The organism is Kurthia sp. 11kri321, from assembly GCF_001534765.1.
GTDB classification, from domain to species: Bacteria; Bacillota; Bacilli; order Bacillales_A; family Planococcaceae; genus Kurthia; species Kurthia gibsonii.
In genome coordinates this window covers 2,671,004-2,728,674 of sequence record NZ_CP013217.1, presented here as the reverse complement: position 1 = coordinate 2,728,674, position 57,671 = coordinate 2,671,004, and the positions used below count along the sequence as shown (strand labels likewise).

Sequence of the window (57,671 nt, the reverse complement as noted above, 5' to 3'; positions counted from 1 at the left end):
GTATTTGTTTCTTTACATGCTTGGTCGATAAATGTTTTGAATTTTTTCATACCGAAGCTGGCATTGTTTGTTGAAGCAACGATGATTCCTTTTTTTGCTGTAATTGAAAGTGCATCAGCTAATAATTTTGGATAATCTTTGGCTGTTGAGAAAGTCATCTTCTTCGTACGTGCAAAACTTGGCGGGTCTAATACAACTAAATCAAATTTTAATTGATGGCGTTGTGCATATTTGAAGTAGTGGAATACATCCATTACTTTGATGTCCTGTGCCTCAAAATCAATACCATTCACACTGAATTGTTCAATTGTTTTTGAAAGTGAGCGTTTTGCTAAATCGACAGAAGTTGTTTCTCTAGCGCCACCAAGAGCAGCAGCTACAGAAAATGCACCTGTATAAGAGAAGGTATTTAACATATTTGTACCTTCTGCATATTGATCGCGAATTGTGCGACGTACATCACGTTGGTCAAGGAAGATACCTGTCATAGCACCGTCATTTAAATCAATCGCAAAGTTCATGCCATTCTCTTTAATGATAATCGGGAACTCACCCGGTGTACCTTTTACAAAGTCATCTTCTTGTTCAATATACATACCTTTTGTATCGAAGCGTTTTTTCTCATAAATAGCTTTGTAATTTGTTAATTCATCAAGTGCTTGAATAACAAAGTCTTGATAACGATAAATACCATCGCTATACCAATTGATTAAGAAGTAACCATCATAATAATCAATTGAGATTCCACCAATACCGTCACCTTCGCCATTAAAGACGCGGAAAGTAGTTGTGTCTGCATCATTGAAGAAGTTTTCACGTAGTTGTAGTGCGGCACTGATTTTCTTTGTAAAGAAAGCTTGGTCGATTTCTTCGTGTTCCTTCGTTGTTAACACCCAACCAATACCTTTATTTTGAATACCGTAATAAGCCTTTCCTAAAAAACGATTATGGACATCCACTAATTCAAAAAGTTCGCCTTCATTTTCTAAAAGGTCTTTATTCGATACAGCATCGCGATGGACAAGTGAGTAGCCTCTTTTTAAGTCAGCGATAAAATCGGGTTTTACGCGTAATGTTTTCATAAATAGTATAGTTCATCCTTTATTTTCATAGTTTCTTCTATTATCGCACTTTTCTCTCAGAAAAGCGAAACCGTTCTTTTGTTACATACCGTAATATTCTTTAATGTTTTTGTAATCGAAATGTCGTTGTTTATGTTTAAGTATTTCTATAGACTAGGTTACGTGGTAATGATAAAAAAATATGATTTGTGAAGAAAATACGTTTATATATATCAATTTAATGAAAAAACCGGGGGAACATATACAATGAAGAAGCAATTAATCGCAGTAACAACAGCAAGTGCCATCGCATTATCAGCAGGTTTAGCAGCGACACCAATGACAGAAGCATCAGCAAAAAGTAGTGTATCTGTTACTAAAAAAGCATCTGGAACATACGTTGTAAAAACAAAAAAGAATGTATATTACCAAGCGAATAAGAAAAAAATTGGTACTGTATCAAAAAATGCAGTTGTTACATTAACACATAAACGTGTAGTAAACGGAAAAACATGGTACAAAATTAAATATGGTAAGAAAACAGGTTGGGTATTATCAACAAACTTATCAAAATTAACACTTTCAAAAACATCAAAAGTATCAAAAAGCTTTAAAACATCTGCAACAAAAAATTTATACTCAGCAGCAGGTGGTCACAATAAAAAAGTTGGTACTGTGAAGAAAAATACAGTTGTAAAAGCAACGTATAAGCGTACAGTAAACGGAAAAACATGGTATAAAATTAGCTATGGTAAAAAAACAGGTTGGGTTGTCGGCTCAAACCTAAAAAAATATGTAAAGAAAACTTCTACAAGCGGTAGTAAATTAATCTCAACAGGCGCACAATACTTAGGTGTACCTTATGTTTGGGGCGGAACTTCTCCAAGAGGATTTGACTGCTCTGGTTTTACACAATATGTTTATAAAAAAGCAAATGGTAAGTCAATTCCACGTACAAGTGGGGCACAATACGCAGCTTCTAAGAAAGTATCAAAATCACAATTAAAACAAGGTGATTTAGTATTCTTCTCAGTAGGAAGTAGCCGTATTACCCATGTTGCAATGTATGCAGGTAATGGTAAATTGTTACATGCTGCTGGAAATAAAGTTCAATATCAATCATTAGCAGGTTACTGGGATCGTTATGTAGTAGGCTACGGTACATTCCAATAAAATATATAAAAGATATGAATTCTGTAAGTGGGTCCATATCTTTTTTTATTTAATAAAATACAAAATTTTCTAAAATTTCAAATGAAATCACATGATTTTCATGTTTTTTTGAAAACTCCTTGTAAATGCGACCTTATTAGTGGGAATTTTGCGTATTTATTTCTAAAATAAGAGTATAAAGTAAAAAGAGGAGAGTTTGATGAAAAGAGAAGCAAAGAAAAGAAAAATACAAAGAATTTTATGGCGAGTATTCGCTGTTATGTCTGGTGCGTTAATTGCGGCATATGGATTAGAAGCAATTTTAATTCCAAACAGTGTATCAGATGGAGGCGTAACAGGTATTAGTATCGTCTTATCAGAATTAATTGGCCTACCTTTAGGGGTATGGATTGCGATTTTAAATATTCCATTTGTTTGGCTAGGGTATAAACAGATTGGTAAAAGTTTTGCGATGTATTCGACGTTAGGGATTGCGACATTAGCTGCGGGTACTGTCGCAATGCATGATGTTCGAACAATTATTGAAGGTGACACATTACTGATTACCGTAGTAGGTGGGATTATTATCGGTTTTGGTATGGGTCTTGCACTTCGTAATGGTGGTGCCCTAGATGGAATCGATATGTTTGCCGTGTTACTATCACGTAAATTACCATTTGGTACAAGTGATTTGATTTTATTCTTGAATATGTTCGTTTTCATTTTAGTATCATTCGTGTTTGGATTCAAAGGAGCGATTTTATCGGGTCTTGCTTACTTTATCGCTTCAAAAGTAATTCATATTGTCGAAGAAGGCTTAAGTGGTGCGAAAACATTTAAAATTATTACGAAAGATCCGGATACATTGGTTGAAACAATTCGTGATCGTTTAGGCCGTAGTGCAACATTAACAGATGTGTATGGCGGCTATTCACATGAAAAATTTAAAGAAGTTACATGTGTGATTAACCGATTAGAAGACACAAAAATTAAATCAATTATTTTTGAAATTGACCCTGAAGCTTTTGTTACGGTGTATGACATGGCAGAAGTAAAAGGCGGAAACTTTAAGAAACGTAATATTCACTAATCTAGGTGGATACATATATGAAAATCCCGTATGATTTCCGAATCATACGGGATTTTCTATGCTTTAAATAGTATTATCTTTTTTAGCCTTTATTTAGGAAGGCTAAAAGAGATAAAGTAGCTTGTATTTTACGCTTCTGTTGATGTCACGATTTCTGAAATGACAATTTGGCTACCTAACATTGGTGATTCTTTCGGTGCTTCGCCTTCTTTTGGTTCAGGGCGTTTGTGAGATTCTTTAAATGCATCGCTATTACGCCATTCGTGGAATCCATCCAGTGATTCCCAAAACATATTGACACTCATTTCATCATAATCTTCAAAGTCGCGTGCAATCGCCACTTCTGTTTTGATGAAGCCAGGGAATTGTTTTAACGTGTCGCCACCTTTTGTAAAGTTTGGAGCCATTTTTTCAGCAAAGCCTTTTTTTACTTTAATACGGTTTGTTACGATAAACATATGCAAAACTCCTCTATTCGATAATGTGTAACTTACTAAAAGAGTACTCCACTTATTAAAAAAAATGCAAACGGTAAGAATATAAAAATAAAAAAGACTACCTCATGCAGATAGTCTTTTTCCATATATTAAGGAGAGTTCTACATAGTCGTGCGATATTTAGAAGGATTACAGCACTACTTGGGGAATAGTTCTGATCTAAATACGTAGAACATGCACTTGAAAACTAGCAACTAGATAATGCTAGTCTGTTGAATAGAATAAAAGGGGGACTAAATCCTAGTATTCTACTCCACATTTGAATTATAGGATGAAAAAGGAAATTCTTCAACATAAATTTACTAAAAATAGTAAAAAAGAACATAAATTACAATATAATAGTATAAATAAGTTTTAAATTGTTTTCAATTATAATTGGAATATTTTATAATTAAAGGAAATAGTAAAAAAGAAGTGAGACGATGAAATGAAAAATAATAAAATAAAACTACAGTATCTTATCATCGGTGTGGCTTTACTAGCATTTATTTTGACAAGTATCGTATCAATTTGGAGCGGTTATAAATTGAATAAAGCGAACTTGGGTGAAAGTGCGATGGTTACAAATCGAGTCTATGCTCAAAAAGTAGCAGAGACGGCTAATAATTATTTAGCAGAGCAACAGAAAATTTTAAAGGTTAATGCGAAGTATATTGCAGAACGTATAGATGACCAATCAGATTTAGAAAAACATGCAGATTTTATACGAAATCAGACGAGTGCATTCAACTCGATTGCAATTGTTAATAAGAAAGCAGTTGTTCTCGCAACGTCTCCACAATCGTTAGATTTAGTTGGTGTAAAATTAACAGCTGAAGCAACGAAAAAAGCGATTAAAGAACAAAAGCCCATGATCTCTCAACCTTATACGAGTGTGAGTGGTCGGTTGATCGTTTTTGTAACGACACCTATCTTTTCAGAGAAAAATGAATATCTTGGTTTAATTGGTGGCACGATTTATTTAAAAGAAAAAAATATTTTATATAAATTATTAGGTGCACATCCATATGATGGTCAATCAACTGTCTATGTTGTCGATCGAGATGGTACGATTATTTATGATGAGCGAAAGAAAAATATTGCGCGTGATTTACCTGATAATGACATTATAAATATGGCGATTCATAAAAAAACAACAGGTGTTGTTAAAGGAGAAAATACAGAGAATCAAATTGCTTTTGCAGGATATGCACATGTTAAAAATGCAGATTGGATGGTTATTGCACAACGACCTGCTTCCGCAGTTGAAGCGCCGGCTAAACAATTATTCAAGCAGATGTTTTTAATTGCACTACCGTTCTTAGCTATTTCTTTAATTATTGTTATTTTCCTATCATACCGCATTGCAAAACCGCTTCAACGGTTAGCTCAGTTGACAGAGAGCAGTAAGTTGAATGATGAGGAAAATAATTTCCGTTCTGTTCAGGCTTGGTACTATGAAGTGATTCAATTGAAAGAAGCGCTTATTCAAAGTTTTAGTCATTTACATGAACAAGTATTGGAGTTAACAGGTAAGTCAGAACGCGATGGATTAACAGGTTTATATAATAGACGAACACTGGATGATCGTTTAATGTCTTGGACGAAGGAACAAAAAAGTTATGCAGTCATTATGTTTGATGTCGATCATTTTAAAAATGTAAATGACACATATGGACATGATGTGGGTGATGAAGTTCTTCGTTTTATCGCAGCAGCTATGTTACAACATGTAAGAACGACCGATTCATGCTATCGTTTCGGTGGTGAAGAATTTGTTATTTTATTACCGGGTGCTTCGGTTGATGTAGCCTATGAACGAGCAGAAGAATTGCGACAATACTTTGAACAAACAAATAGCCCAACATCACTACCAATTCATATTTCAGCAGGTGTGGCAGAATGTCCAAGTGATGGAGTAGAAGGAAATGGTGTTTTAAAGAAAGCAGATCAACTTTTATATGAAGCGAAACAAAATGGACGTAATCAAGTAAGAAAATCGAACTAAGACAATAGCAGTGAACAAAGGGTAAAAATTAGATGAAGTATATAAAATAGATGTCTTTTCTGCTTTTCCTATACGAATGATTGGACTTTCAAAAAAGAGTTCGATAAAATGATGTTTCAGTGTAAAGTTACACACTATAGAAAAGGTGAGAGTATGAAACGTGAAGAAATGATTACGATTGTTTCCCAAAAGATGAAATTAATTCGAACAGAATACAATTACACCCAAGAGCAGATGGCAGATATTTTAGGAATCTCTAAAAAAACACTGGTTCAAATTGAAAAACAACGCATTGAATGTGGTTGGACAGTAGCTGTCGCTGTATGTACACTTTTTCGAAACAGCATGATTTTACAAACAGCGCTAGGTGGCAACCCACTTATGTTTATTTCATTAATTGCGAATGAAGGATTGATTCACGTAGATAAAAATGAAGTGAATGATAAGTTATGGTGGCGTACAATTGAGAATAAGACGAATTGGCGCATCCAACAAAACCTTGTGCACACATGTTTTCGTATTTTAAATCCAGAGGGTCGTATTATTTTTTATACATTCTCTAAAGATATTGCATTAGAAGAATTCCAAAAGCATATTTTTTAAATTTAAGCCTTTCTTTTTCAAACATCCGTTGAAAAAGAGAGGTTTTTATTTATTTAATGGGTAAAGAATTGAAAGGGGGACAAATAAAATGAAGAAAAGGATCATCATAACGATTAGTGTGATATTAATAGTGGGTGTATCAATTTATTTTTTGGTCTCCTTTTTAGAACATAAAAATAAACAGCAACAACCAGTTCAAAAGGAAACAAAAGAAATCGACTATGAACACATGATAAAAAATCCAAAAAACTATGTCGGTCATTCAATTGAAGCTGAGGGTTTAGTAGATGATTCAAAATATATTAATGGAAAAGGTGTTTACTCAGTCATTTTATTAAAAAAGGGTGAATATACAACAAGTGTAGTTATTGTTGAGACAGATAAAAAAGAAGCATTAGCGCAACAGTCCTACATTCGTTTTGAAGGAGAAATTACAGGTATCTATAAAGGAAATTTGGACTTAGGTGTACAAGGGGATTTGGTAGAGATTCGGACGAAAGAAGTCATTATCGAAGAAAGTGAAAAGAGTCCGAATATGGTCAATGTTGAAATAAACGAACAAGGTAATTTTGGAAATGTACATGTTGAAGTAGATAAGGTGCGCATGTATCCAAAAAGTACACGCATTTATTTATTTTTATACAATAAAAATAATACTCGTATTTATTTGAATGATTCATCTATTAAACTCTATGCAGATGGGAAAGAAATACCATCCAAGTATGAAGTACTCGATCAATCTATTCGTCTTGCCCGTTCACTAGAACCAAATAAAGGAACGAGAGGCGTGATGTCATTTGAAGCAGCCCCGAAAGATACAAAAAAGCTCGATTTAACTTTTGAAATGACGATGGTCAATCAGAAAAAACCAATTCAGTTCTCACATGAGATGAATATGGAGGTCATAAAAAAATAATAAGCTAAAAGTCTATGTGATTTTTATCAGATAGGCTTTTTTTCTTTTCTTAAGAAAATCTTCATTTTTATCCTCCTTAATTATTAAGATTTATTTCCTATACTGAAGATAACAAAGAAAAGAAGGAGCTATGAACATGATTACATTAACGAATATATGCCATACATTTTCGATTGGTAAAAAAGGTCAAGAGCGACAAGTACCTGTTTTAAAAGATGTAAATCTTCAAGTCGAATCGGGTGAAATCGTCGCAATTGTCGGAAAGAGCGGTTCAGGGAAGTCGACTTTATTAAATACGATTGCTGGGTTTTTAAAACCAGATGAAGGCAAGATAGTTTTAAATCATAAAGATACAACGCATTTATCAGAAGCAGAGCATGCAAAATTTCGCCTGAAAAATGTAGGTTTTATCTTTCAAAATTTTCAATTGATGCCAGGGTTAACGGCTTTTGAAAATATTGAATTACCTCTTAAAATTCAAGGGATGGGAAAGAACGCTCGTTTTCAAACTGTACGAAAAATAATGGAGCGCGTGGGTTTGAATGAAGTACTCGATCACTACCCCAATGAATTATCTGGTGGACAGCAACAACGTGTATGTATTGCGCGTGCACTCGTAACGAATCCGTCGATTATTTTGGCAGATGAACCAACAGGGAGTTTAGATTCAGAAACAGAAAAAGATATTCTAGAGCTTATTCAATCATTGAATCAATCACTCGATTTAACTTTTGTCATCATTACACATGATGAAGAAGTAGCGAATAGTGCACATAAAAAATACCGTATGCATGACGGGCAATTACAGGAGGCGATTTACAGTGCAGTTTAAAGATCAATTAGATTTTGTGAGACAACATGTAAAAAAGAATCGTATGCGTATTTTCACGACAATTTTAGCGACTACAATGGGCTGTGCGTTCTTAATCGTACTTGCTTCCGTCGCATTTGGTTTACAAAATTCATTGAAAAAAGAAGTATTATCAGATGATACACTAACACGCATCGAAGTATATAATGATGGCAATAAGGAAATTGAACCAACTGAAATTAAAAAGATGAAAAATGTGAATGCGGTGACGATGAACACGCTCATTCAAACGGGTAATTTAGAAGCAAATATTGATGCGTATAAAGGAAGTCCGGAAGTCATCTTAACGGATTTTAAAGAAAATGAAAAAGCCAATTTAAAATTATCAAAAGGTACATATCCAGAAAAAGCAGATGGTGTAGTCGTTGGTTATAATGTTGCACAAATCTTGCTGTCAAAAGAAGATGAGAAAAAGTTAGAGAAAGAGAAAGATGCATCAAAAATTAATATAGGGATTCAAGAAAGTATGATTGGAAAGAAAATCACACTTAATTGGAAAAATGAAGAAACGAAGAAAAAAGTAACACGCACATTTACAATTGAAGGTGTGGGACCGAAGCCTAAAAAAGAGTGGGAACAAGATGGAACAATTCGAATTAGTAAAGAAAACGAAGAAGCACTTGTACAAGATTTAAAAACACTTTATGGTAAAAAGCTTAAAGCGGAAGAGATGATTTATCGTACAACGGCTGTTTATGCGACGGATCTTGAAGCGGTGACGGCGATTAATAAAGCCTTGCAAGACGAAGGTTACGCAACTTATACAGTTTCACAACAATTAGAAGAAATGAACTTATTATTCTTAGCGCTAAAAGCAGGATTAATCTTTGTTGGAACGATTGCAATTTTGATTGCATCTATTGGGATTTTTAATACGATGACGATGGCTGTGACAGAACGAACACGTGAGATTGGTGTTATGAAGGCAATTGGTGCTAGTCCAAAGCTAATTCAGCGTCTGTTCGTGATGGAGAGTGCTTACATTGGTGTGATTGGAACAGTCATTGCGGTTATTATTTCATATATTGTTAGTTTTGCGGCGAACTATGCGATTCCGAAAATCTTGTATATGGCAACAAATGAAAAAGAATTCTTAACAACAGAGATTCAATTTTCAGCGATTCCATGGCAGTTAGTCGTGATTGCGGCTGCAATTAGTATTGGTGTAGCCATTCTATCTGGTTGGAGACCTGCAAGAAAAGCAACAAAAATTGATGTTATCCAAGCTTTACGTCAAGATTAAAAATGAAGAGACTTGACACATAAGTATAAGAAAAACCAGAATCGCGCTGTAGCGTGGTTCTGGTTTTTTGTTGTGAACTTTAAAAAGGAAAATAAAGTATTTAGTCCTATCCTCGAGATGTTCTCTGTTGAAAATACTTCTGTCTCAATTGTTTACTTTCTTCATATGAAAACTATGGTTCTAAATTCAAGCTTTTTTATTGCTAAAAGGGTAGAATATTTGTTATGAGGTAATCCATATGTTCAGGTCAAATTACTAGACAAATGATGACGACTTATTTAAATTAAATCACAGACACTGATTAAAAAATAAAATTGTAATGAGGTAATTCATATGACAATCAACAATAAAATTTTAAATAAAATCCAATTCACAGAACGTAATGAAAATGAAAAATTAAGCGTTGTAGGCCCTATTCGCTTACCAATCAAACAGGGTGATTTTGAAGCGACATTTCAGTGGTATTGTTGGAAAGATGTTCCAGCATCTGTATCAAAAGAAGAAATGATTGAACTACTACCATCTATGAATCTAGCTTTCGGACAACAGTCATCGGTACTGGTGTACGGTGATTTTGCGAACTCTGAAGATGCGATTATTCGTATGCATAGTATTTGTCATACTGGGGACATCTTTGGTAGTCAACGTTGTGACTGTGGCTATCAATTACATGAATCGATGAAAATGATTGTCGAACATGGTTGTGGTGCGATTTTCTATTTAGCTGACCATGAAGGGCGTGGAATCGGTCTATTCTCTAAATCCCTTGCTTATTTATTACAAGATGATGGTCTTGATACGGTAGAGGCGAATCATGAACTAGGTTTTGAAGATGATATACGTTCTTATGAGGATGCGATTAAAGTACTTGAAGTGTTACGCCAAAAACCTGTAACACTGATTACGAATAATCCGAAAAAATTAGAAGCGTTAAAATCACATGGTTTATCTGCGAAAGGGCATATTCCTTTATGGGGTGGAGTAACAGATAGCAACCGTTACTATTTAGAAACAAAAGTGAAAAAAGCAGGTCATATCTTAGGTGAGGGTGGTGTCGATAATGCAGAACGATCAGTATTACATGAATCTCGCGATTGAGCTGGCAGCGAGCGCAAAAGGTAACACAAACCCAAATCCACTTGTTGGGGCTGTTGTTGTAAAAGATGGTGTCATCGTTGGTACAGGGTTACATCGAAAAGCAGGAGAACCACATGCAGAGGTGCATGCTTTTCGTATGGCAGGAGATCATGCGAAAGGCGCAACATTGTATGTAACACTTGAACCTTGTTCGCATTACGGTAAAACACCACCTTGTGCAAATTTAGTAAAAGAATCAGGCGTGAAACGTGTTGTTGTAGCGATGCAAGACCCGAATCCAGAAGTAGCTGGTCGCGGTATTCGCTTACTTCGTGATGCCGGAATCGAAGTAGAAGTCGGTTTACTAGAAGAAGAATCACGTCGTTTAAATGAACGCTTTATTCATAATATGCTGACAGGACTTCCTTTTGTGCGCTCAAAATTTGCGATGACATTAGATGGTAAAATCGCGACTTATAATGGACATTCACAGTGGATTACAGGTGAAGCAGCACGTGCTAATGTGCACGAATTGCGTCATGAAGTAGATGGAATTCTTGTTGGTAGTCAGACAGTTTTAAATGATAATCCAGCATTAACAACGCGTCTAGCAGACGGACGTGAAGGACGAAATCCTGTACGTGTTGTATTAGATGGTCAATTACGTACACCAACAGATGCACAAATTGTTGATACTACTGTTGCACGTACAATTATTGTGACATCTAAAGAACATGAAGCGCGTACGAAAGAATATCCAGGTGTAGAGTTCATCTATGTATCTATAAAGAATGACAAACTAAACTTACAAGAAGTTTTACCGGCACTTTATGAAAAAGGAATTACAGATTTACTTGTTGAAGGTGGAGGCACAATTAATGCGTCATTCTTACGTGAAGGCTTGATTGACCAAATGATTGTCTATATTGCACCGAAAGTATTGGGTGGTCGTCATTCGATTACACCATTTACAGGTGATGATGTTAAGACAATTGATGAAGCGATGCCATTATCATTTGACCAAGTGGAGCAAATTGGAGAAGATTTACGTATTATTGCGTATCCAAAGAAGGATTGAACAACGAATGTATAAAGAAGTAGATATAAGTATTGTAGGCGGTGGCCCTGGTGGGATGTTACTCGCCTACTTACTTGCGAAAAAAGGGATTCATGTACTCTTATTGGAGCGTACAAATGAATTAGCGCGTGCCTTTCGTGGTGAACATATTAATGAAGATGGTGAAGCAATTTTAAAGTCATATGGACTTTATGAAGCTGTTGAAAAACGTGGTTTATTAATGATGGAAGCGGTAGAGTATTGGCAAAAAGGTGAGAAAATTAAAACGATTTTACCTGATGCATCTGTAGGGCATTTAGGTATTCATGTGCCACAAGCACATCTACTTGAAGCGATTTTAGAGCAAGCAGAGGCGTATCCAACATTTGAATATCAGCTCAATACACGCGTAACAGAATTACTGCAAAATGAAGAAGGACGTTATATTGGTGTGAAAGCAAAACAAGGTGATATGGAACTGACGGTCATGAGTCATTTAGTAATTGGAGCGGATGGACGCTATTCAACTGTACGAAAAAAAGCACAGATTTATCCGACAATTCGTAAACATGGTTTTGATTTATTGTGGGCGCGTATTCCAGCACCAATAAATTATGAACCCGTTATAAAAATGGCTCTTGTTGACGGTATGCAAATTGCGTTATTTGCACAAACGAATGGTTATGTACAAATCGGATGGCATATCGAAGAAGGTAGTTACGGGGAACTAAGAAAACAACCGTTTGAACCATTTATTACGAAGTTAGTAGAGGCTTTTCCAGATTTGCGTGAAGCAGTACAGTCCCATATACAGTCTTGGCAGGATTTTGTCGTGCTTGACGTATTTAGTAGTCAAACAGAGTGTTGGGGAGCAGAAGGGCTCGCTCTAATGGGGGATGCTGCACATACGATGACACCAACAGGCGCATATGGTCTAAATGAAGCATTAAAGGACGCTGTGGCATTAGCTGAGTTGATTGATGAACAAACAATTCAACGACTTGAGTTACTTACATGTGAGCGTCAACGCAAGGATGAAGTAACCAAATTACAGGCGCTACAAAGAGAGAAAGAACAACAATTTGCAGCGCAGTTTTTAGTACATGTATAAAGGGGGAAGTTCGATGCGATTTGGTTTTGATATTGACGATACATTAATTGATTTACGTCGACATGCCTTTTATTTATATGAAGAAAAGTTAGGGCGAAAAGCTTCGATTGAAGCGTTTGAGCAATTGAAAACCGTAGCGATTCATTCTTTATTTGATTTAACGAATGAAGAAGGTAAGAAGATGTGGCAAGATACAACGGAAGACATCTATTTCACAAACTGTCCCTCTTTTGATATGGCAAAAGAAGTAGTGAATGATTTAGTAGCTGCTGGGCATGAAGTATTTTATGTGACCGCACGTCCAAAACACTATTGTGAAAAAACACGTGAATGGATGAAGGCGCAAGGATTTCCGGTAGTAGATACCAGGTTCTTCTGTGGTATGGAAGACCACGAAAAGATTGATACAATTCGTAATCTACATCTCGACTACTATATTGATGATAAACCAGCTGTACTCGATACATTAGTTGGCATTGATACAACGTTATTAATTAAAGATCAATCATATAATCAAGAGGCGACGCGTTATCCACGTTTATATCAGTGGAATGAATTTAAAGATTTGGTGAAATAGCAAAAAGTGCTTTAGCATAGGAAAATGCTAAAGCACTTTTTATTTATTAATAAATTGTACGGAACTCGATTTCATCGCTATGTTTTCTAAATAACTCCTCAATGGTTATACCATTAATTTTAGCTATTTGCACAAATTGATGGTTATCATGTGTATAATCGCATATTTCTTCTGAATCTACGATTAATGATCGGCCCTCTTGGAAATTTGAAATGAAGTATTTTTTATTCTTATAAGTAAATTCAATTTCATGACCGATTTCAAGTAATTGTATGAGTGTCTCAAATGTGGCGTTTTCTAAATGATTATATGGTGTTTCGCTCAATTCATTTCACCCCGTAAAAATTTGTTTCCATTATTTTATCATTTAAAATAAATAATCCAATAGAAAAAGAGAGCTTGAACATTAATCCAAGCTCTCTTTTTAACTTTATTAGAAGTATTTAATCTCTTTATTCAAGTCGATTTTTGAAATATCCATACCCAATGCTTTGGCTACACCTTCACCATAAGCAGGGTCTGCTTTGTAGCAGTGGATAATATGGCGTTCTTTGATGAAATCTTCAACAGGAGCCATATCTTCAGCAGTATTATTGAATAATTGTTGTTTTTGATCGTCATTCATCAGACGGAATAACTTACCTGGTTGCTCGAAGTAGTTATCATCATCTTCACGGAAGTCATAAATATCTGCTGGTCCATCTAATTCAAGTGCAGGGTCTTTATATTCTGGTTGTGGATGTAACGCACCATAGCTGTTAGGGAAGTATGTGATTGCAGAGCCACGATTACCATCTGCACGACCTTGACCATCACGGTGATACACCATGAATGGGCATTTTGGTGTATTAACAGGGATTTGGTGATGGTTTACACCTAAACGATAACGTGCTGCATCTTGATACCCGAATAAACGAGCTTGTAACATACGGTCAGGTGAGAATGAGATACCTGGTACAACATTTGATGGTGCAAATGCTGCTTGTTCTACATCTGCAAAGTAGTTTTCAGGGTTACGATTTAATTCGAATTCTCCAACCTCAATTAATGGATAGTCTGCTTTATACCAAACTTTTGTTAAGTCGAATGGATTGTCAGGATGATTACGCGCTTGTTCTTCAGTCATCACTTGGATGTACATTTTCCATTTCGGGAAATCACCTTTTTCAATCGCGTTAAATAAGTCACGTTGAGATGATTCACGGTCTTGTCCTACTACTTCAGCAGCCTCTGCATTTGTGTAGTTTTCAATTCCTTGTTGTGTACGGAAATGGAATTTTACATACACACGTTCATTATCTGCATTAATCATTGAATACGTATGAGAACCGAAACCATGCATGTTACGGTAACCTTTTGGAATACCACGGTCAGACATAACAATTGTTACTTGGTGTAATGCTTCAGGTAACATTGTCCAGAAATCCCAGTTGGAATTCGCATTTTTCATATTCGTTTTTGGATCACGTTTAACAACGTGGTTTAAATCTGGGAAGTGAAGTGGATCACGGAAGAAGAATACAGGTGTATTGTTTCCGACCATATCCCAATTTCCTTCTTCTGTATAGAATTTTAAAGCGAAACCGCGAATATCACGTTCAGCATCTGCTGCACCACGTTCACCAGCTACTGTTGAGAAGCGAGCGAACATCTCTGTTTGCTTACCTACTTCTGAGAAAATTTTTGCTTTTGTATATTTTGTAATATCATTTGTTACAGTAAATGTACCGAATGCACCAGAACCTTTTGCATGCATTCGGCGCTCAGGAATTACTTCACGATTGAAGTTTGCTAATTTTTCAATTAAAAATACATCTTGTAAAAGAATGGGACCGCGTTTACCAGCAGTCATACTGTTTGAGTGACTTACAACAGGTGTACCTGTCGCAGTTGTTAAGCGTTGATGGTCTGTATTTTTGTTTTCTGTCATAAAATAATACCTCCTGAAAATTTATAAGATTTCTACAGCGAACTGTAGACAATAACAAGCTATAAATATACTGTAACATACATTATAATTAAAAGTAAATAATAATCATTCTATTTAAGGAATTCCTATAAATAAAACATCACTTCGAGTAGTATTCCCTATTTACAACATAAATAAACATTTATTTAAAAGAAAAATGTGTTTTTGCGAATTATAATATAAGTAGTTTTGTAAATGATTTATTTATCATTCTCAATTAAATGAGAAAAAAGATGTAATTGAAAATATGAACAAATGTTTACAAGTATTTAAAGTACATCTTTCGAATTAGTTAAATTAGTCTTTTATCTCACAGTAGATTATTTTATGATAGGTAAAGTATGAAATGAGGTGTTCTATATGTTGGAAAAAGCACGTGCTTTTATAAAACAATTCGGAAAAGAAATGAAGAAACCAATTGAGCAACGCTTAAAAGAGATAGAAGAAGAAATTATAAGCACAGGTACATATACTCATACAGAAGAAGAACTAGTTTATGGCGCAAAAGTTGCGTGGCGCAACAGCAATAAGTGTATTGGTCGCTTATTTTGGAATAGTCTACATGTGTTCGATCATAGACGTTTAGAAGATGAAGAAGAGATTTTTGAAGCACTAGTCGAGCATATTCGCTATGCAACAAATGGTGGGAAAATTCGTCCAACGATTTCTATTTTTGCACCTGGACGTGTGCGTATTTGGAACGATCAATTAATTCGATATGCAGGTTATGAAAAAGACGGACAGGTGATTGGTGATACGGTATCACTTGATGTAACTAAAAAATTTCATGAACTGGGCTTTCCTATGGGAGATCAGCCATATGATATTCTACCACTTGTTATTCAAGTGGACGATAGACCTCCTAAAATGTTCTCGATTCCGAAAGATGCTATTTTAGAAGTTCCAATCACACATAGTCAGTATCCTAAAGTAGAACAAATTGGTATGCGCTGGTATGCAGTTCCGATTATTTCAAATATGGGATATGAAGTTGGTGGTATTACATATGAAGCGGCGCCATTTAATGGTTGGTATATGGGAACAGAGATTGGCGCACGTAATTTAGCAGATGAAGATCGTTATAACTTTTTACCACAAGTAGCAGAAGCGATTGGTATTGAAGCCAAAAGAGCGCATACGCTATGGAAAGATCGCGCGCTAGTTGAGTTGAATTATGCAGTGCTAGAATCTTATAAACAAGCGGGTGTGAGCATTGTTGATCACCACACAGCAGCACAGCAGTTTCAATTATTTGAACAACAAGAAGAAAAAGAAGGGCGTGATGTGACAGGGAACTGGACATGGCTAATTCCACCTTTGTCACCTGCAACTACACACATCTTTCATCGTCCTTATAATAATACAAAAAAATCACCAAACTATATCTATCAACAGAAGCCATTTCACCTAGAAAAATAGTTTTCGAAAGGAACAGAAACATGATTTACAGTAAAGAACGAATTATTACTTTGATGCGTGGGAGTATTCAAAGAGTAATTCGTTATATTGATTTATCAGATAATCTACTACGCATACCGATGGAAGTAGATAAGTGGAGTATATTTGAAACAATAGGTCATCTAACTGCTTGGGACCAGTTTATTTTGAAAAAACGATTACCTCATTTAATTCAAGGTATTCCAGTCTCTCCTATTTATAATATTGATGTACACATTGAAAAGTATATGAAGGATATTTGTCAAATTCCAACATATGAAATATTACGTTATTTTATTCAAGTAAGAAAAATGTTAATTACACAGATTATGCAGATTTCTGATAAAAGCTGGTGCAGAGTTGTGAAAATCGGTCAAAAAGAACAAACGATGGTGCAATACTTTCAACAATTAATTGAGCACGACGAAAAATATTTTCGACAAATTGATAGATATTTAGGAAAGCATTAAGAGAAATTCAGAGAAATCATTGTAAACAGATGGTTTCTCTTTTTAGTATTATAAAAGTATCCTTTTATTTTAAATTAAGAAAAATAAATCATTTTATAAAATTTGGATAAAAAGGTTGTTTTTATTTATTCTTTATATTATGATACGAATTATATTAAAACCTAGTAAATTGATAAGTATAATAATGAAAAGGGGATTTCATATGAATGAATCGATTCGAAAAGTGCAATTTCAGCTTGAAGAGCAGTTACCAGAAGTAATTGAGTGGAGAAGGTATTTACATCAGCATCCTGAATTATCTTTTCAAGAGAAAAAAACATCACAATTTATACTAAATGAATTAAAAAAGTTACCTTTGGACATAAAAGAAAATGTAGGTGGTTATGGTATTGTCGCTACATTAAGAGGGAAGTCAGTTGGGCCAGTCGTTGCGTTTCGAGCTGATTTTGATGCATTACCGATTCAAGATTTAAAAGATGTAGCATATAAATCAAAAAATGACGGTATTTCGCACGCTTGTGGACATGATGGGCATAGTGCTGCTCTCTTAGGATTTGCAAAAGTTCTTTCTAAATTTAAAGAACAGCTACATGGCGCAATCGTATTTATTTTTCAACCAGCAGAAGAATTACCACCAGGCGGTGCGAAATTTATGATTGAAGAAGGGGCACTTGAAGGTGTAGATGTCATTTTTGGTGCACATCTTGATACTTCTGAACCTACAGGAACTATTTCAATTGGAGCAGGCTATCAAATGGCTGCAGTTGATCGGTTTAAGATTACATTACAGGGACTAGGAGGCCACGGTGCAAGACCACATGAAACAAAAGATGCAATTGTACTCGGTTCTAAAATAATTAGTGACTTGCAGCAAATTGTATCGAGAAGAATTGATCCTTTCTCACCAGCGGTTGTTACTGTGGGAATTTTTCAGTCAGGGAGTGCATTTAATATTATTGCAGATTCTGCTGTAATCGAAGGTACAGTACGTACAATGACAAATGATGTACGCACCAAAATCCAAGAAGAGATTGAGTTAATTGTGTCAAAAGCAGCTGAAGGAGCGCATGCAACGTACGATTTAGAATACATAAATGGTTATCCAGCACTGTATAATCATCCAGTAGAATCTGAATTAGTTACACAGCTTGCTTCAGATTTACAAGTAAAAGCGCTTCAACCAGTTATGGGAGCTGAAGATTTTTCTTATTATTTATTAGAGAGACCAGGAACATACTTTAGAGTAGGTGCTCACAATGAGCAGGAGAGTACACAATTTTCACATCATCACCCTAAATTCGACTTTGATGAAAAAGCATTACTAAATATGCAACAAATGTTCTTAAAAATTGCAGCACATTATGTACTAAAGGAGGAAGAAGTTCATGCCTAAATTTGAATTTGACCATGTTGTACACTTTTTGAATCAACCAGAAGCGTTTATCCATGAACTAAATAAACAAAATATTCATGCAGTTGAAGGAGGAAGACATGAAGGGCGAGGAACGTATAATGCATTAAGCTATTTTGATTTAAGTTACATTGAATATCTTGGTGCATATGACGAAGAACTTGTACGTAAGAGTAATCCAGCACATCATAGTATGATAGAAACAATTATTGAGCAAGATTTTGAAGAAAGTCTTGTAAGATTCGCAATTCGTACGGATGATATTCAAAAAGCAGCTGCACGTTTTAAAGAAGCAGGTCTAACTGTTACAGGACCAGATGCAATGTTTCGAAAAAGACCAGATGGTAGCGAAATTCACTGGCAATTACTCTATATAGGTGAAGAAAATAATAAGTTACCACTTCCTTTTATTATTCAATGGAATCAATCAGATGAGGAACGCCGTAATGAACAAATTCAGCAGGGAGTAATTGGTCAGCAACTACCGAATACAGCATTAGAAGGTGTCGTATTTGTAGTGGAAAATGCAGAAGAAACAGCTAAACGCTGGGGTGGTTATTTCAAACAACAAGTTGGTAAAACATATGTAGACCAGACACTTCAAGCCAAGATTGTAACGATTCCTCTAAATGGAGGAGAATTGTATTTCGCAGAACCTGTAGGTGAAGGTGTCATTAAAAATACATTGCTAACAAAAGGTGAAGTACCTTTTCAAATTAATTTAAAAGGATTTAATGAAGAAAAATTATTTGAAGCACATAATGGCCGTTATTTATTAAAAAAGTAGATATTAAAACCAAGTAATTTTATAAGAAAAGAGGATTTTTATGAAGAAAACAAAATTAACTTTATTAACAGTCATTACACTTGTATTACTCGTTCTCACAGCATGTGGTTCAAAATCTAAAGATACGGATGCTGCAGCAGATAGCGATAAAGTTGTGAAAATAGGTTATCAAAAGGGTAATACAATTAACATTTTAAAAGAGAGTGGCTATTTAGAAAAGAATTTGAAAGAGAAAGGTTACAAAGTAGAATGGCGTGAATTTTCACATGGTGGAACTTTACTAGAAGGGTTATTCACAGGGAATATCGATTTTGGTCATGCTGCTGATGGTTCAGGTATTACAGCGCAAGCAGGTAACAAACCTTTCGTATATGTAGGAGCAGATAAACCAAATCCAGAAGGTATTGGATTACTGGTTTTAAAAGATTCAGGCATTAAGAATATTAAAGAATTAAAAGGTAAAAAAGTGGGTGTATTAAAAGGTGGAAATCATCACTATCTAGCAATGTTAGCAGTGGAAGATGCTGGGTTAAAAGTCGATGATATTGAATGGGTTTATCTACAAGATGCTTCTCAATTAAGAACAGCTTTTGAAACGAAAGCAATTGATGCGCTTGGCACGTATGATCCTTTCTTTGCAGGAGCTGAAACAGATTTAGAGACTGTTAATTTAACAGAAGGAAAAGACTATGACTATCCGAATCGCACATTCTATTATGCAAACGAAAAATTTAATCAACAACATCCAGAATTAGTTGAAGTGATTTTAGATTCGATTGCTGAATCAGATGAGTGGGCAAATAAAAATAAGCCTGAAGTTGTTAAGTTAGTTTCAAAAGCTTTAGGAATTAATGAAAAAGTGATTGAGCGTGCGATTGATCGTCGTACTTATGGTTTAGATCGTTTAGATGAAAAAATTATTAAAACACAACAGGCGCAAGCAGACTACTACACAAAAGTAGGGTTAATTCCACAAAAAATTAATGTTTCTGAACGTGTCAAAGATACCAAATAAGGAGTGAGACAAATGAAAGAAAAGAAGTGGAGTTTTATACCTTGGCTAATCCCTATCGCATTTGTTGGGGCATGGCAATTAGTAACACAGTTTCAAATTGTCTCGACACAACTGGTTCCTGCTCCTTTAACAGTACTGAAAAGCTTTTATCAATTAGTTATTTCAGGAGACTTACTGTATCACTTAGAAGGAAGTCTTGGTAGAGCATTTATCGGTTTACTGATTGGTGGGGGAATTGGCTTTATTTTAGGTATTACCAATGGACTTTCAAAATTTTCCTTTCTTTTTACAGATACGTCTTTGCAAATGATTCGAAATGTACCGAATCTAGCACTTGTACCGCTTGTTATTATTTGGTTTGGTATTGATGAAGGAGCAAAAATTTTCTTGGTAGCTATTGGTGTGATGTTCCCAATCTATATTAATACATTACATGGTATCCGAAATATTGATCCTGGTTATATTGAGATGGGAAGAATGTATGGACTAAAAGGCTTTAAATTATTTAAAGAGATATTACTGCCAGGTGCATTACCATCTATTTTCGTTGGTTTACGTTATTCATTAGGTGTGATGTGGATGACATTGATTGTAGCTGAAACAATTGCAACGACAAGAGGAGTTGGCTATCTAGCAACAACAGCTCAACAATTTATGCAATCAGATATAATCATTATTACGATTATTTTATATGCGTTATTTGGTAAATTAGCAGATTTATTAGCAAGATTTGGCGAAAAAAAAGCTTTGCGTTGGCATAAGGCTTATTAAAAAGGAGGAAGGTACATGGTCGTCACAGCTCGTCCAATAACACCTGTTAAATCAAAAAGTGGTGTAGAAATCACATTACAACAAGTCGTGAAAAAATTTGATGAAAAAAACGTCTTAAAAGAAATTTCTCTCACAATTGAAAGAGGCGAATTTCTAGTAATTGTCGGTAAAAGTGGTAGTGGTAAAAGTACATTATTACGTTTAACAGCTGGATTGGATCAACCTAGTTCTGGCACAATTCAATTTGATGGCCTATCTCCTAAAGAAGCAAAAACGAATGTTCGAATGATGTATCAAGATTCGCGTTTATTACCTTGGAAAAAAGTAATTCAAAATGTAGGGATTGGCTTAGCCGGAGATTGGGAAACAAAAGCAGCTCATACATTAGAACAAGTAGGTTTAAGTGATTTTAAAGATCAATGGCCTTCTAATCTTTCAGGTGGTCAACAACAGCGTGTGGCATTAGCACGAGCTTTAGTAAATAACCCAGACTTATTATTGTTTGATGAACCGTTAAGTGCACTAGATGCATTAACACGTTTAGATATGCAAAATTTAATTGAACAATTATGGTTAGAAAAAGGCTTTACAGCAATGTTGGTCACACATGATGTACAAGAAGCTGTGAAATTAGGCGATCGCATTATTCTCATAGAAGATGGTGTTGTTGCATTAGATATTCGTAACGATGCTAAAAGACCACGTGGTTTTGATGATGAACAATTAACAAAGCTAGAAAAACAAATTTTAGCACGTATTATGCAAAATCATGAATAAATAAAAAGTCCGATAAGTAGGCAATTTCTGCTTCGGACTTTTTATTTTCGCGTAAAAATATTTTGTCAGTCGAAATAATGATAGATTTTCATTTTATTCCTTTATATACTATTGAAATAATAGAGGAGGGGATATTTTGAAAGTCATACAATATTTTCACCCCGTCGTTTGGAATATCTTATTAGGAACAATCTTCACCCGTATCGCAAGTTTTATGACAATTCCATTTCTTGCGCTTTACTTACATAGTGAGTTACATGCAGAACCTGTGACAATTGGTATAATCATCGGTCTTGCGCCATTACTTGCAACGGTTGGAGGTTTTTTTGGAGGTTATTTAACCGATCGATTTGGTCGAAAACTTATTATTTTAGTCACTATTTTTTGCTGGACACTTATTTTTTTAGGCTTTGCACTTTCAACATCCATTGTGGTTTTTGGATTTTTGAGTGCGTTGAACGGACTTTGTCGTTCATTTTTTGAACCTGCAACACAGGCATTGATGGTGGATTATACGACGCCTGAAAAACGTCGTCGTTTATTCTCCGTTCGTTATACAGCGATTAATATCGCAGCAGTAATCGGGCCATTAGTTGGTGTATGGTTAGCAGCGCTATCCAACCCACAAATTCCATTCATTATTACAGCGATTATGTACGCGTTGTATGGTTTAGCACTAGTATTTATTTTGAAGAAATATGCGACACAAGCCGTAATCAAAGCAACAAAAAGTATTACAGCTGTATTCCAAGTGGTTTTCACCGACCGAAAATTATTATTATTACTTGCAGGAGACATTCTAGTTTCTGTTGGCTATTCTCAATTCGATTCGACACTTCCACAGTTTGTCAATGCGACATTAGATGATGGTGTAAAACTGTATTCTGTACTAATTGCTGTTAATGCGATTGCGGTACTTATTTTGCAGTTACCACTTAGTGTGATTAGCGAACGAATTTCAACGATTCGAACATTGATTTTAGGGATTGTATTTTTTGCGATCGGTTTTGTATTATTTAATATTTCAGAGAGCTGGACGATGTTTATTATTGCGATGATTCTCTTTACAATTGGTGAAATTTTCGCATTCCCGATGATGAATGCAGTCATTGAGGAGATTGCGCCAGAGGACCGGAAAGCGACGTATCTCGGTGCGTCACAGCTTAAAAATCTCGGTAGTTTTATGGGGCCTGTTCTTGGAGGGTGGTTATTAATTCAATTCCAAGTGGGGGTATTTCATATTATTGCGGTGATTACGCTGTGTAGTATTCCATTTTTTTATTGGACGTTTGCTAAAAAAGAAGCATAAATATAAAAAGGCTAGGAGCTATGTATATTTCATACATAAATCCTAGCTTTTTTTATTGTTTGTAGAAGGGAGGAGGAACTTATCACAGCGAAAAAAATCGTTTTAAAATTTTATCACGCGCAAACACGATTTATCGTAAATGTGAGTGCTGCGACCGCGTTCGCGATCTCTACTTTAAGATGTGCGTGTATGATGCGGAGCATGGAAAGTTTTTGGTTGGCACGATTTACCTTTGCAAAAATTGTGGTGTTGCTGCTGGAATATCCGCTTTAAGTTTTCATAAAACAAAAATAAATTCAAAAGAGAAGTTGCCTACTCAGGAACACTTCGGTAATACAATTGGTACCTTACCAAATAAAGGCGGAACATCTTCTACTTATCTTACATCAGGACTAAATAAATATAAAACTGCTTTAAAATTTAAAGATACTCCTTACATCATGGGAAATGTATCACAATTTTCAAAACCTGAAGATAAAATTGCATCACGTATAACATCTACATTAAGTAGTAACTCTACTGCACCGATATTATTGACTAGAACTTACAAATTAAATAAAAAATATACTAAAAACTATAGACATTATGTTACTGTAAGTGGATATAAGACTAAAGATAAAAAAGTACGTTTAATAGATCCTAATCATCATACAGAATTTACTGGAGGCAAAGCTTATTGGACAGATTTAGGTAGCAAAACTAAAAATGGTGTTACAAAGTCTGTGTATAATGCCGATGTTGAAGGCAATAATGCCGTAATGATTTGGTAATTGGAGTGGACTAATTGAAGAAAAAAATATTATTTCTAAGTATTATTGTATTACTAATTATTATTGTTATCTTTTTAACAATACTTTCAAAAGAAGAAAAAAATAAAACAAAACATATAACAAAAAACCCTACAAATTATTTAACTATACAAGATGAAGAAAAAAACAAAACAATCAAATTACCTTATACAGAACCAACAAGCTATGTTACAACAGAAGAATTTATTTACGCTACTGTAGATGATCCAAATTCAGATTCTATTTCTAATCAAGTTATTCAAATAAACCGAGAAAACGGAAAGTACAAAACAATCTTTCACTCGAAATATCCAGTTGCAGCTACACAAGGTCTAAAAGCTGATAAAGAATGGATTATTTGGGTAGATGGTGATGACTTTGGAGAAAACAATACATTATATGCCTTTAACGAATTAACACAACAAACAATTTCATTTGGCTCTACAGATGATAAAATCAGTAAAGAATTCCCTGAAATCTCAGGAAAATATGTTACGTGGACAGAACATATTAAAGATACTGAAAAAACTTCAATGATTTTATATGATTTAGAACAACAAAAAGAAATAAAAGTTCAAAATATCAAAAATTATGAGTGGTTAAATTCAGACTATTTCATTAAAAATGACAACATGGTATATGTTGAAAAAGAATCAAAAACAGCTGTCCTTAAAACATATGATATTAAGAAAAATAAACTGAAATCATATCCTATTCCAACAACAGCAGCCGGATGGCCAACTCTAGTTAATCAGAATTTTATTGCCTATGTAGAATATCTAGATGACGAAGATTTAGATTTAAATAAATTAATGATTTATGATTTAAAAAATAAAAAAAATATCAATGCTTTTCCAAATAAAAATAAAGTAAATATAGGTTATCTAAAATATTATGATGAAAATGCATTTATAACATTGGAAAATAATAAATTCTATATTTTCACACTAGACAATAATCAATTTAAGAAACAAATTTTAGAATCTAAATACAATGTAAATCCAGAAAAAGAAGATATAACATATTCAAATAATGAATTTTTCATTTTACAGCATGAAGTTGATTCTGAGCAGTATAAATTAATAATTGATAGTGGTTTATAAATAATTTAAAATGAAAAAACTAGAAATGGTGTTTAATATCATCATTTCTAGTTTTTTTCGTTTTTAGATAAATAATTAATTTAATAATAGAACATTAAAAAAATAACATAAATTGAAGCAATAGATTAAAATACGAAAGAAAAGCTGTAATACAAAGGCACTGACTGCCTTTTTTGAGACAGTAAGAAAACACCTTCTAAACAGCCAGTTGACGATATTGCACCGGCGACTGGTTGTTTAGTTTCGTTTGAATACGGATATTGTTATAATAATTTATATACTTTTCGACGATTCGAATCACACATGCATTCGTTGTGCTGTGGATTACGTTGAGATAGAATGTTTCGGACTTTAGTGAGTAGTGAAACGTTTCGAGTGGGGAATTATCAGCTGGCGTGCCTTTACGGGACATGCTCATGGTAATTCCTTTTTCTTTTACTTGTTTTTGATATTCGTAAGATGTATAGACCGACCTTTGAACGCTATGAAGAATCGCCTCACTTAAGATTCCTTCTACTTGATTCAGTGTGTCCAATACGAATAGTGTATCCTGTGTCGTTCCAATTGTGTACGCAATAATTTCGCCGTTGTATAAGTCCATAATACTTGAAAGATATAACATCGATTGACCAAAAGGCAAGTAAGTAATATCTGTTACGAGCTTTTGAAGTGGCTAAGTAGCGTGGAAATTCCTCTCTAAATGATTAGGTGCTATACTCGTTGGTTGCCCATTTCGCTTGCGTTTCTTTACTTTTACACGACATGACCAATTATATTTTTGCATGATTTTTTGAACCGTTTTCTCCAACGATAATATGTGGCTCTTGCTACACCCATTAATTCACAGATTCTTCGTACAGAAATTTGACTTCTAAGTGTCTCTAATAATTCTACAAATGCTTGTCCAACCACTTCCTTTCCACTTCCTTTCCACTTCCTTGTACTTTTTTAGCACTTGCACTTTCTGTTTTAGATAACGATTTTCAGTCTGTAAACGGGATTCCTCTGAATCAAACTCCGGCCCTTTTCCGAATGAATATTGTTTCCCCACCGGCTGATGAAGTCGATGTATTTCGCCGGTTTTATACCACTTCATCCATGTTTTTAATTGACTAACATTTTTAATATTCAATTCGTCCATTATTTGCTTTGCAGGAATGCCTAACCACTTCATTTCAATTGCTTTCATTTTCACTTCCGCTGGATAGCTTACTCTTGTCTCCATAGAAAAAACACCTCAACGTTGATTTACTAGGTTTAATACCGTTTTTCAACGAAAGGTGTTTTTATTTGTCTCATTAATTTAGGTCAGTTCCATGTATATTTCATACATAAATCCTAGCTTTTTTTAGTTAGTCATTTGTCACGTAACGATCTTTCGCTGCAATGAAGCTTGCAGTTAAAGAGATTGCGACAACGAAAATATACATAATATTTGCTGCATCGTAACTGTGGTAAACATCGTGAATGAAACCATAGAGTACAGGCCCAACAGCGGCGATTAGATAACCAAGTGATTGGGCGAAACCAGATAAGTCTGCTGCTTCGAATGAGTCGCGTGAACGAAGTGAGAAGAACATCATACACATACTAAATGAAGCACCGCCTGCAGCACCTAATAGAATCATCCAGATAACAGAATAATCTGTCCAGCCCATAATTAATCCAGCAAATCCAACGATGTAAAAGACTGCAAACATTGCAACAACAGGACGCTGGTCTTTTAGACGGCCTGCTAAAATCGGTGTAATGAATGTCATTGGAATTTGAGATACTTGCATAATGGAGAACATTAATCCAGCTTGAGCAGCTGTCATACCTTGTTCTTTAAACATCTCTGGGACCCATGCTGCAGTTGTATAGAAAATCATCGATTGGAAACCCATCGAAATCATAATGACCCATGCGAGCGGATAGCGCCACATTTGTTTCTTTTCTTTTTGAGCAGTAGTCGGTGCAATTTCTTCTTTAGAGATATTTCGTGTTTGCGGAAGCCAGATGAAAACAGCGGCAATCGCTAAAATAATCCACACACCTAAAGAACCTTGCCAACCGAATGACAATGTTGATAATGGATAACTTACACCAGCTGCAATACTGGCTGATGAGTTCATTGCGACTGTATAGATTGCTGTAAGTAAACCTACTTGGAATGGAAATTTAAGTTTGATTAGACTAGGTAATAGTACATTGCCAAATGCAATTCCGATTCCGATTAAGGTAGTACCGATAAATAATAACGATGTCACGCCACTTGAACGAAGTGCCATACCCACGACTAAGATAATCATAGATAAGAATAGAGAGCGTTCAACCGTAATTCTACGCGATATTTTCGGTACGATTGGTGACACGATAGCAAATGCAAGTAGAGGAATGGTTGTAATAAAGCCAGCTACTACATTTGAAATATGTAATGAGTTTCGAATATCCTCGATTACAGGACCAACAGATGTTAGGGGAGAACGAAGGGTTAATGCAATGAAGACAATTCCAAGTACAAGAAGCCATGTTGTTGAGGTCCATTTAAGTTTTTTTGAAGCAACATTTTCTGTAGGCGACATAACTTTCCTCCTATATATAATATTTGATTTATCGTAACATTATGCCCCTACCTATTCAATAACAAATTCGTTTCACGAAAGTCTTAATTGTATAATAGTTGAGAGTTTTTATGTCTTGAATTCGTCTGTAGAATATATTAAGATAATAGTAGAAATAATATAAATATTGCAATGCCTCATCCGTTCGATGAGGTAGAGGTCGCAAAAAATAAAAGTAATATAGTCGAGATGTAAAAGCATTGGTGACATTATATGAAAGGATTTTTTGCCGAAGTGGTGGATTGCTTTTACAATCAACTGCTGGGGCTGTCGCTTAATAGGTGCAGAACTGTCACATCTGTGAGGGTGTGTTGAGCTATCTTTTTCAAGGTTGATGAGTGTCATTGTGTGATTACAACCATCCAAGATTGCTTGAGATGGTATTTTTATTTTCCAGGAAATAATCACTTACGAACACCTCAACTAACATATTCCCTGCAATAAAAGGAAAGAGGAAATGAAATGAGTCGTACAAAAGCAAGTCAAGAAGCGCCTACAACTCTAAAAAGAGGACTAAAAAGTCGTCACATTATGATGATTTCACTCGGCGGTACGATTGGGACAGGTTTACTACTTGCAAGTGGTAACTCAATCGCACAGGCTGGACCAGGTGGAGCGCTATTAGCATATGGTTTAATCGGTATTATGGTATTTTTCTTAATGACAAGTTTAGGAGAGATGGCTGCGTATATGCCTGTTTCAGGTTCGTTTAGTACGTATGCAACAAAGTTTATCGATCCAGCACTTGGATTTGCATTAGGATGGAACTATTGGTATAACTGGGCAATTACAATCGCAGCTGAAATTGCAGCTGTTTCAATCGTTATGAAATATTGGTTCCCTGATACAGCTTCATGGATTTGGAGTGTATCATTCTTAGCTATTATTTTCTTGTTAAACTACTTATCGGTGAAAAGTTTTGGTGAAAGTGAGTATTGGTTCGCATTCATTAAAGTAGCGACAATTGTCATCTTCTTAATCGTTAGTATTTTAATGATTTTTGGTATCTTAGGAGGTAAAGCACCTGTTGGTTTTACGAATTTCTTTGCAGGTGATGGTCCATTCCACGGTGGATTCTTTGCGACACTCGGTATTTTCTTAGCAGCAGGATTCTCATTCCAAGGAACAGAGTTAATCGGTATTACAGCTGGTGAAACAAAAGATCCAGGCAAATCGATTCCAAAAGCAGTGAAGCAAATCTTTTGGCGTATTTTATTATTCTATATCTTAGCCATTTTAGCGATTGGCTTATTAATTCCTTATACAGATAGTCGTCTAATCAATGATGGAGAGACGGTTACGACAAGTCCGTTTACGCTTGTATTTGAAAATGCAGGTATTGCTTTTGCAGCTTCGATTATGAATGCAGTTGTTTTAACAGCGATTTTATCTGCTGGTAACTCTGGTTTATATGCTTCATCACGTATGCTTTGGGATTTAGCGATGGAAGGTAAAGCACCAAAAATCTTTAAAAAGTTAAATCGTCGCGGTGTACCATTTGCAGCTTTAATCGCAACGGTCATTGTCGCAAGTTTATCATTCTTAACATCTATTTTCGGTGAACAAGTATATATTTGGTTATTAAGTGCTTCGGGTATGTGTGGTTTTATCGCATGGTTAGGTATTGCAGCCAGTCACTACCGTTTCCGAAAAGCACTGATTGCGCAAGGGAAGAACTTAGATGAAGTATTACCATATAAATCGAGATTTTTCCCATTTGGTCCATTATTCGCATTCATCCTGTGTGCATTAGTTGTCTTCGGACAAAGTTATTTTGCATTTGAAGATGGGCAATTTAGTTGGTATGAACTACTTGTTTCTTATATTGGTTTACCGATTTTCTTCTTACTGTGGTTCGGTTATAAAATCAAAAACAAAACGAAAATGGTTAAATTAACAGAGGCAGATGTGGAACCGACTAAAAATCTTTATACAGAAGAATAGCAAAAAGCACTCGGGATTTCCGAGTGCTTTTTTATGTAGAAATAATGAATTTTGAATTATTTCCTAAAAAGAAAATCATGAATAATAGAGAAAATTATGCAAAAAATATAAACAACATTAAAATGTTATTTAAATTTATTTATTTCCTTTTTCATCCATTTTAATGGTTAATCACGAACGAAAAATTAAATAACTAATATAAATGTTCATAATAAGGCTCTATTTTCTTATTTTCAGCTTAAATATGCTCGATTCGTGTCAGAATATTTTTAATTTAAGAAATCTAGTTGTAAAAAGTATTTCCCGTGATATAATTTGTACATTCTTTAAAAAACATACACACGCATTCACTCATATAATAGTGGGAATATGGCCCACGAGTCTCTACCGATTTGCCGTAAACGAATTGACTATGAGGAAGCATGATTTATTGTCTATTTCGTATATATATGAAAAAGCTCAAAGTCATTGCTCCACTCGTAGAAGAATTGGGGCAATGACTTTGAGCTTTTCTTTATATGAGGAGATTGCATCTATTAAAAAAGGTAATTTGAATTTGAAGGGAGATCCTCATAGTGAAAGCACTTCAGGACAAAATCATTAAAGACGGTAAAGTATTATCAGCAGAAGTTTTAAAAGTAGATTCATTTTTAAACCACCAAATTGACCCAGAGTTAATGCAACAAATTGGTCAAGAATTTGCTGATTTATATAAAGATGCAGGTTTAACAAAAATCGTAACAATCGAATCTTCAGGTATTGCACCAGCAGTTATGGCTGGCTTAATCTTAGGAATCCCTGTTGTGTTTGCACGCAAACGTAAATCTGTCACATTAACAGACAATTTCTACTCAGCAGAAGTGTATTCATTCACGAAGCAAGTATCAAGCGACATTTCAGTTTCTAAAGACTTTTTAAATAAAGATGATGTGGTATTAATTATCGACGATTTCTTAGCAAACGGTGAAGCAGCAAAAGGTTTACTAAGTATCGTAGAACAAGCAGGCGCAACAACAAGCGGTATTGGAATTGTAATCGAAAAAGGATTCCAACCAGGTGGACAAGCACTTCGTGATCAAGGTCACCGTGTAGATTCATTAGCCATCATCTCTTCATTAGAAAACGGGAAAGTACAATTTGCTTAGGAGGCAACCTTTCAGATGAACAAGCTTAAACTAACGACTCTTGCGTTTCAACATCTATTAGCAATGTATGCAGGTGCAATCCTCGTACCATTAATTATTGGTGGTTCACTTGGTATGACACCTGAACAATTAACGTACTTAGTTTCAATCGATATTTTAATGTGTGGTATTGCAACATTACTTCAAGTAATGCGCGGTAAAGTATTCGGTATTGGTTTACCACTTGTATTAGGCTGTACATTCACAGCTGTGACACCAATCATTACAATCGGTAAAGAATACGGTTTAGGTTCAATTTACGGAGCAGTTATCGCTTCGGGTGCAATTGTTGTATTGATCGGTGGTATCTTCGGTTTATTAGTTAAGTTATTCCCACCAATCGTTACAGGTTCAGTTGTAACAATTATCGGTATTACACTAATTCCAGTAGCATTCAATAACGCAGCTGGTGGCGATGCAAATAGTCCAGACTACGCATCATCAGAAAATGTATTATTAGCATTTTTAACACTTGCGATTATTATTTTATTCTATCGTTTCTCAAAAGGTTTCATGCGCTCAATTGCGATTCTAATCGGTTTATTAGTTGGTACAGTTGTTGCATCATTCATGGGATTCGTAAGCTTTGATAATGTACGTAATGCAGATATGGTACACATGGTTAAACCATTCTTCTTTGCGACACCAGAATTCAATCTTGTACCGATTGTGACAATGACAATTGTTGCGATTGTATCGTTAGTTGAATCAACAGGTTCTTACTTTGCATTAGGTGAGATGACAAAAACACCTGTAAATAGTAAAAATTTAGCACGTGGTTATCGTTCAGAAGGTTTAGCATCTGTTATCGGTGGTATTTTCAATGCCTTCCCTTATACTGCATTCTCTCAAAATGTTGGTTTAATGCAATTAACAGGCGTTAAAAACCGCGCTGTAATCGGAATTATGGCTGTTATGTTAATCGCTCTTGGTTTCTTACCAAAAGTAGCTGCATTAACAACAATCATTCCAACACCAGTTCTTGGCGGTGCAATGATTGCGATGTTCGGTATGGTTATCTCTCAAGGTATTAAAATGTTAGGACGTGCAGTAGTAGAATCAGAAGGTAATGCGATGATTATTGCTTGTTCAGTTGGTATGGGTTTAGGTGTAACAGTTCAACCAGACATCTTTAATTTCTTACCAGGTTCACTAAGCATCTTAACAAGTAATGGGATTGTAGCAGGTTCATTAACAGCGATTGTTTTAAATATAATCTTCAATATGATTCCTTGGAGACGTGATGAAAAAGCACCAATCGAAGAGTCGGCTCCTGTTCAAATGAAAGAAGAAGTTGTTTCTACAACAGAAAAACACGCTTAAGCGATGAAATACCTTAAAGTGCTACTCGCATTTTAAGGTATTTTTTATTATCATTAAGAGAAGGTTAAAGAGATTTGGGGTGTTTTAAAAGTGGAGTTGGGGCAAGTATTAAAAGAGATTCGCTTGAATCGTGGACATAGCCAGTTAAATGTCGCGCATAAGATCATTTCACAGGGGGTTTATTCAAAAGTAGAAGCAGGTACAAGGGACTTAGACGCAGTTGGTTTTTTGAAAATTGCGAACCGTTTGAATGTCACACCAGATGAAATTGAATTTATAAGCAATGGCTATAATTATAATGAAAAACAACAAATTTTAAATGAGTTCTTTCAACTGAATTATAATGACCCAGAGAGATTAAAAAAGATTAAAACAAAAGCAATGGACTATTTAAAACAAGGTGATGACTTAGAATTACGTGAGATTCATCTTCTTTGTGATGCCTTATTAGTCGTATCAGATTCAGAAGATTTCGATCGTGCGCGCGAACTCATTGAACCAATTTGGAGAAGGTTAAAAAAGTATGATCAATGGTATTTATACGATATTCGTTTAATTAATACGATTCTCTTTATGTATCCTCTTGATACGACGATTGCGTTTTCGCAGCGTGTACTTGAAAGGCTAAAAGATTATGAGAAGCACGAAAAGGTAGATCAGTTAAAAGATATTTATAATATCAACTTATCACTATTATTAATTAAGGCTGAACGCTATGAAGAAGCGCTTGAAGTAGTGGAGGAACGTCTTGAAAATCGCAAACGTATGAATTATACAATGTTGGCATTGCATCTTGGAAGACGCGCACTGTGTAAGAAGCTACTGCATATCCCTGGATATGAAGAAGATCAAGTATTGATGCGCTATGTTTTAGAAGCATATGAAGCGCATGATTTATTAAAACGTTTAGAAGAAGAGTTTGAACAATACACAATAGAAGGAACACAGGTTTAATCAAAAGAGGCATTTCGCTATGATGAAATGCCTCTTTGTCTGTTTAAAAATCACGTTGATTGTCCCATTCCTTCATTTGAATTTCTTCAGCAATCATTTGCAAGTCGTAAGCATCAATTTTGATACATTCATAAGCGTGATTTTCCATATACTTTTGTGCGAGTTCATACATATATTTAGGAGAACCTTCATTTTCATCATCATACACAATTAATAGTGCGTCCGAATGTGTTAAAAACCATTTGTTTTTTTCAATGAATTGCCACGGTGCTTCATAAGGTCTATTTGTAATGCTGCTTGTAAAGTTGGCGTGTTGCATGATTTCTTGATATTTCTCTTTTTTAGCATCATTCCAATTTTTCTCTTGTTCTAAAAATGGTGTAACGATGGCGAAATGTAGCTGTGGAAATTCTTTTTGTAGCGAAATGACAACATCTGCTGCCCATGTTTCGACACCTAATTGGCCACTCAACAACACCCATTCTAAACCTTGTTCGATTAAAGAACGTAGCTTTTCCTCCAAGGCCTGTTGAATGACTCGAACGCCAGGGTGGTCTTCTTGAAAGATACTAAGTTCCTGCGCTTTATAGCCTGTAAGTGCGATTTTTTTAATGACCATATACAACACCTCTCTCTTTTATTGTGCCACAATTTAATTTTAAAAAAACATTTAAATAGCAAATATAATTCTAAATATTTGTTTTTTTTCTTCTTGTTACTTTACAATAACAATGTAAGGCAATCATTTTGTAGGAGGTAGGATAGTATGAAAGCAGCAGTATGGTATGGTGTGAAAGATATTCGTGTAGAAGAAAAAGAACTAAGAGAATTACGTGACCATGAAGTAACGGTTCGCGTTGCATGGGCAGGTATTTGTGGTTCAGATTTACATGAGTATGAAGAAGGCCCTGTTTTTGTTCCTGTTGATGCACCAAATGATTTAACTGGTGAAGTCGCTCCAATTACGATGGGACATGAATTTTCAGGTGTAGTAGAAGCAGTCGGAAAACATGTAACGAAGTATAAAGTCGGTGATCGTGTTGTTGTGAATCCTACTTTAACATATGGTAAAAAACATGAAGAATTAGATATTTATGATGGTTTTAGCTTTATTGGATTAAGTGGTGATGGTGGATTTGCACATTTTGCAAATGTACCAGAAGCAAATGTATATGCCTTACCTGAGTCATTAACTTTACAAGATGGTGCATTGGTTGAACCGATGGCTGTTGCTGTACAAGCTGTAAAAGAAGCTGATATGCGTTTTGGTGATACAGTCGCTGTATTTGGTGTAGGTCCAATCGGTTTATTAACAATCATTGCAGCAAAAGCAGCTGGCGCAAGTAAAATTTTAGCTTTTGATTTATCAGATGAAAGACTAAATAAAGCAAAAGAATTAGGTGCAACCCATATCTTTAATTCAGGTAAAGTAAAGCCAGTTGAAGCTGTTCGAAAAGAAGTGCCAGATGGTGTTGATGTAACATTTGAAGTAGCAGGTGTAGGACCAACATTCCAGTCGGCTATTGAAGTAACAAGAGCGCGTGGTACGATGGTTATTGTATCGATTTTTGCTCGTCCAATTGAATGGAACCCAATGATGTTGACAAATACAGGTGTAAAAGTAACTTCTACAATTGCTTATTCACCAACTTCGTTCCAACAAACAATTGATTTAATGGGAACGGGACAAATTAAACCTCAAGGGATTATTACGTCACAAATTCATTTAGAAGAAATTGTTGCTTCTGGATTTGAAGCATTAACAAATGATAAAACGCAGGCTAAAATTCTTGTAGAATTAAGTGGAGAATTTTAAAATATTATTTGAGGAGAGAGCGTTTAGGCATCTATGTCTAAGCGCTCTTTTTTCTATTTTCTATGATTTTTTAGCAGTTTATTACCTGGGAAATAATGATATAATAATGAAAAAATACACTTTAATTTATGAGAATTTTAATAAATTTTTGAAAGAAGGGTGATGGAATATGCATGATGAAGAACCAGAATGCGAAATGGAAGAAAAACAAAAGAACGACATACAATATATAATAGAAAAAGTAGAAAGCTACTGCACGTTACGCACAAAAAACTCAGAAGAAGAGCTTGAAAAAGCAGTGTTTGATTTAATTACGAAATACAATCATCATAGAGATTAAATGATATATAAATATAAAACTTCAAATAAAAGGATTAATCCATACTAATTGGCGGATTAATCCTTTCTTTTTATATATGTGTGTGAATAGCTTCTTCGACATACTTAGGTAGTTCACGATAAATACGGCGCTCTTTAAATGTGCATTTTTCACCATTAATAAATAGTGTAGGTACACTCTTTACACCACGCTTAATGGCTTCTGCTGTAACAGCTAAACTGATTTCTGTATTTTCTTCGATTTCTTCTTGTTCCAAATCATATTTAGAAACAAGTAAATCTTTTAATTCGTGCTGTGTTAAGTGTAGCCATTCTTCTTGTGTTTCAAATAAATCATCAATGATTCTAAGTGATTTTTCGGGCTGGTCGTATTGGAGACTAAGATGTACGAGGGTACCTAATAATAGTTCTTCACGCGGCTTATCATAAAAGTATAAAATGACTTTTGCTTTTCCCTCTTGTACTAAAGGTGGCAATAATTTTTTAGCATCTTTATAAAAGATCGCGCTTCCAGGGCAAGACATATTGTAGAAAATTTCAAATGTAACTGGTGCATCTTCTGGACCAATTAAAAAATAAGGTTGTTTCATGAATGTTTTACCTCCTGTCCTTCTTTTAATGCATTTTGTGCGAGTTTTGTAATCGTCATATCATCCATTGGTGGATTGTGTAGTCCAGCACGAACATCACGATAATAACGGTTCAATGGGTTTTGACTTTGTAAACTTTTTGCGCCAACAATACGCATCGCTAAGTCAACAATCTCAATTGCATCGTTTACGACAACATGTTTTGCTAGACCTAAATCTTGTGCAGCCGCATCATGTGTTGTAGGTTGTTCAAAGTGGTCTGCAACGCTATAAAGAATGTGACGAGCTGTTTTTAACTTCACTTCGATTTGACCTAATTTATCTTGTACATGTGGTAATTCACCAATAACAGTTGGTAAGCTGTTCGGTTGATATGTGCGTGCAAAATGTAGTGCATAATCACGTGCAGCCTGTGCAATTCCTAAATAAACAGCAGGAATGTGAAGCGCCCAACCATTGATATTATTACTTCTAGGGCCATCATTCACTTCTACAAGTGCATCTGCTGGAACGATTACATCTTCTAGAATTAAGTCATGACTTGCAGTGCCTCGCATCGCGACCATATCCCATGTTTCTTCAATTGTTAATCCGTCTAATGTACTTGGAATTAAGAAGAAACCAATTGCTTGTTTTTCTTCAATCCATGCTGATGTTAAAAAATGAGTTAAGGCATAAGAGAGAGTTGTAAAACTTTTTCTTCCTGAAATATGCCAATTTCCATCAATGAACACTGCATTTGTACCAGGACGTCCTCCGCGAGTAGGACTTCCTGTTACGGCTTCACTCGCAATACGATTTACAAGTGCGCGATGTTGTGTAATTTCTTGTGCAAAATGTTGTAGCTGTTCTTCAGACCATTTCTTCTTTTCATAAATTTCACCGACAACACCAAGTTGCCATCCAATCGCAAGAGCTGTTGCACCATCGAAACTAGCTAATGTTTCTTGAAAAGAAATCATTTCTGAAATACCGAATCCATCTCCACCATACTCTTTCGGTAATGTAAGTTTGTTATAACCAATTTTCAGTAGTTCTTGAAAACTTTCGGATGGAAAACTATTTTCACGATCAGCCTCTGCACCGCGTGCTTGAATTCCCTCTTTTAATGTGTGTAATTTTTCAATGACTTCTTTTTGTGCATCATTTTTTATAAACATCGTTAATGAATTCAATTCAATCGCTCCTTTAAATTTATTATTAAAACTATCATACTACAAAATGAAAATTAAAAACATACTTTACAGGTAGGATTAATTATGTTAAATTGTCGTTATATTCTAAAAAAAGCAGTTTTATTTTAAGGTAGGTGATTTGGTGATTAAGTTGAGTGGTATTTATAAAAAGTTCCAACAGCATGAAGTGTTAAAAGGAATTGATTTAGAAGTGAAGAAGGGTGATGTTTTAACAATCATCGGGCCTTCAGGATCAGGGAAGACGACTTTTTTACGCTGTATCAATTTCTTAGAGAAGCCAGATGAAGGAACAATTGAGATTGGTTCCACTTTAAAAGTGAATGCGATAAAACCAAGTAAGAAAGATATTTTAGCGTTACGACAAAAAACAGCGATGGTTTTCCAAAACTATAATCTGTTTCAAAATAAAACAGTACTTGAAAATATAATGGAAGGTTTGACTGTCGTACAGAAAAAGTCGAAACAAGAAGCACGTGAAGTTGCAGAGCGTTTATTACATAAAATTGGTCTTGAAGAAAAGCGAGATGCTTATCCTTCTAGCTTATCTGGAGGGCAGCAACAACGTGTCGGTATTGCACGAGCTCTAGCACTTAATCCTGAGGTTATCTTATTTGATGAACCTACTTCAGCACTCGACCCCGAAATGGTAGGGGAAGTGCTTCAATTGATGAAACAAATTGCGGCAGAAGGTATTACGATGATTGTTGTGACACATGAGATTGACTTTGCACATGAAGTATCCAATCATGTGGTATTTATGGATGGTGGTCACATTGTAGAAGAAGGAACACCAGAGGAAGTCATCGTACATCCACAAAAAGAACGAACACAACAATTTTTAAAACGATTACGAAAAAATCCAGAATACATTATTTAATAGAGGAGAATGAACATGAAATTTAAAAAATTAACAGCACTAGTGGCAACGATTGGTATTGCAGGTGGATTACTTGCTGCATGTGGTACATCAGATGAAAAAGCAAAGTCTGCAAATGGCGCGCAAATTGTAAAAGTAGCACTTAGTGATGATGTAAACCCACCATTCCTATATACAGACAAAGAAAACAATCCTGTAGGTTATGATATTGATTATTTAAACGCAGTAGAGAAGAAGTTGGATGGGAAATATGATTTTCAATATCGTTTTGGAGCAGAGGAAAGTAACTTAATCGGATTGAGTACAAAGAAATCAGATTTTGCGATTAACTGGTTTTTTAAAAATCCAGAACGTGAAGCGAAGTTCTTATATGGTAATCCAGAGTATGGCTATTCAATGACAGCATTAATCGTAAGAAAAGATGAAAAAAATATTGAGAAGTTAGAAGATTTAAAAGGAAAAAAACTAGCACCAATGGCTCCAAGTGGTGGCTTACGCACGATTTTAAATAACTATAACGAGCAAAATCCAAAAACAGCAGTTGAGATTGAAACAATCGATCAGCCATCTAATGCGGATAACTTAAAAGGATTAGCAGATGGCAAATATGATGCAGTATTTTTAAATGTTTCAACATTTAATGCTGTACAAAAAGAATTAAAGTTAGAAGATTTAAAAGTGGGGGGCATTGTATCAAAAGAGCCAGTCTTTATCGTGTATAACAAACAAAATGAAGCAATTCAAAAAGATATTAATGAAGCGACAAAAGAATTAACAGAAGATGGTACATTATCGAAATTAGCTGAGAAATGGTTCGAAGTCGATTTCTTCAAAGATGTTGATTATATCAACCAAAAACAATACCAGTTTAACAAATAATAGAGACATCGTGACGGAAGTGTAGCGCATTTCCGTTTTTTTATTCGTATGATTGGAGGAGAAATCGAATGGGATCACAACAATGGGGAATACTATTTGCTCAAATTATGGAACGATTACCGATTACAATTGCGATGCTTATTGCCGCACTAATACTCGGTTTAATACTTGGAACAATAATCGCGATTATTCAAATTAAGCGTATTCCCTTCTTACATCAATGTATGACACTTTTCATCTCATTTTCAAGATGTACACCACTATTAGTCCAACTATTTTTAGTGTATTTTGGTGTGCCTCAACTATTGTCAGCTTTCGGTATTTATATTAATGACCTTACGCCATTTATTTTTGCAGTAGTCACATTTGCTTTACATATTTCAGCATATTTAGCCGAAGTAATTCGCTCTGCTTATTTAGCTGTCGGAGAAGCACAATTAGAAGCTTGTTATAGTATCGGTATGACGTATACACAAGCGTTACGTCGCGTTATTTTACCGCAAGCTTTCGTATTGGCACTTCCAAACCTCGGAAATACCATTATTGATTTATTCAAAGATACGTCACTCGCCTTCACAATTGGCGTAGTCGATATTATGGGACAAGCGCGTCTTATTATTGGGAATAATTATGGTTTAGGTATGTTTAAAGTGTACATTATCATTTCCCTTATTTATTGGGGCGTATGTATCATCATTGAAATTATCATCCATCAAATTGAACAGCGCTTTAAAAAAGGGCGCGTGAATGTAGCGAAAACGTAGAGGAGGGAGCATATGACAGTTTTTGATTGGGAGTTTGCCATTGATCACATACCAGAAGTATTAAAGGGTGTACCCATCACTTTATTAATTGCCGTAGTATCGATTGTGATTGGTTCATTCGTCGGTCTGTTTATGGCACTTATACGTGTATACCGTGTGCCTGTTTTAAATCAAATGACATTAGTATTTATCTCGTTCATTCGTGGAACACCATTATTAGTGCAATTATATGTATTTTTCTATGGTATTCCTGCTCTTGTAGAAGCACAGGAATGGCAAGTGAATCCAGATAAAATTTCACCTTTATGGTATGCATTCATCGTCTATTCAATGAACGCTGCTGCCTATACAGCGGAGATTTTTAGAGCTTCTTTAAATTCCATTGCAGCAGGGCAACTAGAAGCGTGTCATAGTGTAGGTATGACAACATGGCAAGGATTAAGACGCGTTGTCTTCCCTCAGATGATGATTATGGCATTACCGAATATGGGGAATATTTTTGTAAATTTAATTAAATCGACTTCGCTAGCCTTCGCGGTAAAAGTAGTTGAGATTATGGCGATTGCGAAAATGTTAGCGAACCAAGGATATAACTTCTTAGAGATGTATCTTGTCGCGGCAGTAATCTACTGGGTGATTTGCTTATTATTAGAAGTAATTTTCCACTATACTGAAAAACGTCTAAGTATCTTTAAAAGAGCTGTGACAGTTTAAAAATACTTTTGAAGGTGTCCAAGCCTTCAAAAGTATTTTCTTTTATAATAAAAGAAAAGGAGGAAGTAATATGAAATCAATTGCTGTTTTTTGCGGTTCACGCTTTGGTAATAACCCAGTTTATGAAGTATATGCGAAAGAGGTTGGCACCTATTTAGCAAATGTAGGTATTCAGCTCGTGTATGGTGGTGCAAAAGTAGGGGTTATGGGAACAATTGCAGATGCCACACTAGCAGCTGGTGGAGAAGTCATTGGGGTCATGCCAAAATCATTAGAAGAAAAAGAAATTTCACATGAAGGATTGACCGAACTTCATATTGTGGAGAGTATGCATGAGCGTAAAAAGATGATGATGGATTTAGCAGATGGTTTTATTGTATTTCCAGGTGGGATTGGCACAATGGAAGAATTTTTCGAAGTGTTTACATGGAATATGATTGGTATTTTACATAAGCCATGTGCCTTGTTGAATGTAGCAGGTTATTATGAAGGACTCATTCAAATGCTAAAGCATATGGTGGACGAAGGATTTTTACAGCAGCAAACCAATCAAACGCTTATTGTAGAAGAAACAGTAGAAGCTGTGGTAGAAAAAATGGTCGAACAAAGTGCAACATTAAAATAATACAAAAAAAGACACATCGTTATATGAACGTGTGTCTGTTACTGTAATAAGTAACTATATTTATACCATAATGGTTTGACAACATATAAATAAACCGGAATGGCAATAATTAGATAAAGAAATAGTTTGAAAATCACTTTGAAAAAAATCTTGAAAAAGAGCACAAATAATAAAATCGCAACGATTACCGCGATCATAAATGACATAATGAAGACTCCTTTCTCTTCATTTACTAAGACTACATTGAGCAGTAGAAGTTGCGTCATTTTCACACATTAATTGTGAACAATTTATGTGTGTGGAAATCAAACAATATGAGAAAAGGAGAAATTCCATATGCAATGGCATTCCTCCTTTTTCTCTATAACTATACTTTAAATTGACGTACGTGATTTTGTAATTCTTCTGCCATACGTGATAAGTTTGAAGCAGAAGATGAGATTTCTTCCATTGAAGCAAGTTGTTCTTCAGAAGCAGAAGCCACATTTTGAATATTTGCTGCTGAAGCTTGTGCGATATGAGCGATTTCTTCGATTGAAGCATCGACTTCTTCCACACTTGCAGACATTTCTTCTGATACTGCTGAAGCTTCTTGCGTTTGAACGGTTACTTCTTCAATTAATTGACGGATTTTTTCGAAGCCTTCTTTTGCTTCTAATACAACTGCTAAACCTTCTTTTACTTCATCTGTACCTTTTTCCATTACGTTCACTGCATGGTCAGTTGAGCTTTGAATACGTTGAATTAGTTTTATGATTTGGTCTGCGGACTCTTTTGATTGCTCAGCGAGTTTACGAACCTCTTCTGCTACAACGGCAAAACCTTTACCATGCTCACCTGCACGAGCTGCTTCAATCGCAGCATTTAATGCAAGTAAGTTCGTTTGATCTGCAATGGATGTAATCACTTCAATAATTTTGCCAATCTCTTTTGAATGTTCACCTAAATCTTTAATGACTGTTGCAGAATTATCTACAGCCGAACTAATTGAGTTCATTTGCGTATTCACTTTTTGAATCGATTGATTACCGCGTGATGCTTCATGACTTGTTTCAACAGCCAATTCGGATACAGCTGAAGTTGTTTCCGCCACACGTTGAATTCCGATTGCCATTTCGCGCATCGCATGCGAGCTTTCGTTTGCGCCTTGACCTTGTTCTTCAGCACCATTTGCAACATCTTGGATGGATGCTGTAATTTGCTCTGTCGCACGTTTTGTTTGTTCTGCACCTGCAGTTAATTGTTCAGAAGCAGAAGCTACTTGTTGAGAATTCATGTTTACCTGTTCAATTAAACGACGTAAGTTGCCTTTCATCGTATTGAATGAAGTAGCTAGCTCACCAATCTCATCGTTATTTTTGATTTCAATATCTTGACCGTTTAAGTCACCTTCAGCAATACGTTTTGAAGCACTTGCGATATATGTAATTGGACGTGCAATTAGTCGACCGATGAATAGCGCAATACCAATGCCTAAAAGAATCGCAATAACACCTAAAATGATTAATTGTGTTGAGATTGTTTTTACTTTTGATGTAGTTGTTTTATTGTCCATTTGTAACAATTTATTTTGATGGTCCATTAATTTACTTACTTGATCATCAAATTTAAGTGCAATATCACGACCTGTAGTTGCGACAAGTTGTGTATATTCTTTTGTTTTGTTTTCCGCTTTTAATGCAAATGCATCAGCAGTAAAATCACGAAATTCTTTCTCAGTTGTACCTAAGTCTGTTAATAATTTTCTTCCTTCAGGATTTTTAAAGTTGCTTTCTAAATTATTATAAAGTGCTTGGAAGCTATCTTGTGCTTTTTGATTTGTATTTAATTGTTGTTGATCGCCAGTCAAAAGATAGCCACGCATAGATGTTATTTCTTGTTTTACGTTGATTTGTAAATCTTTAACGTCCATTGTTTTTTGAACTTTATCACTTAAAAGTTCCGTGTATTGTTTATTAATGTTATTTAGTTCGTAAAAGCTAAGCGTTGTGATAGCGACAAGGATGGCTAATACTACGATAAAGCCACCAAAAAGCTTCCTATTGATTGTCCACTTCATATGAAGTTCCTCCTAGTAAGTTGTAGTGTCATCGAATAACTTTAAAATTGTTCGTCATCTGTTTGCTATGTATCCTTAAATACCTAAAAAGAAAAATAATTTTTTAATAGAAATTTAAGTAGTTTTAATAAATTCCCTTGATGTAATTTATTAAAGAAAACAAACGAATATTGGTTCACATCGTGTAAATAAAAGCTTGAATAGATAAATTATCTTCTAAAATAAACGCTATAGAAGTTATATGTAAGTTTAAAATTAATATTTATAAAACTTGTATATAACTTTATACCTAAAATAATAAGTGGAATTCATCCTATTTTTGCAATGCTTTTTTACCTTGAATATCATACAATATACTGTGATGTAAATCTATTTATAGTCACTGGAAAATGAAAAAAATTTAAAAAAGTGGGTAGTAAAGTCTTATAGAGAGAAAAATATAATAGAGTACTCTTTAGTATTAACTTTTTTAATACAGTTGTTAAATGATGAAAAGTGACATAAAAAAGACACCCATCGAAGTGAGTGTCTTTGAAATGTAAAATAGAGAAGCCGCCTTTGCCGTAAGTTGATCATATTGAAAGTTTTAAACCACCACTCCTAAAAGTGGGTGTTCGCAGAGTCGCTCATGTATGTCCTCCTAGCTAAGAGGCTTGCCAGTCCTTACTCAATCTAAAACTCCCTATTACAGCTTAAAGGTTAAAACTTAATACTATTACGAACAATGCAGCTTGTATTAATAATATACGCTAGAATCACGATTCATGCAAACATCTTGTTCGAGTTAAGGTGCTTCTTGAATCGCTTGTTCTGTCAGCTTTATAATATCGATGGTTGTATCTTCTTTCATGACATCTTTTAGCATCGTATTTTTAAAATAGTCTACACTATTAGGTAATGGAAGATTTAAAATCTTCTTGAGTGCAATTTGATACATCTTCACAAATTCAATATCTTTATTCCCGCGTTTTAATTCCGCAAAAGATTCATAGAATTGATCGAGTTTATCGCTTAATTCAAGTAAGCGACCTTCAATGGTTTCGTCCTTACCTTCCTTCATGCGATGTTTAAATGTCGCTTGAAATTCTTTTGGGATTTCTTCCTCTATATAATGTTCCACCATTTTTTCTTCAACAAGTGCAATCATATTTTTTAATTCAGGTGAAGAATGTTTTACGGGTGTTTTAATATCACCGATGAAAATCTCACCATAGTCATGGTTGATTGTTTTTTCGTAAAGTGATTTCCAATCAATCGTTGCACCATGCATTTCCTCTAATGTAGCAAAGAACATCGCATATTGAGATACTTTCCAAGAGTGCGCCGCCACGTTATGTTCTTCAAATTTGAAGCGTCCAGGCGCGCGAATAATACGTTCTAAATCATTTAAGCTTGTAAAAAATTTATGAATACCCATTGTGACCTCGCTCCCTTCCTTTCATTTCACTATACCGTATTTTCTTCTAAAAGAATATTGATTTGCAGAACCTTTACATGAGCTTTAGAAATTGAGAAAATAAAGTGGAATGACAGAAGATAAGAGGAGGGCAGAATTGTTTCGGCAATTCTTATGCCAATGTTATATCTGACAATTATTTATATACATGTATTAAGCGCTATTTTGTCGATTGGCCCATTCTTTGTGTTATTTCCTGTATTAAAAAAGATGGAGAAAACATCAAATATGGATATGTTTCGTGCCTATGCACACGCTTTTCAATCTGGAATCACTGTTGTGAAACATGCAGGTCACGTACTAATCGTTTTTGGTTTACTTGCGATGTGGTTAGGTCCTTATAATTGGGATACACCGTGGATTTTAACAACGATGATTTTATTAGTGGCATCAGTTGTTTATTTAGCGCGTGCTTTTAAGCCAACGATGCGTACGCTAGACACGCCACAATTTCAACAGCAAAAGTTCGTACGCAATTTACGACGAGGCGCGATAATCTATACTATCTTACTCTGTATTATGCTGTGGTTAATGGTGACAAAGCCAATCTTATGGTAATGAAAAAAGGATGGGACATAAGTGTAAAAACACCATCCTACATGAGCATAAGAAAAACTGGAATCGCGCTATTGTGCGGTTCCAGTTTTTCGTTGTGAACTCTAAAAAAGGAAAATGAGATGTTCTGTCCCATCCTCTTTATAATTATTTTGTGTGAATTGCTAAAATCTGTTCTTTTGCTTCTTCAATTGTTGATAGAATAGTTACTTCTTCTGGAAAATGCCCTGATGACGTTAAGTCATTTGGAACAACGATACAAGGAATTTTTGCAGCTACAGCTGATTTTGCACCATTCTCAGAGTCTTCAATCGCAATGCATTGTTCAGGCTCTAAATTGAGTGCAAAGAGTGCTTCTTCATAAATTTCTGGATGTGGTTTAACATGAACAACATCATCAGCACATCGAATCGCTTCAAAATAATGGGCAATGCTATGTTTATTAATAAATTCTGCAATAAACTTTAATTGGCTACCTGATGCAATTGCCATACGTACACCCTGTTCGTGAAGTGTGCGAAGTAAATCTGTAATACCATCTTTCACAGGTAAATCAACTAAACGTTCATTTACACGTTTTTCGGCAAAAGGTGATAATTCGTCACGTGTAATATGAGCATCTACATGTGTTGTTAAGTAATCATAAAGTGATGTATCTTGTGTACCGATACATGCTTGAAAAACTTCTAAAGGTACTTCATATTCATATCGTTCTTGAATAAGTTCTTGGTAAACGTCAATCCATAATGCTTCTGTATCGACAATTGTTCCATCAAAATCAAAAATGACTGCTTCCATTTTTAATTCCTCCTTTATAAAAAGTGAAAAAACTTTTCAAATAATACTTTTCGAAATATACTGTTAGAAATAGCATAACATAGAATAGTTTCGAACTGTAAAGGAAAGGGGTGCCATCTAATTGGAAAATAAAAAGAAAATGAAACGCTTATCAATCATGAGTATCGTATGTGTATCAATTGTAATGTGTTGTGAGATCGTATTCCACTTAGAGAAGGCACTGGATTTATCAGCAATTAAGTATTTTTCATATTTACAAGTAGCTACATATTTCATTGCAGCAATTCCCTTTACATATGCGCTGTTCTTATATATACAAATAAAAAAGCAACAAAACGTGAAATAAAATTTCAGATTGAGTGGTTTTGTTTAGACAATACTACAAAAATCCCTATAAGATCGACCATTGAAAAAGTCATCTTATAGGGATATTTTATTATGGGTTCAAACCATAAATGCCTTGCAAATGTTTTAAAAGACCAAGTTCGTTATTCGTATATTCGGTTACTTCTGTTGCTTGCTCTTGTACCCAGAGAGGCGCATTTTTCATTGCTACAGAGCGACCTGCTTTATGGAATAGTGGTAAATCATTTCCGCCGTCTCCAAAAGCAATTACATCTGCGAAAGATAGGTGATTTTCTTCTAGAATTTTTGCAACACCAGTAGCTTTTGTAATATGGCGACCACTAATATCAATTAAATCAATTGCGGAAAAAGCCGCAGTAAAAGGTAGGATTTTTTCTAAAATACGTAGTTCACCTAAAAAGTCAGCTAATATATCATGATTTTCTTTAAAGAATAGAATCTTTTCAACATCTTTTGTATCAACATCTTTTGTCCATTCGGGTGATGTATAGCCATGTACGGTTAATTCATGTGCGCGATCACGCATAGGCGAAATTTTCGCGGTTGTACGTCCATCGTGATGGTGAATTTCATGATGGATTTCGTGTACGAGTGATAAATCAACGAGTGTTTCTACAGCTTTTGCTTCAATGGATTCGCGATAGATTTCTTTTCCACCAAAGTGTACGTTCATTCCATTTGAATTAATAATGCCGTCAACTTCAAAATCAATTGGAATTGCTAAGCGCATTTCATACATCGTTCTCCCTGTCGCAATACATACTAGAATGCCTTTTTTTCGAAGAGCTTGTAAGTAATCTGAGAGTTCAGGATCTACTTTACGGGCATTGTTCAATGTTGTGCCATCTAAATCAAGTACTATCATTTTAGGTTCCATGTTCATCGACTCCTTACTTTTTTGTTTCAATTGACTTTTCAACTTCAGGAACGAGGTCTTTAATCAATTGTGTCGCAGTTTTCCCACTTTTTTTATGATTTTCTACGAGTGATACAATTAAATAATTCTTTTTTTCGGCATTGAATGCAAATACGAAACTATTCTCTATACCCTCTGTACCTTGTTCAAGCTTTAATTCAGCAGTTCCTGTTTTAGCTGCTAATGGTAATTTTAGTGAAGCTAGGTTATGAGCTGTACCATTCGGATCTTTCACTACTTGTAAAAGAGCTGCATTTACTTGGTCGACTGCTTTTTTGGATACTGCTTCAGAGGTTTTAGATTTTTCATTCACTCGAATATGTGGTTGTACAATTTTTCCGTCATTTGCAAAAGCACTGTATGCGACTGCCTGTTGGATAGGTGACATGAGTAGTTGTCCTTGTCCATAAGCTGTATCAGCTAATAAAATATCACTCTTGAATTGTTTATCCGTTGAAATTTGGGCAGGTGTCATAGCAAAAGGTAGATTGAAATCTTGTCCAAAACCAAATTTTTTTAAACCAGCACGTAATCGATCCTCTCCAAGCTCTAGACCTTCTTGAGCAAAGAAAATATTATCGGAATAAATGAGCGCTTTTTTATAATCTACTTTTTGATTCTCTGTAACGCGTGTAATTTTATAATTCCCCCAAGAACCATCTTTTTGCCATTGTAGCCCATCAATTGTACGTACACGATTAGCTTTTAATGTTCCCGCATCAAATCCAATTGCTGCTGTAATAGCTTTCATTGTTGAGCCAGGCGCATAACGCTGTGTAAATCGATTTGTGAACGGTCTTTCAGGGTCATTCGCATATTGGTCATACGTTTTTTGCGATAAGCCACGTACCATCTGATTCGGATCAAATGATGGCTTCGAAACTAGCGCCATTAACGCACCGTTTTGTGGCTCCATAATGACAGTAGAACCTGTAGCTTTTTCTAAATCTTCGTATGCACGTTTTTGCATTAAGGCATCGATTGTTAAACGAATTTTTTCACCATTCTTTACCTTACTCTCAAGTAATACCTCTTTTACTTTACCATCTTTATTCACTAAAGAGATACTTCCTCCATCTGTACCACGAAGTTCCTTATCATAAGCTCGTTCTAGCCCTGTTTTTCCAATAATTGCGTCAGAAGAAAGAGCTGGATTCTTTTTAATATCCTCTGCTGTAACCGTTCCTGTGTAACCAATTAAATGAGCTGCCGCTGCACCAAGAGGGTAGTAGCGTGTAGTTGTTGCGGCATATTGTAATCCATCCATCTTTTGAACATCTTCATCAGCTACTATTTTAATAGGAACAAATAAATCATCTTTTACCCATGACTGTGCTAATTTTTGTTCGACACTCTCTGTTGATACATCTAAAAATTTCGCAATTTTTTCGATTCTTTTTGTGCGTGTCGAATCATTTCCTAATTCTTTTGGAATGATACCAGCGCGAAATGCTTTTTTATTTGTGGCTAAATCAAAACCATTTACATCTACTAAATCACCACGTATCGCAGTAGTTGTTTGAAATGAGATGCGATCAGTTGGCTTCATATTCGAAAAGATTAAAGATGTTTTCCAATCAATCTGATATGTACCATCTTGTTTGATTAGTTTTGTTGAATATGAAAAAGACGTTGTTTTTCCAATAGCCGTTTCAAATACAGCTTGATAACTCAACTTTTGATCAGATACTTTCATATTTGAAATTTGAATTTTACTTACACCAATTCCTCCAAAAACATTCGTATATTTCTTCACAAAGTCATCTTTTGTATAACCTTGTTGTTTTAAAGAGTCTGTTGTTACCTGTTTTACAAGCTCTGTATATTTCTTCTTTTCGAAGTTTTGAGTCCATTGTGTTGCTGCTTTTTCCTGTGCTTTTTGATCTTTTTGTTGTATGAAAACATAGATTCCGACAATTGCAAGAATTATAACAGCAAGTACGCTGATGATCATTACTATTTTTTTGTTCATTTTCCCGCCTCCTTCTATTTATTATGAAGGATTCATGCAAAGTTTGCACAAAGAAAGACTACCGTTTTTTAACAAATTGTAAAAAAATAAAAAAATTTATCGAAAAATGCGTGATTTTCTCAAAAAATATATTATAATTCTATTTAAGGAAGAAAAATTGTTTAGTTTAAGAGAATTTCTGTTAAGGATAGATAGGGCAATCATTTTTTAAGTAAAGAGAGCGGACATTCATTATCAAATAATTGAAGTCGTAGCCTCTATTCTGCAACGTCTATTTCTAAAAATAGAAACTCTGGAAAGAGAGGGGAGTAATGATGTTTGATCAATATGCTTTTGGTGAGCAGCTAAAGTTACTAAGGGAGCTTAGCAATCACTCAATGTTGTCTCTGGCAAAAGAAATCGGCACGTCAGCGAGTCGTATTAAAAGTTGGGAGGTTGGTGAGAGCATTCCTTCAGCGAAATGGATTGTTCGATTGAGCCAAGCTTTAAAAATTTCTGCAGACGATTTATTATTAAATATTATGAGTGATGTACCAACACCGCAAAATGATATTGAATATAGCAGAAGAAAGAATGTGTTACTTCGTGATTTGAGTTCCATTTTACCAGAGCTGACGAAGCAGGATTTACTAGAACTTTATACGTTAGCTGAAATGAAAGTAACGGTAAAAAAAGAGATGCCAATTGAAGAAGCCATTCGTGCATAATGAATGATTAAAAAGAGAGGTTACGAGCAAGCGTAATGTCTCTTTTTCTTCGTTTCACGTCTTACATATAAAGGGTATGATATACATAATGTATGTTACCTCGAAAGAAATGGCTGAAAATACTTATAAAATAAAGCACTTTATATTAAAAGATTCGTTATAATTAATAGGATGATAAAAAATATGTAAATGGGGGAGACGGGTGAAAATAAATCGTTCAAAAATCTTTCAATGGATTAAAGTTATTTTACCGATTCTCTTAATGCTTTTTGCGATTCATGAATTGACCAAAATTGTAAGAGAAGCAAATGGAGCTCAAATTGCGCGGCAACTTGGTTCAATTGATGTTCGGACGCTAGCATTAATCGCAGTTGTGCCGCTTTTTTTAGCTTTTCCAATGTTTTTTTATGATTTTTTTATTATGAAAAAACTGAAGTTAAAAATGCCAATCAAAAGGCTTATGAAAGAATCTTTAATAATTAATTCATTTTCAAACTTAATCGGATTTGGTGGCTTAGTAGGTGTACTTTTGCGTACACATTACTTTAAAAAGCCAGACATGGATAATACGACATTCTTTAAAATGATTGCCTCTGTAACGCTCTTTTATTTAGCAGGGATTTCACTATTTGCGGATTTATTATTAATTTTCTTCCGTGATATTCGAATTTTTACAGAGCATCCTTTCTTACTATATGTAGCTGCATTTATCGGTTTATATACACCGTTTTTAATTGTGCGCGCGATTGTTCAGCTACTGCGTAAAAAAATGACGAGACATCAATTGCTAGGCGATGTTGCACTAACATTTGTATCTATTTGTGAGTGGCTAGGTGCTTTCACAATGCTCGTTATTTTAACAAAATTACTTAATATTGATGTGCCTTTAATCGATTTATGGCCGATGTTTGTTATTGCTTCAGCAGCCGGTATTGTCAGTATGATCCCTGGGGGATTAGGCTCTTTTGACTTAGTTTTCATTTGGGGAGCTACGAGTTTAAATATTCCTTCAGAATCTGTATTAGTATTATTACTATTCTATCGTGTTGGATATTATGCAATTCCGTTCTTAGCTGGGTTGGTTCTCTTTATTCGTGATATTTGGCGTTCATTCAATAGAGGTTATAATAGCATTCCAAACTTACTATTAGAACGTACGATGCATATTATTGCGACAGCACTCGTATTTTTAGCTGGTTTAAGTTTATTAATCTCAAGTGTTGCACCGGGTGCGATCGAAAAAATAAAGTATGTGAGAGAACTTACATCATTACCTTTTATTAATGTATCGCATCAAGTATCAGTTATGACAGGCTTTCTACTATTAGCCTTATCAAACGGAATCTCTTATAAGGACCGCCGCACATTTAAAGCAACACTGTTCGTCTTATTATTTGCGGCTGCGCTTTTCATTGTAAAAGGTATTCAATATCGACAAGCACTCTTTATGATTTTTGTAGCGCTATTACTGTACTTTGCACGCAATCGTTTCTATCGTACGAGTTATGTAGAGACATGGGGACGCAGTATTTTCAATACATTCGTTATTACAGTTGTATTACTAAGTTACTTAGTGATTGGGATTATTGTGAAGTCGGATTTACGTCACCACCTTTCCGAACATGTACAAGGGATTATTATTCGTAACCCTGATGACTTATTTAAAAGTGCATTAATTGGATTGATTGTTATTGGGGCAGTAGTTCTGTTTGAACGATGGCAGCGCAATCGAACCCAATTCAAGCGTGTCTATCTAGTTGAAAATCAAGATGAAGTAGCAAAGCATATCGCAAAATATGGTGTGACAGAAGCGCATCATTTTGAACAGCATATGCATCAATGTATTTTTTGGAATAAACAGCGTAATGTTCTGTTCTCTTACCGTATTACTGCAGATAAATTTATTGTGCAAGGCGATTTGATTGGTGATCAAAAGCACTTTAAATCATCGATTGAGGAATTTATTGCCTTTGCAGATTACTATGGTTATACACCTGTATTTTATGAAGTCAGTGATTCATTCATTCCGTATTTATACGGATACGGCTATAACTTTTTTAAACTAGGTGAAGAAGGAAATGTAGAGATTTCAGAAGTTGTTTTAACGCATGAAGAAAAAGAGCAATATAAACAGTTACAAAAAGAAATGCAAGAAGTTGGTTATACATTTGAATGGTTAGAACCGAAATTTTCTGAAACATTTATACGAGAGTTAGCAGAACTTTCAGCTATATGGCAAGGCGATAAAGAACAAATTGGTGAACATTATGTATTTAATGAGAGCTATTTAAATAATGGTCCAATCGTTTTATTACGAAACAAACAACAAGAAATTGTCGCATTTGCAAATTTAACAGAATTAGATGGTCCAAAGCATACGATTGCGATTAGTTTATTGCGTTCGACACAAACAGACATGCCAGCACATGCACTTGATTATTTGTTAGTCTGCTCGTTAATTGCAACGAAGGAAAAAGGTTATCGATATATTAATATTGGAATGGTTTATTTAAAACATGTTGGTGTATCTAAATATGCGGGAATTTCAGAGAAAATTGCAGCTCAGATTTTAGTGAATGCACAAGAATCTGGGAATAAAAAAGACTTACGTTATTTGAAAGAGCAATATGCGAATGAGTGGCGACCAAAATATATTGCCTATCGTAAACGACGCTCGTTACCATTTACGATGCTACAAATTTTAATGTTAATTGGTGATAATAAAATTGCGAGTAAGCGAAATCAACTTATCGCAATGCGAAATTTAAAGAAAAAACAACGAAATTAAGTTTAATGAGGTGCGGTTATGACAGAATTGACAGTAGAACAACAGATTTACGATTGGTTTCGTCATTTTCATGAACATCCAGAAGTAAGTTGGAAAGAGTATGAAACAACAAAAACATTAGCTTCGATTATGGAAGAACTACAAGTGGAGTATCGCTTATTCGGTGATATTCCAGGTTTAGTTGCAGAAATTGGTACAGGAGATGAAATTATCGCTGTTCGTGCAGATATCGATGCCTTGTGGCAAGAAGTAGATGGTGTATGGCGCGCGAATCATTCATGTGGGCACGATGCGAATATAACAATGGTGTTAGGAGCATTACTTCATTTGCGAAATGAACCATTAACACATCGTGTTCGTTTCATTTTCCAACCTGCAGAGGAACTAGGGAATGGGGCTGTTGCAGCTTATGAACATGGGGCTGTTGACGGTGTATCTCATTTATTCGGTGTTCATCTACGTCCAATTGAAGAATTACCACTTGGTAAAATTGCGCCAGCGATTCACCATGGAGCAGCGTATTTCTTAGAGGGAAGCATCAAAGGTATTGATGCACATGGTGCTCGACCACATCAAGGCAAAAATGCACTGGATGTTGTCATGGCTGTTCATCAAATGCTAAATAGTTTGCACTTTTCACCGTTCGAACCACATTCAGTGAAATTAACCAAAGTAGTTGCTGATGGTGGAAGTACGAATATCATTCCAGGGAGTGCGACGTTTGCGATGGATCTGCGTGCGCAAAGTAATGCTTTATTAGATGATATGAAAACAGTTATCCATAAAGGGTTGCAAGCTATTCAACAACAGTTTGACATCGATTTAGAGTGGCGCTTTTATGATTATACGCCAGGAGCAGAAGTTTCTGAAGAAGCGGCACAGATGGCAAAAGAAGCAATTGTTGAAACGCTAGGTGAAGAATTTTGCACAGAAGCGATCCATACACCGGGAGCGGATGATTTTCATTTTTATACAGTGAAGAAGCCAGAGCTAAAGGCTGCGATGTTAGGTGTAGGAGCGGATTTAGCACCTGGTTTACATCACCCACATATGACATTTGACCAACAGGCTCTAGTAGATGCGTCAAAAGTATTGGCTACATTATTAAAGAAAACACCACGAAAATAAAATACATTTCGACCACTTAATCAAATTGATTAAGTGGTTTTTTATACATTTTGATAAATTTTTATTCGTTTTATTGTATTTGTATTGTTTAGCTATTACAAATAAAAATACTGTCTATGTAATCGTTTTCTTTCTGCTTTGGTGCAAAAATTTTGCATTGACCTCTTTCCACTCAACGGATATTCTTAATTCTAGTGAATGTTTTCATTTTTCAGACAGATAAAGGGGATGAGATGGATGAAAAGAGAAATTAAAGCAAGATGGACGATTTTAACGTTCTTTGTCATGATTACATCGATGGCTGTAGCGGTTGCTGTTTTGGGGACAAGCCCGCACGTACCACTTGTTATTGGTACAGTAACAGCAGCGATTGTGGCGATTGCTCATGGTTTTAAATGGTTAGAAGTAGAAGAAATGATGTATAAGGGGATTAAATTAGCACTTCCAGCGGTTGTCATCATCATGCTTGTTGGTTTTACAATTGGCGCATGGGTTGGTGGCGGTGTCGTTGCGACGATGATTTTTTACGGTTTGAAATTAATCTCACCTGCGTGGTTCTTAGTAACAATTCTATTATTATGTGCGATTGTAGCATTAGCAATCGGTAGTTCATGGTCTACAATGGCAACTGTGGGGGTTGCTGGTATGGGTATTGGACTAAGTATGGGTATTCCTGCACCAATGATTGCAGGAGCAGTTATTTCAGGCGCTTATTTCGGTGATAAGATGTCACCATTATCAGATACAACAAATTTAGCTTCTGGTTTAACAGGTACACAATTATTCGATCATATTCGTCACATGCTCTATACGACGATTCCAGGATTAATTATTTCATTAATTGTTTTCGGTATTTTAGGTCGTAAGTTTGCAGATGTGAATATGAACTCTGAAAGTATTTTAACGACATTACGTGTCTTACAAGAGACGTTTTATATCTCACCATGGTTATTAATTGTGCCTGTAGCAGTTATTTTCATGGTAGCCAAGAAAATTCCGGCTATTCCGGCATTACTTGCAGGGATTGTGATGGGTTTCTTATTACAAATTACGGTTCAAGGCGGTTCAACAAAATTTGCACTTGAAACATTACAAAGTGGTTTTGTTTTAGAATCAGGTAATGAATTAGTTGATAAACTATTCAATCAAGGCGGATTAGATGGCATGATGGGTACGGTATCAATGACGATTATCGCGATGACATTTGGTGGTATTTTAGAGTACTCAGGTATGTTGAAATCATTAATTCAAGTCATTATGAAATGGGCAAAATCAACAGGTAGTCTAGTAGCATCTACGATTACAGCTTGTATTTTTACAAATGCGACTTGTTCTGAACAATATATCTCAATTGTCGTACCATCGCGTATGTTTGTAAAAGCTTACCGAGATCGAGGGTTACATTCTAAAAACTTATCACGCGCGTTAGAAGATGGTGGTACTTTAACGTCTGTATTCTTCCCGTGGAATACATGTGGTGTATTCATTTTTGCAACGTTAGGTGTAAGTGCATTTGAATATGCGCCATATGCTATTTTAAACTTTGTTGTACCAATTATTTCGATTATTTATGCTTATGTAGGTTTTGCGATTGTTAAATTAACACCTGAAGAATTAGAAGAAGCAAAACAAAAAGAAATCGAAGAAGAAAAAGCATTAGAACCAAGTGCATTATAAATGTAAAAAAGCAAATCGTCTCTTATTGGCGATTTGCTTTTCCAGTATTAAGAGCCAATCCAAGTGTAAACTGCACGTGGCCTACCTTTTTTGTATGTCATTTCAGAAGAAATAATTGCTAAATAACCATGTTCTAATAGTTTTTTAATCATGCGCTCAGCGGTGCGTCTTGTTACATGTAGGTGATCTGCAACATCTTGTGCAGTAAAGTGCTTTGTATGGCGTTCTTCAATGAATGAACTCATTTTTGAAAGACTGAGTACACTTAATTTTGTACGTTCAGCCATTTCTTTTTGCTTCTCACTATCAAATTTGAGTGGCAAAATCGTTTGATGAGTTGGGTAAGGACCTAATAAACGACTATATTCATCAAGAATGTAGATTTCGTCGGTTTTTGTAAATTGAAGAGCATCTTGTGCATGTTGAAGTGCTTCTGAAATCGACTCACCATAGCCGAAACCCATTTGATACGGTTTTTTAAAATAGGCGAGACAGGCTTTTAACTGTTTTTCATTGTGTAGAAGTTGTTCTAAGTGACCAATTGTTGTGTATAATTCCATACGATGTGTATTTTGCCTTGTATAATTTGCATGGATGGCTTGCGTAAAATGAATGAAAGCAGCCTCATCTTCTGGATGAATTTTTAAGACACCTGCTGTCATACGGTTGGCATTTGATTTTTGCAAAAGAACAGAATCACGCATTTTTTCTAACTTTTGAATGGTTGCAGAAGTCGATTCTTGCATACGCATAACAGGATAACCATTTGCTTTTAACTTTTCATATAATTGGTGTACGCTAGTAATAATCAGTTGTATATGCCCTTCATCGTATAATGTTCGATGACGTTGTTCCACGTCTACTTGTGTTGCATCATGAATATATGGAGGAGTATCAAGCTGATGAATGTCTTGTAAAATAGACGTAACGAATGTTGGTTCAATCACATCAATGGAGATTTGATTGAGCGGAATATGATATTTGGTTATAGCAGCTAATAATGTAGTAGAGATGGTAGCCTCATCTTGTATAAAATGCGTATAAGGAATACGAAGTGAAGGCAACAAAGGTTTCACTTCTAAATACGGCAAAAAGCCACCAATAATAAGTGCATCACATGGTTGTAATTCATGTAGTAATTGTGTTGCTTGTTCCGGTTCTTCATACACATAAAAATCTAGTTGGATATCCGCTATTTTTTGTGCGATACTAGAAATGTATTTTTGATAAGCTTGTGAGCTGATTAATGCCATTCGAATGTGCATGGTCATCTTCCTTTGCTTTTTATTTTCATTATTTAACGACAACTAAACGACATCTATTATAAAGGAGTTTTTTATCTATGAAAATTAAAGAAATTGAGCTATTTGCTATTAACTTACCATTAATCGATCCATTTATCATCAGCTATGCGACATATGATTCAATCCAATCGATTATCGTGAAAATGACGACAGATGATGGAATTGTTGGATATGGTGAAGCAGTTCCAGATGAACATATTACAGGGGAAACGTGGGAAAGTACATTCCAAGTTTTAAAAAATCATTTAGCACCAGCCGTAATTGGTTTAGATCCACGTCAATTTGAAAAGTTACATGATGTGATGAATCATGTTGTAAAACCAGCACCAGCAGCCAAAGCAGCAATTGATATTGCTTGTTTTGATATTGCAGGGAAGTCGATGAATGTACCTGTGTATCAATTATTAGGTGGCCGTTATCATGAGAAATTCCCGATTACACATGTATTATCAATCGGAGAACCAGAAAAAATGGCTGAAGAAGCAGCTCAGAAGATGGAACTTGGTTATACATCGTTTAAAATGAAGGTCGGAACAGAAGTAGCAAAAGATGTAGCACGTATCAAAGCAGTACGTGAACGCGTAGGTCAAGATATCGCAATTCGTGTTGACGTTAACCAAGGATGGGGTAATGCAGCAACGACATTAAAAGCGCTTCGTGGTATGAAGGATTTAAATATCGATTGGTTAGAACAGCCTGTAGAAGATAATGATATTGACGGTCTAGTTGAGATTAAGGCGAAATCAGATATTACATTGATGATTGATGAAGGTTTACGTAGCGAGCGTGATATGCGTGAAGTCATCGCAAAACGTGCAGCAGATAAAGCGAATATTAAACTAATGAAATGTGGTGGTATTTACCCAGCCATGAAGTTAGCTGTAATGGCTGAAATGGCGGGGATTGAATGTCAAATCGGTTCGATGGTTGAATCATCAGTTGGTTCAGCTGCTGGATTCCACGTAGCTTTCTCAAAAAAAATTATGGGTAGTGTTGAATTAACAGGACCAATTAAATTTTCAAAGGATATCGGAAACTTGAAGTATGATATTCCATTC

Annotated in this window: 54 protein-coding genes, 1 other RNA gene, 1 pseudogene and 2 riboswitches (2 of these 58 running past the window's edge); of the genes and pseudogenes, 39 read left to right on the top strand and 17 right to left on the bottom strand. The window is 35.2% G+C overall.

The genetic code is table 11. The features are described from left to right. Positions 1-1,082 carry the 5' portion of a class I SAM-dependent rRNA methyltransferase gene (locus ASO14_RS13610; RefSeq protein WP_068456557.1) on the bottom strand. 109 nt of this gene lie to the left of the window's left edge, so the window shows 1,082 of its 1,191 coding nt (coding positions 1-1,082); the start codon lies at positions 1,080-1,082; its stop codon lies beyond the left edge, outside the window. Between the two features lie 246 nt (positions 1,083-1,328). On the opposite strand from ASO14_RS13610, the gene ASO14_RS13605 reads away from it, so the two are divergent. Continuing rightward, entirely contained in the window at positions 1,329-2,234 is a 906-nt protein-coding gene (locus ASO14_RS13605) for a C40 family peptidase (protein WP_068456553.1), read from the top strand. Between the two features lie 259 nt (positions 2,235-2,493). Next, positions 2,494-3,303: a YitT family protein gene (locus tag ASO14_RS13600; RefSeq protein WP_409136326.1), complete on the top strand. Its 810-nt coding sequence runs from the start codon at positions 2,494-2,496 to the stop codon at positions 3,301-3,303. Positions 3,304-3,431: 128 nt separating this feature from the next. Here the strand turns inward: ASO14_RS13600 and ASO14_RS13595 are convergent, their stop codons facing one another. Beyond that, positions 3,432-3,761: a heme oxygenase gene (locus tag ASO14_RS13595; protein ID WP_068456545.1), complete on the bottom strand. Its 330-nt coding sequence runs from the start codon at positions 3,759-3,761 to the stop codon at positions 3,432-3,434. Positions 3,762-4,227: 466 nt separating this feature from the next. On the opposite strand from ASO14_RS13595, the gene ASO14_RS13590 reads away from it, so the two are divergent. The 9 genes from ASO14_RS13590 (at position 4,228) to ASO14_RS13550 (ending at position 13,242) form a co-directional block, all read left to right on the top strand. Beyond that, on the top strand, positions 4,228-5,787 hold the full coding sequence (locus ASO14_RS13590) for a sensor domain-containing diguanylate cyclase (RefSeq protein WP_068456542.1): 1,560 nt from the start codon (positions 4,228-4,230) through the stop codon (positions 5,785-5,787). Positions 5,788-5,940: 153 nt separating this feature from the next. Beyond that, on the top strand, positions 5,941-6,390 hold the full coding sequence (locus ASO14_RS13585) for a helix-turn-helix transcriptional regulator (RefSeq protein ID WP_068457578.1): 450 nt from the start codon (positions 5,941-5,943) through the stop codon (positions 6,388-6,390). Between the two features lie 88 nt (positions 6,391-6,478). Next, positions 6,479-7,306, top strand: coding sequence for a hypothetical protein (locus tag ASO14_RS13580; protein WP_068456538.1), 828 nt, complete (start codon positions 6,479-6,481; stop codon positions 7,304-7,306). Between the two features lie 136 nt (positions 7,307-7,442). Beyond that, entirely contained in the window at positions 7,443-8,138 is a 696-nt protein-coding gene (locus ASO14_RS13575; RefSeq protein WP_068456533.1) for an ABC transporter ATP-binding protein, read from the top strand. After that, entirely contained in the window at positions 8,128-9,420 is a 1,293-nt protein-coding gene (locus ASO14_RS13570) for an ABC transporter permease (RefSeq protein WP_068456530.1), read from the top strand. The genes ASO14_RS13575 and ASO14_RS13570 overlap by 11 nt, the downstream gene beginning before the upstream one ends. Positions 9,421-9,753: 333 nt before the next feature. Continuing rightward, entirely contained in the window at positions 9,754-10,518 is a 765-nt protein-coding gene (locus ASO14_RS13565; protein WP_068456526.1) for a GTP cyclohydrolase II, read from the top strand. Continuing rightward, the gene (gene ribD / locus ASO14_RS13560; protein ID WP_068456523.1) at positions 10,481-11,575 is read left to right on the top strand and encodes a bifunctional diaminohydroxyphosphoribosylaminopyrimidine deaminase/5-amino-6-(5-phosphoribosylamino)uracil reductase RibD; all 1,095 of its coding nucleotides are present in this window, start codon (positions 10,481-10,483) and stop codon (positions 11,573-11,575) included. Before ASO14_RS13565 ends, ribD begins: the two co-directional genes overlap by 38 nt. A 7-nt stretch (positions 11,576-11,582) precedes the next feature. Then, positions 11,583-12,665: an FAD-dependent monooxygenase gene (locus ASO14_RS13555; RefSeq protein ID WP_068456521.1), complete on the top strand. Its 1,083-nt coding sequence runs from the start codon at positions 11,583-11,585 to the stop codon at positions 12,663-12,665. 13 nt (positions 12,666-12,678) lie between these two features. After that, a complete protein-coding gene (locus ASO14_RS13550) occupies positions 12,679-13,242 on the top strand; it encodes a 5' nucleotidase, NT5C type (protein WP_068456516.1) in 564 nt (187 codons plus the stop codon). Between the two features lie 46 nt (positions 13,243-13,288). On the opposite strand, the gene ASO14_RS13545 is transcribed toward ASO14_RS13550, so the two are convergent. Continuing rightward, positions 13,289-13,567, bottom strand: a complete 279-nt coding sequence (locus ASO14_RS13545) for a hypothetical protein (protein WP_231726960.1) — start codon at positions 13,565-13,567, stop codon at positions 13,289-13,291. A gap of 108 nt (positions 13,568-13,675) precedes the next feature. Next, the gene (locus ASO14_RS13540) at positions 13,676-15,172 is read right to left on the bottom strand and encodes a catalase (RefSeq protein WP_068456511.1); all 1,497 of its coding nucleotides are present in this window, start codon (positions 15,170-15,172) and stop codon (positions 13,676-13,678) included. Between the two features lie 399 nt (positions 15,173-15,571). Here ASO14_RS13540 and ASO14_RS13535 point away from each other — a divergent pair, with 399 nt between their 5' ends. From ASO14_RS13535 to ASO14_RS13490, 10 genes are all read left to right on the top strand, one after another. After that, positions 15,572-16,630: a nitric oxide synthase oxygenase gene (locus tag ASO14_RS13535; protein WP_068456508.1), complete on the top strand. Its 1,059-nt coding sequence runs from the start codon at positions 15,572-15,574 to the stop codon at positions 16,628-16,630. A gap of 20 nt (positions 16,631-16,650) precedes the next feature. Next, entirely contained in the window at positions 16,651-17,118 is a 468-nt protein-coding gene (locus ASO14_RS13530) for a DinB family protein (RefSeq protein ID WP_068456505.1), read from the top strand. 202 nt (positions 17,119-17,320) lie between these two features. After that, the gene (locus ASO14_RS13525) at positions 17,321-18,511 is read left to right on the top strand and encodes a M20 metallopeptidase family protein (RefSeq protein ID WP_156422382.1); all 1,191 of its coding nucleotides are present in this window, start codon (positions 17,321-17,323) and stop codon (positions 18,509-18,511) included. Then, positions 18,504-19,316: a VOC family protein gene (locus ASO14_RS13520; RefSeq protein ID WP_068456499.1), complete on the top strand. Its 813-nt coding sequence runs from the start codon at positions 18,504-18,506 to the stop codon at positions 19,314-19,316. Before ASO14_RS13525 ends, ASO14_RS13520 begins: the two co-directional genes overlap by 8 nt. A 40-nt stretch (positions 19,317-19,356) precedes the next feature. After that, the gene (locus ASO14_RS15090; RefSeq protein ID WP_068456497.1) at positions 19,357-20,331 is read left to right on the top strand and encodes an aliphatic sulfonate ABC transporter substrate-binding protein; all 975 of its coding nucleotides are present in this window, start codon (positions 19,357-19,359) and stop codon (positions 20,329-20,331) included. A 12-nt stretch (positions 20,332-20,343) separates the two neighbouring features. Continuing rightward, complete coding sequence (locus ASO14_RS15085) at positions 20,344-21,102, top strand: ABC transporter permease subunit (RefSeq protein ID WP_068456494.1); 759 nt, start codon at positions 20,344-20,346, stop codon at positions 21,100-21,102. A 15-nt stretch (positions 21,103-21,117) separates the two neighbouring features. After that, positions 21,118-21,879 (top strand): ATP-binding cassette domain-containing protein, encoded by a 762-nt coding sequence (locus tag ASO14_RS13505; protein ID WP_068456490.1) that lies wholly within the window; start codon positions 21,118-21,120, stop codon positions 21,877-21,879. Positions 21,880-22,015: 136 nt separating this feature from the next. Continuing rightward, positions 22,016-23,188, top strand: a complete 1,173-nt coding sequence (locus ASO14_RS13500; protein ID WP_197409924.1) for an MDR family MFS transporter — start codon at positions 22,016-22,018, stop codon at positions 23,186-23,188. Positions 23,189-23,400: 212 nt separating this feature from the next. Further along, on the top strand, positions 23,401-23,958 hold the full coding sequence (locus ASO14_RS13495) for a C39 family peptidase (protein ID WP_068456475.1): 558 nt from the start codon (positions 23,401-23,403) through the stop codon (positions 23,956-23,958). Between the two features lie 14 nt (positions 23,959-23,972). Further along, positions 23,973-25,079 (top strand): hypothetical protein, encoded by a 1,107-nt coding sequence (locus ASO14_RS13490; protein ID WP_068456472.1) that lies wholly within the window; start codon positions 23,973-23,975, stop codon positions 25,077-25,079. Positions 25,080-25,275: 196 nt separating this feature from the next. Here the strand turns inward: ASO14_RS13490 and ASO14_RS14880 are convergent. Then, positions 25,276-26,304 (bottom strand): annotated as a pseudogene (locus ASO14_RS14880) (IS3 family transposase). Between the two features lie 127 nt (positions 26,305-26,431). Continuing rightward, positions 26,432-27,643 carry a CynX/NimT family MFS transporter gene (locus tag ASO14_RS13480; RefSeq protein ID WP_068456465.1) on the bottom strand — a complete coding sequence of 404 codons (1,212 nt, stop codon included), beginning with the start codon at positions 27,641-27,643 and terminating at the stop codon, positions 26,432-26,434. Positions 27,644-27,828: 185 nt separating this feature from the next. After that, positions 27,829-28,009, top strand: a riboswitch (Lysine riboswitch). 135 nt (positions 28,010-28,144) lie between these two features. On the opposite strand from ASO14_RS13480, the gene ASO14_RS13475 reads away from it, so the two are divergent. From ASO14_RS13475 to ASO14_RS13460, 4 genes are all read left to right on the top strand, one after another. Further along, positions 28,145-29,626 (top strand): amino acid permease, encoded by a 1,482-nt coding sequence (locus ASO14_RS13475; protein WP_068456461.1) that lies wholly within the window; start codon positions 28,145-28,147, stop codon positions 29,624-29,626. Between the two features lie 331 nt (positions 29,627-29,957). Further along, positions 29,958-30,059: riboswitch (purine riboswitch) on the top strand. Positions 30,060-30,201: 142 nt separating this feature from the next. Beyond that, positions 30,202-30,771, top strand: coding sequence for a xanthine phosphoribosyltransferase (locus ASO14_RS13470; RefSeq protein ID WP_068456457.1), 570 nt, complete (start codon positions 30,202-30,204; stop codon positions 30,769-30,771). 15 nt (positions 30,772-30,786) lie between these two features. Further along, positions 30,787-32,133, top strand: a complete 1,347-nt coding sequence (locus ASO14_RS13465) for a nucleobase:cation symporter-2 family protein (protein WP_068456453.1) — start codon at positions 30,787-30,789, stop codon at positions 32,131-32,133. A gap of 90 nt (positions 32,134-32,223) precedes the next feature. Continuing rightward, positions 32,224-33,087 (top strand): helix-turn-helix domain-containing protein, encoded by an 864-nt coding sequence (locus ASO14_RS13460; protein WP_068456450.1) that lies wholly within the window; start codon positions 32,224-32,226, stop codon positions 33,085-33,087. 43 nt (positions 33,088-33,130) lie between these two features. Here the strand turns inward: ASO14_RS13460 and ASO14_RS13455 are convergent, their stop codons facing one another. Then, on the bottom strand, positions 33,131-33,706 hold the full coding sequence (locus tag ASO14_RS13455; protein WP_068456447.1) for an SLOG family protein: 576 nt from the start codon (positions 33,704-33,706) through the stop codon (positions 33,131-33,133). A 147-nt stretch (positions 33,707-33,853) separates the two neighbouring features. Here ASO14_RS13455 and ASO14_RS13450 point away from each other — a divergent pair, with 147 nt between their 5' ends. Together ASO14_RS13450 and ASO14_RS15080 are read left to right on the top strand one after the other, a co-directional pair. Then, the gene (locus tag ASO14_RS13450; RefSeq protein WP_068456444.1) at positions 33,854-34,903 is read left to right on the top strand and encodes a 2,3-butanediol dehydrogenase; all 1,050 of its coding nucleotides are present in this window, start codon (positions 33,854-33,856) and stop codon (positions 34,901-34,903) included. Between the two features lie 169 nt (positions 34,904-35,072). After that, complete coding sequence (locus ASO14_RS15080; RefSeq protein ID WP_156422381.1) at positions 35,073-35,243, top strand: hypothetical protein; 171 nt, start codon at positions 35,073-35,075, stop codon at positions 35,241-35,243. Between the two features lie 70 nt (positions 35,244-35,313). Here the strand turns inward: ASO14_RS15080 and ASO14_RS13445 are convergent, their stop codons facing one another. Then, positions 35,314-35,832 (bottom strand): thioredoxin domain-containing protein, encoded by a 519-nt coding sequence (locus tag ASO14_RS13445; protein ID WP_068456441.1) that lies wholly within the window; start codon positions 35,830-35,832, stop codon positions 35,314-35,316. Then, entirely contained in the window at positions 35,829-36,992 is a 1,164-nt protein-coding gene (locus tag ASO14_RS13440; RefSeq protein WP_068457573.1) for an acyl-CoA dehydrogenase family protein, read from the bottom strand. Before ASO14_RS13440 ends, ASO14_RS13445 begins: the two co-directional genes overlap by 4 nt. A gap of 157 nt (positions 36,993-37,149) precedes the next feature. On the opposite strand from ASO14_RS13440, the gene ASO14_RS13435 reads away from it, so the two are divergent. The 5 genes from ASO14_RS13435 (at position 37,150) to ASO14_RS13415 (ending at position 40,887) form a co-directional block, all read left to right on the top strand. Further along, positions 37,150-37,905, top strand: a complete 756-nt coding sequence (locus ASO14_RS13435) for an amino acid ABC transporter ATP-binding protein (protein ID WP_068456438.1) — start codon at positions 37,150-37,152, stop codon at positions 37,903-37,905. Between the two features lie 15 nt (positions 37,906-37,920). Continuing rightward, positions 37,921-38,784 carry a transporter substrate-binding domain-containing protein gene (locus tag ASO14_RS13430; protein WP_068456428.1) on the top strand — a complete coding sequence of 288 codons (864 nt, stop codon included), beginning with the start codon at positions 37,921-37,923 and terminating at the stop codon, positions 38,782-38,784. A 68-nt stretch (positions 38,785-38,852) separates the two neighbouring features. Then, a complete protein-coding gene (locus ASO14_RS13425) occupies positions 38,853-39,548 on the top strand; it encodes an amino acid ABC transporter permease (RefSeq protein ID WP_068456425.1) in 696 nt (231 codons plus the stop codon). Positions 39,549-39,560: 12 nt separating this feature from the next. After that, positions 39,561-40,262: an amino acid ABC transporter permease gene (locus ASO14_RS13420; RefSeq protein WP_068456421.1), complete on the top strand. Its 702-nt coding sequence runs from the start codon at positions 39,561-39,563 to the stop codon at positions 40,260-40,262. A gap of 70 nt (positions 40,263-40,332) precedes the next feature. Continuing rightward, complete coding sequence (locus ASO14_RS13415) at positions 40,333-40,887, top strand: LOG family protein (protein ID WP_068456419.1); 555 nt, start codon at positions 40,333-40,335, stop codon at positions 40,885-40,887. A gap of 38 nt (positions 40,888-40,925) precedes the next feature. Here the strand turns inward: ASO14_RS13415 and ASO14_RS15075 are convergent, their stop codons facing one another. The 4 genes from ASO14_RS15075 to ASO14_RS13400 form a co-directional block, all read right to left on the bottom strand. Then, positions 40,926-41,093 carry a hypothetical protein gene (locus ASO14_RS15075; protein WP_156422380.1) on the bottom strand — a complete coding sequence of 56 codons (168 nt, stop codon included), beginning with the start codon at positions 41,091-41,093 and terminating at the stop codon, positions 40,926-40,928. Between the two features lie 161 nt (positions 41,094-41,254). After that, a complete protein-coding gene (locus ASO14_RS13410; protein ID WP_068456416.1) occupies positions 41,255-42,946 on the bottom strand; it encodes a methyl-accepting chemotaxis protein in 1,692 nt (563 codons plus the stop codon). A 545-nt stretch (positions 42,947-43,491) separates the two neighbouring features. Beyond that, positions 43,492-43,682: non-coding RNA, 6S RNA (ssrS, locus tag ASO14_RS13405), on the bottom strand. A gap of 48 nt (positions 43,683-43,730) precedes the next feature. Continuing rightward, positions 43,731-44,363 (bottom strand): HD domain-containing protein, encoded by a 633-nt coding sequence (locus tag ASO14_RS13400; protein ID WP_068456413.1) that lies wholly within the window; start codon positions 44,361-44,363, stop codon positions 43,731-43,733. Positions 44,364-44,630: 267 nt separating this feature from the next. Here ASO14_RS13400 and ASO14_RS13395 point away from each other — a divergent pair, with 267 nt between their 5' ends. Continuing rightward, on the top strand, positions 44,631-44,960 hold the full coding sequence (locus ASO14_RS13395) for a hypothetical protein (protein ID WP_231726959.1): 330 nt from the start codon (positions 44,631-44,633) through the stop codon (positions 44,958-44,960). Positions 44,961-45,104: 144 nt separating this feature from the next. Here the strand turns inward: ASO14_RS13395 and ASO14_RS13390 are convergent, their stop codons facing one another. Next, positions 45,105-45,755, bottom strand: coding sequence for an HAD family hydrolase (locus ASO14_RS13390; RefSeq protein ID WP_068456408.1), 651 nt, complete (start codon positions 45,753-45,755; stop codon positions 45,105-45,107). A 121-nt stretch (positions 45,756-45,876) separates the two neighbouring features. On the opposite strand from ASO14_RS13390, the gene ASO14_RS13385 reads away from it, so the two are divergent. Continuing rightward, the gene (locus tag ASO14_RS13385; RefSeq protein ID WP_068456405.1) at positions 45,877-46,101 is read left to right on the top strand and encodes a hypothetical protein; all 225 of its coding nucleotides are present in this window, start codon (positions 45,877-45,879) and stop codon (positions 46,099-46,101) included. 90 nt (positions 46,102-46,191) lie between these two features. On the opposite strand, the gene ASO14_RS13380 is transcribed toward ASO14_RS13385, so the two are convergent. Both ASO14_RS13380 and pbp4 read right to left on the bottom strand, forming a co-directional pair. Beyond that, the gene (locus tag ASO14_RS13380) at positions 46,192-46,998 is read right to left on the bottom strand and encodes a Cof-type HAD-IIB family hydrolase (RefSeq protein ID WP_068456402.1); all 807 of its coding nucleotides are present in this window, start codon (positions 46,996-46,998) and stop codon (positions 46,192-46,194) included. A 13-nt stretch (positions 46,999-47,011) separates the two neighbouring features. Beyond that, a complete protein-coding gene (gene pbp4 / locus ASO14_RS13375; protein ID WP_068456399.1) occupies positions 47,012-49,009 on the bottom strand; it encodes a penicillin-binding protein PBP4(5) in 1,998 nt (665 codons plus the stop codon). Positions 49,010-49,320: 311 nt separating this feature from the next. Between pbp4 and ASO14_RS13370 the strand changes: the two genes are divergently transcribed. The 4 genes from ASO14_RS13370 (at position 49,321) to nhaC (ending at position 55,309) form a co-directional block, all read left to right on the top strand. After that, a complete protein-coding gene (locus ASO14_RS13370) occupies positions 49,321-49,716 on the top strand; it encodes a helix-turn-helix domain-containing protein (RefSeq protein ID WP_231726958.1) in 396 nt (131 codons plus the stop codon). 202 nt (positions 49,717-49,918) lie between these two features. After that, complete coding sequence (mprF, locus tag ASO14_RS13365) at positions 49,919-52,504, top strand: bifunctional lysylphosphatidylglycerol flippase/synthetase MprF (RefSeq protein ID WP_068456393.1); 2,586 nt, start codon at positions 49,919-49,921, stop codon at positions 52,502-52,504. A gap of 18 nt (positions 52,505-52,522) precedes the next feature. After that, entirely contained in the window at positions 52,523-53,632 is a 1,110-nt protein-coding gene (locus ASO14_RS13360) for an amidohydrolase (RefSeq protein WP_068456390.1), read from the top strand. A 237-nt stretch (positions 53,633-53,869) separates the two neighbouring features. Next, positions 53,870-55,309 (top strand): Na+/H+ antiporter NhaC, encoded by a 1,440-nt coding sequence (gene nhaC, locus ASO14_RS13355; protein ID WP_068456388.1) that lies wholly within the window; start codon positions 53,870-53,872, stop codon positions 55,307-55,309. Between the two features lie 47 nt (positions 55,310-55,356). Here nhaC and ASO14_RS13350 read toward each other — a convergent pair whose 3' ends face one another. Further along, positions 55,357-56,574 (bottom strand): HTH domain-containing protein, encoded by a 1,218-nt coding sequence (locus tag ASO14_RS13350; RefSeq protein WP_068456384.1) that lies wholly within the window; start codon positions 56,572-56,574, stop codon positions 55,357-55,359. Between the two features lie 77 nt (positions 56,575-56,651). On the opposite strand from ASO14_RS13350, the gene ASO14_RS13345 reads away from it, so the two are divergent. Beyond that, positions 56,652-57,671 carry the 5' portion of a mandelate racemase/muconate lactonizing enzyme family protein gene (locus tag ASO14_RS13345; RefSeq protein ID WP_068456381.1) on the top strand. It continues 93 nt past the right edge of the window, so the window shows 1,020 of its 1,113 coding nt (coding positions 1-1,020); it begins with the start codon at positions 56,652-56,654; the stop codon falls past the right edge of the window.

Coding starts and splice junctions, on each gene's coding strand:
- ASO14_RS13605 (WP_068456553.1), top strand. CDS start 1,329: ATGAAGAAGCAATTAATCGCAGTAACAACAGCAAGTGCCATCGCATTA.
- ASO14_RS13600 (WP_409136326.1), top strand. CDS start 2,494: ATGTCTGGTGCGTTAATTGCGGCATATGGATTAGAAGCAATTTTAATT.
- ASO14_RS13595 (WP_068456545.1), bottom strand. CDS start 3,761: ATGTTTATCGTAACAAACCGTATTAAAGTAAAAAAAGGCTTTGCTGAA.
- ASO14_RS13590 (WP_068456542.1), top strand. CDS start 4,228: ATGAAAAATAATAAAATAAAACTACAGTATCTTATCATCGGTGTGGCT.
- ASO14_RS13585 (WP_068457578.1), top strand. CDS start 5,941: ATGAAACGTGAAGAAATGATTACGATTGTTTCCCAAAAGATGAAATTA.
- ASO14_RS13580 (WP_068456538.1), top strand. CDS start 6,479: ATGAAGAAAAGGATCATCATAACGATTAGTGTGATATTAATAGTGGGT.
- ASO14_RS13575 (WP_068456533.1), top strand. CDS start 7,443: ATGATTACATTAACGAATATATGCCATACATTTTCGATTGGTAAAAAA.
- ASO14_RS13565 (WP_068456526.1), top strand. CDS start 9,754: ATGACAATCAACAATAAAATTTTAAATAAAATCCAATTCACAGAACGT.
- ribD (WP_068456523.1), top strand. CDS start 10,481: ATGCAGAACGATCAGTATTACATGAATCTCGCGATTGAGCTGGCAGCG.
- ASO14_RS13555 (WP_068456521.1), top strand. CDS start 11,583: ATGTATAAAGAAGTAGATATAAGTATTGTAGGCGGTGGCCCTGGTGGG.
- ASO14_RS13550 (WP_068456516.1), top strand. CDS start 12,679: ATGCGATTTGGTTTTGATATTGACGATACATTAATTGATTTACGTCGA.
- ASO14_RS13540 (WP_068456511.1), bottom strand. CDS start 15,172: ATGACAGAAAACAAAAATACAGACCATCAACGCTTAACAACTGCGACA.
- ASO14_RS13535 (WP_068456508.1), top strand. CDS start 15,572: ATGTTGGAAAAAGCACGTGCTTTTATAAAACAATTCGGAAAAGAAATG.
- ASO14_RS13530 (WP_068456505.1), top strand. CDS start 16,651: ATGATTTACAGTAAAGAACGAATTATTACTTTGATGCGTGGGAGTATT.
- ASO14_RS13525 (WP_156422382.1), top strand. CDS start 17,321: ATGAATGAATCGATTCGAAAAGTGCAATTTCAGCTTGAAGAGCAGTTA.
- ASO14_RS13520 (WP_068456499.1), top strand. CDS start 18,504: ATGCCTAAATTTGAATTTGACCATGTTGTACACTTTTTGAATCAACCA.
- ASO14_RS15090 (WP_068456497.1), top strand. CDS start 19,357: ATGAAGAAAACAAAATTAACTTTATTAACAGTCATTACACTTGTATTA.
- ASO14_RS15085 (WP_068456494.1), top strand. CDS start 20,344: ATGAAAGAAAAGAAGTGGAGTTTTATACCTTGGCTAATCCCTATCGCA.
- ASO14_RS13505 (WP_068456490.1), top strand. CDS start 21,118: ATGGTCGTCACAGCTCGTCCAATAACACCTGTTAAATCAAAAAGTGGT.
- ASO14_RS13480 (WP_068456465.1), bottom strand. CDS start 27,643: ATGTCGCCTACAGAAAATGTTGCTTCAAAAAAACTTAAATGGACCTCA.
- ASO14_RS13475 (WP_068456461.1), top strand. CDS start 28,145: ATGAGTCGTACAAAAGCAAGTCAAGAAGCGCCTACAACTCTAAAAAGA.
- ASO14_RS13465 (WP_068456453.1), top strand. CDS start 30,787: ATGAACAAGCTTAAACTAACGACTCTTGCGTTTCAACATCTATTAGCA.
- ASO14_RS13455 (WP_068456447.1), bottom strand. CDS start 33,706: ATGGTCATTAAAAAAATCGCACTTACAGGCTATAAAGCGCAGGAACTT.
- ASO14_RS13450 (WP_068456444.1), top strand. CDS start 33,854: ATGAAAGCAGCAGTATGGTATGGTGTGAAAGATATTCGTGTAGAAGAA.
- ASO14_RS15080 (WP_156422381.1), top strand. CDS start 35,073: ATGCATGATGAAGAACCAGAATGCGAAATGGAAGAAAAACAAAAGAAC.
- ASO14_RS13445 (WP_068456441.1), bottom strand. CDS start 35,832: ATGAAACAACCTTATTTTTTAATTGGTCCAGAAGATGCACCAGTTACA.
- ASO14_RS13440 (WP_068457573.1), bottom strand. CDS start 36,992: ATGTTTATAAAAAATGATGCACAAAAAGAAGTCATTGAAAAATTACAC.
- ASO14_RS13430 (WP_068456428.1), top strand. CDS start 37,921: ATGAAATTTAAAAAATTAACAGCACTAGTGGCAACGATTGGTATTGCA.
- ASO14_RS13425 (WP_068456425.1), top strand. CDS start 38,853: ATGGGATCACAACAATGGGGAATACTATTTGCTCAAATTATGGAACGA.
- ASO14_RS13420 (WP_068456421.1), top strand. CDS start 39,561: ATGACAGTTTTTGATTGGGAGTTTGCCATTGATCACATACCAGAAGTA.
- ASO14_RS13415 (WP_068456419.1), top strand. CDS start 40,333: ATGAAATCAATTGCTGTTTTTTGCGGTTCACGCTTTGGTAATAACCCA.
- ASO14_RS15075 (WP_156422380.1), bottom strand. CDS start 41,093: ATGTCATTTATGATCGCGGTAATCGTTGCGATTTTATTATTTGTGCTC.
- ASO14_RS13410 (WP_068456416.1), bottom strand. CDS start 42,946: ATGAAGTGGACAATCAATAGGAAGCTTTTTGGTGGCTTTATCGTAGTA.
- ASO14_RS13400 (WP_068456413.1), bottom strand. CDS start 44,363: ATGGGTATTCATAAATTTTTTACAAGCTTAAATGATTTAGAACGTATT.
- ASO14_RS13395 (WP_231726959.1), top strand. CDS start 44,631: ATGGATATGTTTCGTGCCTATGCACACGCTTTTCAATCTGGAATCACT.
- ASO14_RS13390 (WP_068456408.1), bottom strand. CDS start 45,755: ATGGAAGCAGTCATTTTTGATTTTGATGGAACAATTGTCGATACAGAA.
- ASO14_RS13380 (WP_068456402.1), bottom strand. CDS start 46,998: ATGGAACCTAAAATGATAGTACTTGATTTAGATGGCACAACATTGAAC.
- pbp4 (WP_068456399.1), bottom strand. CDS start 49,009: ATGAACAAAAAAATAGTAATGATCATCAGCGTACTTGCTGTTATAATT.
- ASO14_RS13370 (WP_231726958.1), top strand. CDS start 49,321: ATGATGTTTGATCAATATGCTTTTGGTGAGCAGCTAAAGTTACTAAGG.
- ASO14_RS13360 (WP_068456390.1), top strand. CDS start 52,523: ATGACAGAATTGACAGTAGAACAACAGATTTACGATTGGTTTCGTCAT.
- nhaC (WP_068456388.1), top strand. CDS start 53,870: ATGAAAAGAGAAATTAAAGCAAGATGGACGATTTTAACGTTCTTTGTC.
- ASO14_RS13350 (WP_068456384.1), bottom strand. CDS start 56,574: ATGCACATTCGAATGGCATTAATCAGCTCACAAGCTTATCAAAAATAC.